This window comes from Pseudomonas palmensis (assembly GCF_017848315.1).
Classification (GTDB): Bacteria; Pseudomonadota; Gammaproteobacteria; order Pseudomonadales; family Pseudomonadaceae; genus Aquipseudomonas; species Aquipseudomonas palmensis.
On sequence record NZ_JAFKEC010000024.1, the window covers coordinates 1 to 56,422 of the forward strand.

Annotated in this window: 49 protein-coding genes (1 of these 49 cut by a window edge); 33 read left to right on the forward strand and 16 right to left on the reverse strand. The window is 63.6% G+C overall.

Translation table 11 applies throughout. The features are described from left to right. Positions 1-126: 126 nt before the first annotated feature. From JZZ72_RS14395 to pvdM, 4 genes are all read right to left on the reverse strand, one after another. Positions 127-1,776, reverse strand: a complete 1,650-nt coding sequence (locus JZZ72_RS14395) for a cyclic peptide export ABC transporter (RefSeq protein ID WP_196932948.1) — start codon at positions 1,774-1,776, stop codon at positions 127-129. A gap of 36 nt (positions 1,777-1,812) precedes the next feature. Next, positions 1,813-2,685, reverse strand: a complete 873-nt coding sequence (gene pvdO / locus JZZ72_RS14400; protein WP_043863172.1) for a dihydropyoverdine dehydrogenase — start codon at positions 2,683-2,685, stop codon at positions 1,813-1,815. 76 nt (positions 2,686-2,761) lie between these two features. Further along, positions 2,762-4,051, reverse strand: a complete 1,290-nt coding sequence (gene pvdN, locus JZZ72_RS14405) for a pyoverdine-tailoring periplasmic protein PvdN (RefSeq protein ID WP_043863161.1) — start codon at positions 4,049-4,051, stop codon at positions 2,762-2,764. Positions 4,052-4,070: 19 nt separating this feature from the next. Next, positions 4,071-5,417: a pyoverdine-tailoring dipeptidase-like protein PvdM gene (pvdM, locus tag JZZ72_RS14410; protein ID WP_043863160.1), complete on the reverse strand. Its 1,347-nt coding sequence runs from the start codon at positions 5,415-5,417 to the stop codon at positions 4,071-4,073. A 211-nt stretch (positions 5,418-5,628) separates the two neighbouring features. Between pvdM and pvdP the strand changes: the two genes are divergently transcribed. Then, on the forward strand, positions 5,629-7,248 hold the full coding sequence (gene pvdP / locus JZZ72_RS14415; protein WP_058541857.1) for a pyoverdine maturation tyrosinase PvdP: 1,620 nt from the start codon (positions 5,629-5,631) through the stop codon (positions 7,246-7,248). Between the two features lie 21 nt (positions 7,249-7,269). Here pvdP and JZZ72_RS14420 read toward each other — a convergent pair whose 3' ends face one another. From JZZ72_RS14420 to JZZ72_RS14430, 3 genes are read right to left on the reverse strand one after another with little or no spacing between them, the layout of a single operon-like run. After that, on the reverse strand, positions 7,270-8,676 hold the full coding sequence (locus JZZ72_RS14420; RefSeq protein WP_123752255.1) for an efflux transporter outer membrane subunit: 1,407 nt from the start codon (positions 8,674-8,676) through the stop codon (positions 7,270-7,272). 7 nt (positions 8,677-8,683) lie between these two features. After that, positions 8,684-10,657 (reverse strand): MacB family efflux pump subunit, encoded by a 1,974-nt coding sequence (locus JZZ72_RS14425; RefSeq protein ID WP_043863157.1) that lies wholly within the window; start codon positions 10,655-10,657, stop codon positions 8,684-8,686. Beyond that, on the reverse strand, positions 10,658-11,827 hold the full coding sequence (locus JZZ72_RS14430) for an efflux RND transporter periplasmic adaptor subunit (protein ID WP_054915663.1): 1,170 nt from the start codon (positions 11,825-11,827) through the stop codon (positions 10,658-10,660). A gap of 256 nt (positions 11,828-12,083) precedes the next feature. On the opposite strand from JZZ72_RS14430, the gene JZZ72_RS14435 reads away from it, so the two are divergent. The 3 genes from JZZ72_RS14435 (at position 12,084) to JZZ72_RS14445 (ending at position 14,605) form a co-directional block, all read left to right on the forward strand. Then, the gene (locus JZZ72_RS14435) at positions 12,084-12,560 is read left to right on the forward strand and encodes a sigma-70 family RNA polymerase sigma factor (protein WP_043863155.1); all 477 of its coding nucleotides are present in this window, start codon (positions 12,084-12,086) and stop codon (positions 12,558-12,560) included. A 178-nt stretch (positions 12,561-12,738) separates the two neighbouring features. Next, positions 12,739-13,224, forward strand: coding sequence for a response regulator (locus tag JZZ72_RS14440; RefSeq protein WP_043863154.1), 486 nt, complete (start codon positions 12,739-12,741; stop codon positions 13,222-13,224). Positions 13,225-13,291: 67 nt separating this feature from the next. Beyond that, a complete protein-coding gene (locus JZZ72_RS14445) occupies positions 13,292-14,605 on the forward strand; it encodes an MFS transporter (protein ID WP_043863153.1) in 1,314 nt (437 codons plus the stop codon). A gap of 75 nt (positions 14,606-14,680) precedes the next feature. Here the strand turns inward: JZZ72_RS14445 and JZZ72_RS14450 are convergent, their stop codons facing one another. After that, a complete protein-coding gene (locus JZZ72_RS14450; protein ID WP_043863152.1) occupies positions 14,681-16,345 on the reverse strand; it encodes an electron transfer flavoprotein-ubiquinone oxidoreductase in 1,665 nt (554 codons plus the stop codon). A 543-nt stretch (positions 16,346-16,888) separates the two neighbouring features. Here JZZ72_RS14450 and JZZ72_RS14455 point away from each other — a divergent pair. The 9 genes from JZZ72_RS14455 to JZZ72_RS14495 all read left to right on the forward strand — a co-directional run bounded on the left by JZZ72_RS14455 (position 16,889) and on the right by JZZ72_RS14495 (position 23,894). Beyond that, entirely contained in the window at positions 16,889-17,638 is a 750-nt protein-coding gene (locus JZZ72_RS14455; RefSeq protein ID WP_043863151.1) for an electron transfer flavoprotein subunit beta/FixA family protein, read from the forward strand. After that, on the forward strand, positions 17,639-18,568 hold the full coding sequence (locus tag JZZ72_RS14460; RefSeq protein ID WP_210014635.1) for an electron transfer flavoprotein subunit alpha/FixB family protein: 930 nt from the start codon (positions 17,639-17,641) through the stop codon (positions 18,566-18,568). A 94-nt stretch (positions 18,569-18,662) separates the two neighbouring features. Beyond that, positions 18,663-19,469, forward strand: coding sequence for a substrate-binding periplasmic protein (locus tag JZZ72_RS14465; RefSeq protein WP_408004344.1), 807 nt, complete (start codon positions 18,663-18,665; stop codon positions 19,467-19,469). Positions 19,470-19,478: 9 nt separating this feature from the next. Next, entirely contained in the window at positions 19,479-19,832 is a 354-nt protein-coding gene (locus JZZ72_RS14470) for a DUF4398 domain-containing protein (RefSeq protein ID WP_210014637.1), read from the forward strand. Continuing rightward, the gene (locus JZZ72_RS14475) at positions 19,829-20,638 is read left to right on the forward strand and encodes an OmpA family protein (protein WP_043863147.1); all 810 of its coding nucleotides are present in this window, start codon (positions 19,829-19,831) and stop codon (positions 20,636-20,638) included. The genes JZZ72_RS14470 and JZZ72_RS14475 overlap by 4 nt, the downstream gene beginning before the upstream one ends. 189 nt (positions 20,639-20,827) lie before the next feature. Then, positions 20,828-22,273: an aminotransferase-like domain-containing protein gene (locus JZZ72_RS14480; RefSeq protein WP_043863146.1), complete on the forward strand. Its 1,446-nt coding sequence runs from the start codon at positions 20,828-20,830 to the stop codon at positions 22,271-22,273. Positions 22,274-22,340: 67 nt separating this feature from the next. Further along, positions 22,341-22,871 carry a translation initiation factor 2 gene (locus tag JZZ72_RS14485; RefSeq protein ID WP_210014638.1) on the forward strand — a complete coding sequence of 177 codons (531 nt, stop codon included), beginning with the start codon at positions 22,341-22,343 and terminating at the stop codon, positions 22,869-22,871. 127 nt (positions 22,872-22,998) lie between these two features. Further along, on the forward strand, positions 22,999-23,253 hold the full coding sequence (locus JZZ72_RS14490) for a YkgJ family cysteine cluster protein (RefSeq protein ID WP_043863144.1): 255 nt from the start codon (positions 22,999-23,001) through the stop codon (positions 23,251-23,253). Between the two features lie 35 nt (positions 23,254-23,288). Beyond that, the gene (locus JZZ72_RS14495; protein ID WP_058541861.1) at positions 23,289-23,894 is read left to right on the forward strand and encodes an START domain-containing protein; all 606 of its coding nucleotides are present in this window, start codon (positions 23,289-23,291) and stop codon (positions 23,892-23,894) included. A 134-nt stretch (positions 23,895-24,028) separates the two neighbouring features. Here the strand turns inward: JZZ72_RS14495 and gltA are convergent, their stop codons facing one another. Beyond that, positions 24,029-25,318, reverse strand: a complete 1,290-nt coding sequence (gene gltA / locus JZZ72_RS14500) for a citrate synthase (RefSeq protein ID WP_043863142.1) — start codon at positions 25,316-25,318, stop codon at positions 24,029-24,031. Between the two features lie 350 nt (positions 25,319-25,668). On the opposite strand from gltA, the gene sdhC reads away from it, so the two are divergent. The 12 genes from sdhC to JZZ72_RS14560 all read left to right on the forward strand — a co-directional run bounded on the left by sdhC (position 25,669) and on the right by JZZ72_RS14560 (position 39,981). Next, positions 25,669-26,055, forward strand: coding sequence for a succinate dehydrogenase, cytochrome b556 subunit (gene sdhC, locus JZZ72_RS14505; protein ID WP_088515660.1), 387 nt, complete (start codon positions 25,669-25,671; stop codon positions 26,053-26,055). Beyond that, positions 26,049-26,417 (forward strand): succinate dehydrogenase, hydrophobic membrane anchor protein, encoded by a 369-nt coding sequence (gene sdhD / locus JZZ72_RS14510; RefSeq protein WP_043863140.1) that lies wholly within the window; start codon positions 26,049-26,051, stop codon positions 26,415-26,417. The genes sdhC and sdhD overlap by 7 nt, the downstream gene beginning before the upstream one ends. A gap of 3 nt (positions 26,418-26,420) precedes the next feature. Continuing rightward, positions 26,421-28,193, forward strand: a complete 1,773-nt coding sequence (sdhA, locus tag JZZ72_RS14515) for a succinate dehydrogenase flavoprotein subunit (protein ID WP_043863139.1) — start codon at positions 26,421-26,423, stop codon at positions 28,191-28,193. Between the two features lie 11 nt (positions 28,194-28,204). Continuing rightward, the gene (locus JZZ72_RS14520) at positions 28,205-28,909 is read left to right on the forward strand and encodes a succinate dehydrogenase iron-sulfur subunit (protein WP_043863138.1); all 705 of its coding nucleotides are present in this window, start codon (positions 28,205-28,207) and stop codon (positions 28,907-28,909) included. Between the two features lie 244 nt (positions 28,910-29,153). Beyond that, on the forward strand, positions 29,154-31,985 hold the full coding sequence (locus JZZ72_RS14525) for a 2-oxoglutarate dehydrogenase E1 component (RefSeq protein ID WP_043863137.1): 2,832 nt from the start codon (positions 29,154-29,156) through the stop codon (positions 31,983-31,985). Between the two features lie 42 nt (positions 31,986-32,027). Then, a complete protein-coding gene (odhB, locus tag JZZ72_RS14530; protein ID WP_043863136.1) occupies positions 32,028-33,245 on the forward strand; it encodes a 2-oxoglutarate dehydrogenase complex dihydrolipoyllysine-residue succinyltransferase in 1,218 nt (405 codons plus the stop codon). A 94-nt stretch (positions 33,246-33,339) separates the two neighbouring features. Beyond that, positions 33,340-34,776: a dihydrolipoyl dehydrogenase gene (lpdA, locus tag JZZ72_RS14535; RefSeq protein WP_043863135.1), complete on the forward strand. Its 1,437-nt coding sequence runs from the start codon at positions 33,340-33,342 to the stop codon at positions 34,774-34,776. A gap of 175 nt (positions 34,777-34,951) precedes the next feature. Then, positions 34,952-36,118, forward strand: a complete 1,167-nt coding sequence (gene sucC / locus JZZ72_RS14540) for an ADP-forming succinate--CoA ligase subunit beta (RefSeq protein WP_043863134.1) — start codon at positions 34,952-34,954, stop codon at positions 36,116-36,118. Next, positions 36,118-37,002 carry a succinate--CoA ligase subunit alpha gene (gene sucD, locus JZZ72_RS14545; protein ID WP_038613108.1) on the forward strand — a complete coding sequence of 295 codons (885 nt, stop codon included), beginning with the start codon at positions 36,118-36,120 and terminating at the stop codon, positions 37,000-37,002. Before sucC ends, sucD begins: the two co-directional genes overlap by 1 nt. 348 nt (positions 37,003-37,350) lie before the next feature. Beyond that, positions 37,351-38,664: a branched-chain amino acid transport system II carrier protein gene (brnQ, locus tag JZZ72_RS14550; protein WP_043863133.1), complete on the forward strand. Its 1,314-nt coding sequence runs from the start codon at positions 37,351-37,353 to the stop codon at positions 38,662-38,664. A 178-nt stretch (positions 38,665-38,842) separates the two neighbouring features. Continuing rightward, on the forward strand, positions 38,843-39,583 hold the full coding sequence (locus JZZ72_RS14555; RefSeq protein ID WP_054915669.1) for a DUF599 domain-containing protein: 741 nt from the start codon (positions 38,843-38,845) through the stop codon (positions 39,581-39,583). Further along, entirely contained in the window at positions 39,580-39,981 is a 402-nt protein-coding gene (locus tag JZZ72_RS14560) for an MAPEG family protein (RefSeq protein ID WP_054915670.1), read from the forward strand. The genes JZZ72_RS14555 and JZZ72_RS14560 overlap by 4 nt, the downstream gene beginning before the upstream one ends. 49 nt (positions 39,982-40,030) lie before the next feature. Here the strand turns inward: JZZ72_RS14560 and JZZ72_RS14565 are convergent, their stop codons facing one another. Next, positions 40,031-40,312: a hypothetical protein gene (locus JZZ72_RS14565; RefSeq protein ID WP_043863130.1), complete on the reverse strand. Its 282-nt coding sequence runs from the start codon at positions 40,310-40,312 to the stop codon at positions 40,031-40,033. A gap of 177 nt (positions 40,313-40,489) precedes the next feature. Here JZZ72_RS14565 and JZZ72_RS14570 point away from each other — a divergent pair, with 177 nt between their 5' ends. The 4 genes from JZZ72_RS14570 (at position 40,490) to JZZ72_RS14585 (ending at position 44,202) form a co-directional block, all read left to right on the forward strand. Further along, positions 40,490-40,948 carry a PaaI family thioesterase gene (locus JZZ72_RS14570; protein WP_210014643.1) on the forward strand — a complete coding sequence of 153 codons (459 nt, stop codon included), beginning with the start codon at positions 40,490-40,492 and terminating at the stop codon, positions 40,946-40,948. After that, the gene (locus JZZ72_RS14575; protein WP_043863128.1) at positions 40,945-41,406 is read left to right on the forward strand and encodes a PaaI family thioesterase; all 462 of its coding nucleotides are present in this window, start codon (positions 40,945-40,947) and stop codon (positions 41,404-41,406) included. Before JZZ72_RS14570 ends, JZZ72_RS14575 begins: the two co-directional genes overlap by 4 nt. Before the next feature lie 109 nt (positions 41,407-41,515). Then, positions 41,516-43,420, forward strand: a complete 1,905-nt coding sequence (gene htpG, locus JZZ72_RS14580; RefSeq protein ID WP_054915672.1) for a molecular chaperone HtpG — start codon at positions 41,516-41,518, stop codon at positions 43,418-43,420. A 56-nt stretch (positions 43,421-43,476) separates the two neighbouring features. Beyond that, the gene (locus tag JZZ72_RS14585; protein WP_043863126.1) at positions 43,477-44,202 is read left to right on the forward strand and encodes a dienelactone hydrolase family protein; all 726 of its coding nucleotides are present in this window, start codon (positions 43,477-43,479) and stop codon (positions 44,200-44,202) included. 60 nt (positions 44,203-44,262) lie between these two features. On the opposite strand, the gene JZZ72_RS14590 is transcribed toward JZZ72_RS14585, so the two are convergent. Then, entirely contained in the window at positions 44,263-45,123 is an 861-nt protein-coding gene (locus tag JZZ72_RS14590) for a pirin family protein (protein ID WP_054915674.1), read from the reverse strand. A 113-nt stretch (positions 45,124-45,236) separates the two neighbouring features. Between JZZ72_RS14590 and JZZ72_RS14595 the strand changes: the two genes are divergently transcribed. The 3 genes from JZZ72_RS14595 to JZZ72_RS14605 all read left to right on the forward strand — a co-directional run bounded on the left by JZZ72_RS14595 (position 45,237) and on the right by JZZ72_RS14605 (position 48,532). Beyond that, on the forward strand, positions 45,237-46,241 hold the full coding sequence (locus JZZ72_RS14595; RefSeq protein WP_104572267.1) for an amidohydrolase family protein: 1,005 nt from the start codon (positions 45,237-45,239) through the stop codon (positions 46,239-46,241). Between the two features lie 60 nt (positions 46,242-46,301). After that, positions 46,302-46,766: a DUF3859 domain-containing protein gene (locus tag JZZ72_RS14600; protein ID WP_043863123.1), complete on the forward strand. Its 465-nt coding sequence runs from the start codon at positions 46,302-46,304 to the stop codon at positions 46,764-46,766. 140 nt (positions 46,767-46,906) lie between these two features. After that, positions 46,907-48,532, forward strand: a complete 1,626-nt coding sequence (locus JZZ72_RS14605; protein ID WP_210014639.1) for a methyl-accepting chemotaxis protein — start codon at positions 46,907-46,909, stop codon at positions 48,530-48,532. A gap of 141 nt (positions 48,533-48,673) precedes the next feature. On the opposite strand, the gene fabB is transcribed toward JZZ72_RS14605, so the two are convergent. The 5 genes from fabB to JZZ72_RS14630 all read right to left on the reverse strand — a co-directional run bounded on the left by fabB (position 48,674) and on the right by JZZ72_RS14630 (position 55,553). Next, a complete protein-coding gene (fabB, locus tag JZZ72_RS14610) occupies positions 48,674-49,894 on the reverse strand; it encodes a beta-ketoacyl-ACP synthase I (protein WP_054915677.1) in 1,221 nt (406 codons plus the stop codon). Positions 49,895-49,905: 11 nt separating this feature from the next. Then, positions 49,906-50,421, reverse strand: a complete 516-nt coding sequence (gene fabA, locus JZZ72_RS14615) for a 3-hydroxyacyl-[acyl-carrier-protein] dehydratase FabA (RefSeq protein WP_043863120.1) — start codon at positions 50,419-50,421, stop codon at positions 49,906-49,908. A 205-nt stretch (positions 50,422-50,626) separates the two neighbouring features. Further along, complete coding sequence (locus tag JZZ72_RS14620; protein WP_196932953.1) at positions 50,627-52,552, reverse strand: ATP-binding protein; 1,926 nt, start codon at positions 52,550-52,552, stop codon at positions 50,627-50,629. Next, positions 52,549-53,442, reverse strand: coding sequence for an ABC transporter substrate-binding protein (locus tag JZZ72_RS14625; RefSeq protein WP_043863118.1), 894 nt, complete (start codon positions 53,440-53,442; stop codon positions 52,549-52,551). The genes JZZ72_RS14620 and JZZ72_RS14625 overlap by 4 nt, the downstream gene beginning before the upstream one ends. Beyond that, on the reverse strand, positions 53,442-55,553 hold the full coding sequence (locus JZZ72_RS14630) for a TonB-dependent receptor plug domain-containing protein (protein ID WP_123752249.1): 2,112 nt from the start codon (positions 55,551-55,553) through the stop codon (positions 53,442-53,444). Before JZZ72_RS14630 ends, JZZ72_RS14625 begins: the two co-directional genes overlap by 1 nt. A gap of 170 nt (positions 55,554-55,723) precedes the next feature. On the opposite strand from JZZ72_RS14630, the gene JZZ72_RS14635 reads away from it, so the two are divergent. Then, a protein-coding gene (locus tag JZZ72_RS14635; RefSeq protein WP_043863116.1) for an NAD(P)H-dependent glycerol-3-phosphate dehydrogenase crosses the window boundary here: on the forward strand, positions 55,724-56,422 show its 5' portion. It continues 327 nt past the right edge of the window; only the first 699 of its 1,026 coding nucleotides appear in the window; its start codon is at positions 55,724-55,726; its stop codon lies off the right edge, out of view.

Below are 56,422 nucleotides of genomic sequence, written 5' to 3' on the forward strand. Positions count from 1 at the left end.
GGATTTAGCGCAGGGGGGGTGGCAGCGCTGGTTTCAGGCCGTGGCGCGTTGCAACCGATGTGGGAGCCGGCAAGGCCGGCTTCTTCACCTGCTGCAACGCACCTGGCCTGTGGCAGGCAGGTTTGCTCAGGCCGGCTGCAGTTCGCTCACGACCTTGCCGGCGTGCAAACGGATCAGCTGGTCGGCAATGTCGAAGTAACGGTCGTCGTGGGAGATGACGATGATGGTCTTGCCCAGGCGCTTGAGGTCAGGCAACAGCTCGGTGTAGAAAATTCGCCGGAAGGTCGGGTCCTGGTCGGCCGCCCATTCGTCGAACACCAGCACCGGTCGCTCTTCCAGCCAGGCACTGACCAGCGCCAGGCGCTTGCGCTGCCCGGTGGACAGATCGGTGGTGCTGAACACGCCATCGCGAATGCTGACCTTGTGGTCGATCTCCAGTCGTCTGAGGTAGCGCGCAGCATCCTCGGGCACCGGCTTGTCACCCTGGATCACGTCGTCGAACAGGTAGTAGTCGGCAAAGATGGTGGTGAAGATCTGCCGATAATCATCGCGGTTGGCCGCCGTCACCGCCTGGCCATTGAGCTCGATGCTGCCCGACTGCGGCGCGTACAGGCCCAGCAGCAACTTGATCAGGGTAGTCTTGCCACACCCGTTCTCGCCGACGATGAACACGATGTCGCCCTGCTGGATGCTTACGTTCACCGGGCCCATGCGGAATGGCTCGCTGCCCGGCACCGGGGCGAAACTGTAGCTCACCTGATTCAGGACCAGGCTATGCAGCGGCGTGGCCGGCTGGCTCTGGTCGTCGAGCAGCAGGTGGGGCTCGGGGGAGGAGAACTGCTTGGACAGCTCGGCAATGCGGCGGAAGGCGATCTGTGCCTTGCTGATGATCGGCAGGGTGCCGATCAGGTGCTCCAGCGGGCCCTTCATGTACAGCAGCACCAGCACAAAGCCGCTCATCACCGTCTTGTCGGCGCTGGGCCACCAGGACTGCAAGGCCAGCGCCAGGCCGATGACCACGAAGAACAGCATCGAGCCCAGGCTCTTGGCGATCACGAAGGTGTTGATGGAGCGGATCTGCGTGTCGCAGATGCGGTTGGCGGTGTTGCGGATGCCGTGCAGGAACATGCGCTGGCGGCGCGGGCGGTGGATGCGCAGTTCCTTGGCACCCTCGGCAATGGCGTTGTAGTGCTTTTGCAGGTCGTCCTCGGCTTCACGCGCGGCCTCGAAACCGCGCATGCCCCAGGCGCGGGCGACGAACTGCATCATGGTGCCCAGCCCGATGGCCACCAGCATCACCAGGAACATCGGCCACGACAGGCTCGCCAGGTAGCCCAGGCAGCCCAGGGTCACGGTGAGGGACACCGCCAGTGGCGCGAAGGCGAAGGCGAAGTCGCTGATGGTGTCGACGTCGTGGGTCAGTACCGGGATCAGCCGATGGCTGCGGTAGCGTTCGATCTGGTCGATGGGCGCAGCCAGGACCTTTTCGCCCAGTTCGCGACGCAGCCTGGCGATGATGTGCTGGCCCACGTAGTTGCTGCCGATATCGGACAGGATGGTGCTGAGCAGGGCCATCAGGCACAGCCCGGCAAAGCCCAGCACCAGCCCCTGGGTGAGGCCGCTTTCGTTGTGCAGGGCGCTGTTGATGGTGGCCAGCAGCGCGGTGACGCTGAGGCCGCCGAGCATGCCCAGGCCGATCGACAGGCTTACCAGCGGCCAGAAGGGTTTGAGCAGGCCGAACAGTTCACTGATGGCCCCGCGAGGTTTGCTGGTCATTCGAGTCTCCCGAATCACACGTGGTTGAGGGGGCGGTCAGAGCTCGCGGGCAACGCGAAAACCCAGGTAGTCGCCGCGTACATCGGGGGCGCGGCTGTTGCGGTTGCCCGAGCGCGAGAACACCGGCGCCTCGCCCCAGTCATTGCCGCGCATGATGCGGATGTCGCAGTTGCCGGTCAGCCACGCGCTGCCGTCGGCGGGCGCGCCTTCATAGCTGGTGTTGAGGCAGTCGGCGACCCACTCGTAGACGTTGCCGTGCATGTCGTACACGCCGAAGGCATTGGGCGGGAAACTGCCTGCCGGGGAGGTGTACGAGTAGCCGTCGGCAGGCCCGTAGGTGTTGGCGTGCCGGGCGATGCTGTACTTTTTTTCGTCGTTGTCATCGAACGGGAACGGGAACGGTCCGCGCGAGCCGGCGCGTGCGCCGTACTCACGCTCGGCCTCGCTGAGCATGCGGTAGGTGTGGCCGGTCTTTTTCGACAGCCACCGGGCGTAGTCCTGCACGTCGAAGTAGCTGACGCACACCGCTGGCTGGCGCGGACCCTGTTTGTAGGTCGGCTTGCTGGCGGTGCAGGCGCGCCCGGGTCGGGTGTCGCCGTCGGCGATCTTCACCCCGGTTTCGCGGATGTAGGCGTCCAGCTCGCCGGCAGTGACCTGGTAGCGGCTGATGGCAAAGGGCCTGGCGAAGGTCACGGTGTGCAGCGGCCCTTCGTCGTCCTCACGGCCGGTCTCGCCGGGCTCGGTGCCCATGGTGAAGCTGCCGGCGGGCAGTACCACCATTTCGGGGCAGTCCTTGCAGTCGGTGAATACCTGGCCCGGCTGGCGAGGGGAATCTGCCGCCTGGGCGCCCGCGCACAGTGCCAGGCCGAGCGCGGCACTGCACGACAGCTGTGCAAGGGTGCGCGACATGCGCGGGTACGGGGTTGAACGATGGTGAGGCATGGCAGGTTCCGTCAGCTGTTGGCTACAAGATGAAAGGGCGCGATCAGGCACGCAGGCGTTGGCCCAGCACGCTGATCAGGCGATCGATTTCGGCTTCGGTGTTGAGCAGGCCGGGCGCAGCGCGCACCACCGGGCCCACGTCGCGGGACACCGCATCCACCACGATGCGGTGGCGAGTCAGGTACGCGGCCACCTCGTCGGCGTCCTGGCCCTTGACCCGGAAGAAGGTGAAGCCTGACGAGTGACGCGGGCTGCGCGGGGTGACCAGTTCGATCGCCTTGTACTCGGCCAGGCGTTGCTTGAGGTAGTCGTTCAGCCCGTGGATGCGCGCCTGAATCGGCGCCTTGCCTACCTGCAGGTGCAACTCGAAGGCCTTGCCCAGGGCCCAGCGGTGCTCGAAGGCGTGGTAGCCGCCGGGGCTCATGATGGTGGCGAAGTCCTCGTTCTCGGAGAACGTGGCGAAGGTCGGCACCAGGTCCTTGAGCTCGGTGGAGGCAGCGCAGATGATGCCGGTGCCCCGCGGGCCGAACATCCATTTGTGGGTACCGGAGATGAAGTAGTCGCACTTTAGGTCGGCAAAGCGCATGTCTTCCACGCCAAAACCGTGCACGCCGTCGACCACATAGAGGATGCGGTCCTGCTCGTCGCGGTTGCGGTTGTGTTCGCGTACCAGCTCGCCGATGGCTCCGATGGGCAGCTTGACGCCGCTGCCCGAGTGCACCCAGGTCATGCCCAGTACCCGCGTGGACGGGCGGATCGCGGCGGCGATGTTGCCCAGTACCTCGTCGTCCGAGACCCGCTGCGGGTCGCGGAACAGGCGGATCTTGCGCACCTGGGTGCCCTCGCGGGTGGCGCGGTAGGCGAGGCTGTTGCGGGTGGAGTAATGCTCGTGTTCGGTGGTCAGGATCTCCTGGTGGGCGGCCACCTTAAGGCCGCCGTAGATCAGGCCCAGGCCCTCGGTGGTGCTGCCGGTGAGGGCGATCTGGCGTGGCTTGACCTCCAGGTAGCGGGCGGCCCAGTCGCGCACTTCGCCTTCGCGCTTCCATTCGGCCTGGGTTTCCCAGTCGACCCATTGCGCGGGGTGGCGGTCGAGTTTTGCGCGATAGTCTTCGATGGCATCGCGCACGGGCTTGGGATGGGAGGTGATCAGGAAGTTGGCGAAATGAGCGTAATCGGGGTCGAGCTCGAACAGGCTGCGAAAGCCGGCCCAGGCATCGCTGCCGTTGCCGGGCAGTGACGGGCCGGCGAGGGCGCCGGGCAACAGCTGGCTGCCCAGCGGCAGGCTGGCGGCCAGCAGGCCGGCGTACTTGAGAAGGGTGCGGCGATCGGTCATGACGGGGCTCGCTGGCGAGTCAACGGGAAGAGGCGGCTACAGGGCGGGCGGCGTTTTGCGCCTGTTCCCACACCCGCAGGAAGTTGCCGCCCCAGAGCTTGGCGATATCGGCCTCGGAGTAGCCGCGTGAGAGCAGTTCGGCGGTGACGTTGCGGGTTTCGCCCACATCGCGCCAGCCGTCCACGCCACCGCCCTCGTTGAAGTCCGAGCTGATGCCAACGTGATCGATGCCGACCTTGCGCACGGTGTAGTCGATGGCGTCACCGAACTCCTTGAGCGAGGCCGGCGGCTCTTCTTCGAGAATGCCGTACAGCTCGCTGGCGTACTGGCCGAAGCGCTGCTCGGGCCAGGCGGCGATGATCGGGTCGCCGGGCATCAGGGCCACCGCCAGGTTGGGCAGCGGCAGCAGGTCGAAGCGCGCACGCAGGGCGTTGAGCTTGTCCTGGGTCTTCTGGCTCAGGGGCTTGAGGTAGGTGGAGAAGGCCACCACCTGGATCACGCCGCCGCTGTCCTTGATCAGTTGCATCTCCTTGTCGCTGAGGTTGCGCGGGATGTCGACCATCGCCCGTGGAGCGGAGTTGGACGCCACCAGCGGCGTGCGGCTGAGCCGGGCCACCTGCTCCAGGGCCTTTGTGGACATCTGCGAGACGTCGATGATCACGCCCAGGTCGTTGAGCCGCTGTACCGCCTGGCGGCCCAGGGGCGACAGCCCGTCAAGGGCGTCGGCGGTGTCGTTGAAGAACGGCAGCGGGCGCGAGGAGTCGGCCCAGGCGTTGTTACCCACGTAGCTGAAGCCGAACATGCGCATGCCGCGCGAGGCCCACAGGTCGAGCAGGTCGAGGTCGGTACCCAGCGGGTAGGCATTGAGCATGCTGATGAACACCGCGAACTTGCCTTCGCCGTGCAGGCGCCGCATGTCCTGTGGGGTGTAGGCAATGGCCACCTGGTTGGGGTAGTCGCGCACCATCGCCATGATCGACTTGTAGCGCACCTCCTGCAGGTTGCGTGCTTCCTGCACGAAGCCTTCGGTGGGCCGGTGCGGACCGTTGGGGCCGTTCCACATTTCGGGCCAGGCAAAAATGGTCAGCGCGGCGCCGGACAGGCGCCCGCGGGCGGTCTTGACGAGGTCGAAGCGTCCGCTGCCTTCCTTGTCGGCTTCATTGCCTTCCATGCCGAAGTTGGCCGGCAGGGTGATGTGGCTGTCGAACGAGAGCAGGCGATCCTGCAGTTCATTGGCCTGCTTGACCACCTCGCGTGGGTAGCCGGCGCTGGGGCCGAAGTAGGTCCAGGCGGCCACCCCGGCACCGGCGGTGAGCGCGGTGGCCAGGCTGATGTACAAGGCTTTTTTCCAGCGTGGTGTGGTCATCGTGGTCTCAGTCAGGTTCACCGTCGAGGTTCAGGCACGAGGCCTTTGCTATCTGGTGAGGACGAGCGCAATCGGCAGAAATTTAGCCGTCGCCTGCGCCCTGTGCGGGCCGCCCGGGGCCGCTTGCTGGCTAAATTTCCCTGTGTGCACAACGTTCTAGCTTCGACAACGCCATGCTCCATGGCGCAACGCGAGACACACAGGTAGGTCAATGACGATTTCTCGACGAGGGTTCATTGCGGGTGTTGCACTGACGGGCGTGGCGGTGCCTGGGGCGCTGTACGCGCACCGCGAGCTGACACGCGAGGAATTTCCGATCACCCCCGGGGAGGCCACCGTCGACTTGCCCGATACCGCCGGCCAGCAGTTGGCCGATACCCTGCGTGGCATCTGGCAGCTGGAAGGCGGCAATGTCGGCCTGGAAGGGCTTGAACACACGTCCCTGGAGTTGTTGCTGGATATTGCTCCGCGTGGCCGCGGCCTGCGCGGATGCCTGGACACGCCCGAGCGCCTGCGCAGTGACGCCGAGCCCCGCTACCGGGTGGTGGGCGACCTGATGCCGGGTGCACCGAATGTGTTGAGCTGGCGGCTGATACCCACAGCGGACACTGCGGGGCTGGCGCGCTATGAGTGTCGCGTGCTGCTCGATGAGGTATGGGGCGATTTCGGTAACGCCGGCACTGCCACGCTCACCGGCCAGGTACTGGACCTGCAGCGCCCGCTGGCCCTGCCCGAGCAGAACCACCGCTTTGTGGCGCGCAAGCGGACCTTCCCCGAAGCTCGCGAGCGCACCGCGCTGAACCCGACGTTGCTGGCGTGGCTGATCTCCCCCGAGCATCGCCTGTTCCACCAGTTGTGGCATGCCTCGCGGGACAAGTGGCACAAGCTGGCACCCAAGCAGCACGAGGCGTTGCGTGCCATCGGCTGGCAGCCCGGTCCGCGTGACCATGAGCGCGATGCCCGCGGCCCGCGCAAGGATCGCAACGGTTCGGGCGAGGACTTCTTTTTCATGCACCGGCACATGCTCGGTACCGCACGTTCGATGCAGGACCTGCCGTCCTGGCCGCGCTTTCCGATGCCGCAGCCGGAACTGGCGCGTGACCGCGCAGGCTTTTTGCGCTATTTCGACAACCAGGATGGCAACGCCTTGCCGCCCACCTGGCTGGCGCAGGGCGATGACGAATACACCCAGTGGGTCAAGGACATCAAGAGCAGTGAGGTTTTCCATGCCAACTTCGAGCTGTGGGAGTCACGCTACAGCGACCCGCATTATCTTTCGCGCCTGACCCTGGGGCAGTTCGGCTCGGAGGTGGAACTGGGGTTGCACGACTGGCTGCACATGCGCTGGGCGTCGGTGCCGCGTGACCCGGTCAACGGTGCACCGGTGCCCTATGCGCGCACCCCGAGCGATTTTGCGCCGCGCTGGTACGGGCCCGAAAACGATTTTCTCGGCGACCCGTTCTCGTCCCACGTCAACCCGGTGTTCTGGCGCTTCCATGGCTGGATCGATGACCGTATCGAGGACTGGTACCGCGCCCATGAGCGCTTTCACCCCGGCCAGGTGGTGCGGCGCGAGGTCAACGGGGTGGCGTGGTTCGCGCCCGGGCGCTGGGTGGAGGTGGCCGACCCCTGGCTGGGCCCGATCACCCACGGTTGCAGCACGGTGCCGGGCCTGCAGGTGGGCAAGAGCGTGGAGATGGACCCGGAGACCATGAAGCTGGCGTTGCGCATCACCTACAGCGACGAAGACGGGCTGGCCAGCCTGGTTCGCCGGGTGCCGCAGCGTCCGTGGTACGCCCGTCACCTGAAGGTCAGGCAGCGCCAGGTGTAAGGCGCTGCCTGCCGGTGTGCCCTAGCGTACCTGGGGGGTTGCCTGCCAGCCGCCGCCCAGCGCCTTGTACAGCGCGATGCTGGCCTGCAGGCGCGAGCGGCGCAATTGCACGTTGTCGTCCTGGGCGGCGAACAGCGTGCGCTGGGTTTCCAGCACGGTGAGCAGGTCTTCGGCACCTGCCTGGTAGCGGCTCTGGGCAATCTGGAAGGCGCGTTGCGCCTGGGCCAGCTCTTCGCTTTGCCACTGGCGCTGCTGGTCCAGCCCGCGAATGCTGTTCAGGGCCTTCTCTACGTCGGCAAAGCCATTGATGATCGCGCCGCGGTAGGTTTCCAGCAGTTCCTGCTGGCGTGCCGTGGCCTTGTCGCGCTCGGCCTTCAGGCGCCCGCCGTTGAAGATCGGCGCCACCAGCCCGGCACCCAGGTTGTACACCGGGTTGCGCAGCATGTCGTCGACGTGGGAGGCGCCCGAACCGACGGTAGCAGTCAGGGTCAGTGCTGGCAGCATGTTGGCCCGCGCCACCTGCACATCGGCTTGCGCTGCGGCCAGCTGGGCTTCGGCGCTGGCGATGTCGGGGCGGCGGGTAAGCAGCTCGCTCGGCAGGCTGGCGGCAATGTCCGGCCAGCTCAGCCGGGCGAAGGCTTCACGATCCAGCTGCAGTTGCTGGCGCGGTTGGCCAAGCAGGGCGGCCAGGCTGATCAATGTCTGCTCGGCGTCCTGGGCCAGCAGTGGCAGCTGGCGCTGTTGCGCGGCCACCAGGCTCTTCTGCTGGGCCAGTTCCAGTGCGGTGGCGGAGCCCGAGTCGTAGCGGCTCTGCACCAGGTGCAGCACGCTCTGGGCGTTGTCCAGGTTCTGTTCGGCAATGCGCTGCTGTTCGACCAGGGCCAGCCAGCGCGTGTAGTGGTCGGCCACGCCGCTGAGCAGGGTCAGCTCGACGGTGTCGCGCTCGAACTCGCTGGCTTGCAGGCTGAAGCGGGCACTGTCGCGACCGGCGCGCTTGCCGCCCCAGAAGTCCACCTCGTAGGTGGCGCTCAGGGTGGCCTGGTAACTGTTGGTGGCCTTGTTGGCGGTGCTGTTGTCCAGGGTGCTGGAGCGGTAGGCGTACATGCGCTTCTGGCGCGTGGCGTTAAGGCCCGCATTGAGTTCGGGCAGCAGCGCGGCGCCTGCGATCACGGCACTGGCCTGGGCCTGGCGCACACGGGCGACGGCACCGGCCAGGTCATGGCTGCCCACCCGCGCCTGGTCGATCAACTGGTCGAGTTCGCGGCTGCCGAAGGTGGTCCACCATTGCCGGTCGAGGGTGCCGGCCGCGTCCAGGTGTTCGGTATGCCAGCGTGGCGGTAGCTGCAGGCCGCTGTCCGGGCGCGGCGCCTGGCTGGCGCAGGCCGCGAGCAACACGCTGGCGGCAAGTAGGGTCAATGGCGCTTTCATAGTGTGTTCATTCGCTGGTAAGGGCTGCCACCGGGTCGAGCCGGGCGGCCTTGCGGGCAGGCATGAAGCCGAAGATGACGCCGGTGACCAGGGCGCAGGCAAAGGCACCGAGCACGGCGGTCAGGGAAAACGCCACGGCCACCTCGCTGAGCAGCAGCGCCCCCCCCACCAGCAGGGCCAGGCCGATGCCGGTGAGGCCGCCGACCACAGAGAGCATCACCGCCTCGGTCAGGAACTGGCGCAGGATGTCGCGCTGGCGGGCACCGGTGGCCATACGGATACCGATCTCGCGGGTACGCTCGCGCACGGTCATGAGCATGATGTTCATCACGCCGATGCCGCCCACCAGCAGCGAGATGGCGGCAATCGCGCCGAGCATCAGCGACAGGGTGCCCTGGGTGCGGGCTTCGGCCTGGATCATGGCGGCGTTGTTGGTCAGCTCGTAGTCGCGCTTGCCGTTGTGCAGGCGCAGCATCAACTGGTCGATGGCCTTTTCGGCCTCGTTGACGCGGCGTGCATCGGCGGCGGCAATGGCCACGTACTCTGGGTTCTGGCTGCCGAACAGGCGGATGCTGGCGGCCGAATAGGGCACCGCGATACGGTCGTCGCTGTCCTGGTCGCCTGAACTTGCGCCTTTTTCGGCGAGCACACCCACCACCTGGAAGGGCACGTTCTCGATCAGGATGTACTCGCCAATGGGGTTGGCGGCGTCCTTGAGCAGCTTTTCGCGCACCTTGTGGCCGATGACCGCGACGGCGCTGGCGTTGCGCTCGTCGGCTTCGGTGAAATAGCTGCCTTGCACCACCGGCCAGTTGAAGATGGCCGGGAAGTTGGTGTCGTTGCCGCCTACGTAGCTGGTGTAGTCGGCATTACCGTAGCGCACGCCGGCGGTGGAGCCGTTGACCGGCATGATGCGCTGGACCTGCGGCAGCCTGCCCACGGCGGCGACGTCTTCCAGGGTGATGACCCCAGGCGGTGTACGCGGGTTGGGAGCGTGGCCGCTGAGGTAGATGATGTTGGAACCGAACGCGCCCATCTGCGCCATCACCTGGCGCTTGCTGCCTTCGCCCACCGCCAGCATCACCACCACCGAGGCCACGCCGATGACGATGCCGAGCAGGGTGAGGGCAGTGCGAAAACGGTTGATCCACATGACGCGCCAGGCGGCCTGCACGGCATCGACCAGCTCGCCCTTCCAGGCCCCGGCATATTCGCTGCCGTCGGCCATGCGTTCGCGCAGGTCGACGGCCTGCAGGGCACCCGGCGGAGCGTCCACCGGCTGGTCCAGCGGGACCGGCGCCGAGTCGCTGATGATCCGGCCGTCGCTGATCTCGATGATGCGCCTGGCGCGAGCAGCTACCGCACGGTCGTGGGTGATGAGGATGACCACGTGGCCCTGGCTGGCCAGTTCGTCCAGCAGCTTCATGACCTCTACGCCGCTGTGGCTGTCCAGCGCCCCGGTGGGCTCGTCGGCGAGGATGATGTGGCCGCCGTTCATCAGTGCGCGGGCGATCGACACCCGCTGTTGCTGGCCGCCGGACAGTTGGTGCGGGCGGTTGGCGGTACGCTGGCCCAGGCCCAGGCGCTCGAGCAGCGCAGCGGCGCGCGCGTGTCGCTCCGGCGCCGGGGTGCCGGCGTAGATCGCGGGCATCTCGACGTTCTCCTGGGCCGAGCAGGAGGGGATCAGGTGATAGCCCTGGAACACGAAACCGAAGGCCTCGCGGCGCAGCCAGGCCAGGGCGTCGCTGTCGAGGTGGGCGACGTCCTCGCCGGCGAACAGGTAGTGGCCGCTGGTGGGGCGGTCGAGGCAGCCGAGGATGTTCATCAGGGTCGACTTGCCGGAGCCCGAGGCGCCGACGATGGCGAGGAACTCACCGGCATGGATGGACAGGTCGATGCCATGCAGGACGTCGACCCGCGGCGTGCCTGCGCCGCCGTAAGACTTGCTGATGGATTTGAGCTGGATCAGTGGCGTCTGCATTCAACCCTCGCTGCCTTCTAGCGGGCCGATCAGCAGGCGGTCGCCTTCGCTCAGGCCATCGAGGATCTCGATGTGCAGGCGGTCGCTGATGCCGGTGCGTACCTGACGTTCCTCGACGCGGCCGTTGCTGGCCACCACCCTGGCCATCTGCGTGGTGTCCCTGAGCCCGCCGTGCAGGGCGGCGATGGGGGCGGTGAGGACATTGCTGGCCTGGCTGGCCACGAAGAATACCTGGGCGGTCATCTCGGCCATCAGTGCGCTGTCGGCGTTGTCGACGTCCAGCAGTACGGTGTAGAGCACCACGCGGCCACTGCCGCTTTTGCTCGAGGTGTTCGGGCTGCCGCCGCCCTGGCCGCTTTCGCCCAGCGGCTTGGGCGGGATCGGCAGGATCTGGCGCACGGTGCTGGCCCAGCGCCGGCTACCGCCGCTGAGGGTGGTGAAGTAGGCGTTCATGCCCGGCTTGACGTGGCCGATGTCGGCTTCGGAGACCTCGGCCCACACGGTCATCGGCGAGAGCTTGGCGATGCGCAGGATCAGCGGGGTCTGCTGCTGTGCGTTGAGGGTCTGGCCTTCGCGGGCATCGACGGCCACCACGGTACCGGACATCGGCGCGTAGATGCGCGTGTAGCCCAGTTCTGCCTGGTCGCTGCGCAGGGTGGCCTGGGCCTGGCGGATCTGCGCCTGGTACATGTCGATGCGGGCCTGGGTGGCCTTGAGTTCGGCGCGCGCGGTCTGTACGTCTTCCTCGCGGGTGGCGCCATTGGCCACCAGGCTCTGCTGGCGCTGGTACTTCTGGCGGGCCAGTTCGTTCTGGGCGCGCTGTTCCTGGAGCTGGGCCTGCAGGTTCTCGATGGCGAAGCGGCTGGCATCGAGCTTGGCCTGCTGGGTGGAGGGGTCGATCTCGACCAGCAACTGGCCTTCCTCGATCGAGTCGCCGGCTTCGACGTGGATCTTGCGGATCTGCCCGGAAGCCTGGGCACCGACATCGACGTAGCGTCTGGGTTGCAGGGTGCCCAGCGCGGTGACGCTGCTTTCGATGTTGGCGCGGGTGACCGCCACGGTGGTCAGTTGGTCGTTACCTGGCAGGGTCTTCCAGGCGACCAGCGTGCCCAGGGCAAGCAGGCCGAGGCAGCACACGAGCAGGCGGCGTTTGTTTTTCGGGCGTTTCATGCGGGCTTCCAACCAGGGGGTTGATCCATGCCAGGAGGTGACGAACACGCGCTCGGCAGGCATGGAAGGCTGCAAGTTAAACGAGCGGTATTCGAGGTAATTTAAACCGGTGCGTGGCTGTGCCAGCCCGCACCAGGGCAACACGGGCGAGAGTATGACCGAGTCGCTTGATGAGAATAATATTAATTAGTGTTATTGTGTCGAGCCATACGACCCAGCGGGTTCAACCTCGGCAACGTCGCGCACAGGTACTGTTGTGGAACACTACTATCGAGAGCTGGTGAGCTTTCTGATGTCGCGCCTGGGCAGCCGCCACGCGGCCGAAGACGTCGCCCATGACGCCTACCTGCGGGTGCTGGAGCGGGCTGATTCGCAACCTATCGAGCACCCTCGCGCGTTTCTCTACCGTACTGCACTGAACCTGGTGGTGGATGGCCATCGACGCGAGCGGATCCGCCAGGTCGAACCCCTGGAGGTGCTCGATACCGACGAGCGCTGGCACAGCCCGACCCCCTTGCACGCCATGCATGGCGATCAGCGCCTGGCATTGATGCAGCGTGCGCTGGCCGAACTCAGCCCGACATGCCGCGACAGCTTCATATTGCGCAAGCTCGATGGCCTGTCGCATCAGCAGATCGCCTTGCGCCTGGGCATTTCCCGCAGCCTGGTGGAGAAGCACATCGTCAATGCGATGAAGCACTGCCGCGTGCGCATGCGCGAGTGGGAATCCTGAGCGCGGGGCTGCGATCCAGGGTGAAAGTTCGGGTTGTTCCTTGATTTATGCGCGATTCCCTACAAGTATCAGTGGCAGACCTCTGTTCAGGCGCGATGTTTGCAGCAACTTGCAGTCGTGGATTGTCGCTGTAGGGTCAAGGACGCTAACTCCCTTTACCTTCTGCCAGGTCCGGACGATGCCAAACAAATCGATGCGCATCCTGATCGCCGACGAGCACCCCAGCCAGTTGCTGCAACTGGAAAAGATGCTCAATGGACTGGGCTATTACCGCATTGCCCCGGTCGAGAGTTTCGTCGAACTGCAGCGCCTGGTGCAGGCGGCCCTGCAGCCCTTCAATCTGCTGATCGGCAACATCGATCTGGCCAGCCACGCGGGCGTGGACATGGCGCGCTTCTGCAAGGCGAGCCTGCCGATCCAGCATGCCTTGCTGTATCACTCTCAGCACCTGAAGGTACCTGCAGTACCGGTGTCACAGCGCCAGGCGGTGAGCCTGAGCCTGCCCAAGGTGCCAGACAGCGAGGCGCTGGAGTCCTTCATGGCGATCATCGATGCGCCGGTGGTAATCGATCAGATGGAGCTGAGCGGTGGCCTGGGCGCCCGTGCAGGCTACCTGCCGCGGCGCACCAATTTTGCCCAGACCGTGTTCTGTCGACCGTCCTGAAGCTTGTCGGGCCATTGGCCGCAGTGTTTTGCTATCCTCTTGCGTTTGCCGATTTGCGGAAACGCCCATGAGTGCCATCGCTACCCCCCGACCGTCGTTGTCACGCGCAGACCACAAGACCCTGGGCCTGGCGGCGCTGGGCGGTGCGCTGGAGATCTACGATTTCATCATCTTCGTGTTCTTCGCGCTGACCCTGAGCCAGCTGTTCTTCCCGCCCGAGATGCCGGAGTGGCTGCGTCTGCTGCAGAGCTTCGGGATCTTCGTCACCGGGTACCTGGCGCGGCCGCTGGGCGGCATCCTGATGGCGCATTTTGCCGATCACCTGGGGCGCAAGAAGGTCTTCAGCCTGAGCATCCTGATGATGGCGCTGCCGTGCCTGCTGATCGGGGTGATGCCGACCTATGCCGACATCGGCTACGCGGCGCCGCTGATCCTGCTGGGCCTGCGCATTCTGCAGGGCGCGGCGGTGGGCGGCGAGGTGCCAAGCGCCTGGACCTTCGTCGCCGAGCATGCGCCGGCCGGGCGGCGGGGCTATGCGCTGGGTTTTCTGCAGGCCGGGCTGACGTTCGGCTACCTGCTGGGCGCGCTGACCGCCACGGCGCTGGCCCAGGTGTTCACCGCCCAGGAGATTCTGGACTACGCCTGGCGCTATCCATTCTTGCTGGGCGGGGTGTTCGGCGTGATCGGGGTGTGGCTGCGCCGCTGGCTGAGCGAGACGCCGGTGTTCCTGGCGCTGCGCGAGCGGCGTGAACAACCGGTGGCCTTCCCGCTGCGCACGGTGCTGCGCGAGCACCGCCGCGCGCTGGTACCGGCGGCCCTGCTGACCTGCGTGCTGACCTCGGCGGTGGTGGTGCTGGTGGTGATTACCCCGACGGTGATGCAGCAGCGCTTCGGCATGAGCGCGGCCGACACCTTCGCCCTGAGCGCGCTGGGTATCGTGTTCTTGAACATCGGTTGCGTGCTGGCCGGCTTGCTGGTGGACCGGGTAGGTGCCTGGCGCGCGCTGATGGTCTACAGCCTGTTGCTGCCGCTGGGAGTGGGGGCGCTGTATGCCAGCCTGATCGGCGGCTGGGGCTGGACCGGGGTGGCCTATGCGCTGGCAGGGCTGGCCTGTGGTGTGGTGGGGGTGGTGCCGTCGGTGATGGTCGGGCTGTTTCCGCCGGCCATTCGCGTGTCGGGGATTTCCTTTACCTACAACCTGGCCTATGCGCTGTGGGCCAGCACCACGCCGCTTATGCTGATTGCGCTGATGCCGTGGAGCCCATGGGTGTGTGTGGGGTTCTGCCTGCTGATGGGCACGGTGGGCCTGCTCACGGCGGTGTACTTCAGTGCGCGGGAGGACCTGCGGGCCGGGGATGAACTGGTGTTGGCGAAGGTGTGAGGTTGATTGCTCGAACGCCTTCACGAAAAAGCCCCCAGCGCCGCAAGACGTGGGGGCTTTTTTTGTGGGCGGTACTTACATGTTCGGGTAAGTCGGGCCGCCAGCACCTTCAGGGGTCACCCAGGTGATGTTCTGCGAAGGGTCCTTGATGTCACAGGTCTTGCAGTGCACGCAGTTCTGGGCGTTGATCTGGAAGCGCTTGCTGCCGTCTTCCTGGCTGATCACCTCGTATACGCCGGCCGGGCAGTAGCGCTGCGCCGGTTCGTCGTACAACGGCAGGTTGGTGCCGATCGGGATGCTCGGGTCGGTCAGCTTCAGGTGGCACGGCTGCTCTTCTTCATGGTTGGTGCTGGAGAGGAACACCGAGCTCAGCTTGTCGAAGCTCAACTTGCCATCGGGCTTGGGGTAATCGATCTTCTTCGAGTCGGCCGCCAGCTTGAGGCAGGCGTAGTCCGGCTTGGTGTCGTGCAGGGTGAACGGCAGCTTGCCGCCGAACCAGTTCTGGTCGACATAGTTGAATGCCGCGCCGAGCATCGGGCCGAACTTGTGCATCGCCGGGCCGAAGTTGCGGCTGGCGAACAGTTCTTCGTACAGCCAGCTGGCCTTGAAGCCGTCGACGTAGGCGGTCAGTTCGTCGCCACCCTCGCTACCGGCCAGCAGCGCATCGGCCACCGCTTCGGCTGCGAGCATGCCGGACTTCATGGCGGTGTGGCTGCCCTTGATCTTGGCCACGTTCATGGTGCCCAGGTCGCAGCCGATCAGCGCGCCGCCCTTGAATACCATTTTCGGCAGCGAGTTCAGGCCGCCCTTGGCCAGGGCACGGGCGCCATAGCTGATGCGCTTGCCACCCTCCAGGTACTGGGCGAGCACCGGGTGGTGCTTGAGGCGCTGGAACTCGTCGAACGGGGAGAGGTAGGCGTTGGCATACGACAGGTCGACGATCAGGCCGACCACCACCTGGTTGTTTTCCAGGTGATACAGGAACGAGCCGCCGGTGTTCTCGGTGCTCATCACGTCCAGCGGCCAGCCGGCGGTGTGGATCACCAGGCCTTGCTGGTGCTTGGCCGGGTCGATTTCCCAGATTTCCTTGAGGCCGATGCCGTAGTGCTGCACGTCGCTGGCGTTGTCCAGGTCGAAGCGCTTGATCAGTTGCTTGCCGATATGCCCACGGCAGCCTTCGGCGAACAGCGTGTACTTGCCGCGCAGTTCCATGCCGGGGGTGTATACGCCTTCCTTGGGGTTGCCTTCGCGGTCGACACCCAGGTCGCCGGTGATGATCCCGCGGACCACGCCGTTTTCATCGAACAGCGCTTCCTGGGCAGCGAAGCCTGGGTAGACTTCCACGCCCAGGTTCTCGGCCTGCTGGGCCAGCCAGCGGCACAGGTTGCCCAGCGAGATGATGTAGTTGCCTTCGTTGTGCATGGTCTTGGGCACGAACAGATCGGGCACCTTGACCGAGCTGCTGGCGTCGCGCAGCACGTAGATGTCGTCGCGCTTGACCTCGGTGTTCAGTGGCGCGCCGAGTTCTTTCCAGTCCGGGAACAGTTCGTTCAGGGCACGCGGCTCGAACACCGCACCGGAGAGAATGTGTGCACCGACCTCGGAGCCTTTCTCGACCACGCAGACGCTGATTTCATTACCGGCTTCGGCGGCCTTCTGCTTCAGTCGGCAGGCGGCGGACAGGCCTGCCGGGCCAGCGCCGACGATGACCACGTCGAATTCCATGTATTCGCGTTCCACAGGTTCTCTCCTACTCAAGGCTCATCGGTTTTTCTTTGTTGGCGGGTGTCAGGCGGTCATTTCGAAGTACCCGGGTGTGTAGCTCGGGTGATGACGGACTACACCGCTTTCTCTTGGCCGCGCATTATATCTACACCACTTGCGAGGTCCAATACAAACGTTTGTTTGAATTTGCCGCAGCCCAGTAAAATCAAAGACGCACGGCTTGAAGCTGGCTGGTTTGCCGTATTGACCGGATTGGGCGTTACGGTCAAGATACGGGCGGTTTTACGCTCGCCGTAGGCTGACCGTCGGATGCAGGAGCACCCCTAAAAACCAGGCAAAAAGCAGGGCAGTTACGCCAGGACCCGCCTTTGTAGTGGAGTTTACACGCCACGACAAACAATGACCCACGGGTTTTGCGCGCAAGCGTCGAGAACAGACTGCACAGTCAGTTGAATTTCACCTGCTCGCGTTCGTTTTTGGAGGTGCCCTTGTACCCACGCGCAATCGCCCGGTTCTGCCCAGGCGACATTCTTTTCACCGGAGAGTAACGAGGAATCCATGAAGGTTCTTGTAGCTGTCAAACGAGTGGTCGACTATAACGTCAAGGTTCGCGTCAAGGCGGACAACTCCGGCGTAGACCTTGCTAACGTCAAGATGTCCATGAACCCCTTCTGCGAAATCGCCGTAGAAGAAGCCGTGCGCCTGAAAGAGAAGGGCGTGGCGAGCGAAATCGTCGTCGTTACCGTCGGCCCGGCCACTGCCCAGGAGCAGCTGCGTACCGCCCTGGCACTGGGTGCCGACCGCGCCGTGCTGGTCGAGTCGGCTGAAGAGCTGACCTCGCTGGCCGTGGCCAAGCTGCTCAAGGCTGTGGTCGACAAGGAGCAGCCGCAACTGGTCATCCTTGGCAAGCAGGCCATCGACAGCGACAACAACCAGACCGGCCAGATGCTGGCTGCGCTGACCGGTTATGCCCAGGGTACTTTCGCCTCCAAGGTGGAAGTGGCCGGCGACAAGGTCAACGTCACCCGTGAAATCGATGGCGGCCTGCAGACCGTTGCACTGAACCTGCCGGCGATCGTGACCACCGACCTGCGTCTGAACGAGCCGCGCTATGCGTCGCTGCCGAACATCATGAAGGCCAAGAAGAAGCCGCTGGAGACTGTGACTCCGGACGCGCTGGGCGTTTCCACCGCCTCTACCAACAAGACCCTGAAAGTCGAAGCGCCAGCTGCACGCAGCGCTGGTATCAAGGTCAAGTCGGTGGCTGAACTGGTCGAGAAACTGAAGAACGAGGCGAAGGTAATCTAAATGACTATCCTGGTTATCGCTGAACACGAAAACGGCGCCGTTGCCCCGGCGACCCTGAACACCGTTGCTGCCGCCGCGAAAATCGGTGGCGATATCCACGTACTGGTCGCTGGCCAGAACGTGGGTGGCGTTGCCGAAGCTGCCGCGAAAATCGGTGGCGTGGCCAAGGTGCTGGTAGCCGACAACGCTGCCTATGCGCACCAGCTGCCGGAAAACGTCGCGCCGCTGGTGGCCGAGCTTGGCAAGGCCTACAGCCACGTGCTGGCACCAGCCACCTCCAACGGCAAGAACATCCTGCCGCGCGTTGCCGCGCTGCTGGACGTCGACCAGATCTCCGAGATCATCGCGGTCGAGTCGGCGGACACCTTCAAGCGTCCGATCTACGCCGGTAACGCCATTGCCACCGTGCAATCGAGCGCTGCGGTCAAGGTCATCACCGTGCGTGCCACCGGCTTCGACGCCGTTGCCGCCGAAGGTGGTTCGGCTGCTGTCGAAGCGGTTGGCGCTGCCCACGATGCGGGCAAGTCGGCATTTGTCGGCGAAGAGCTGGCCAAGTCCGATCGTCCTGAGCTGACCGCTGCCAAGATCGTCGTCTCCGGCGGTCGCGGCATGCAGAACGGCGACAACTTCAAGCACCTGTACGCGCTGGCGGACAAGCTCGGCGCCGCCGTGGGTGCTTCGCGCGCCGCGGTCGATGCAGGCTTCGTGCCCAACGACATGCAGGTCGGCCAGACCGGCAAGATCGTTGCGCCGCAGCTGTACATCGCCGTCGGTATCTCCGGCGCAATCCAGCACCTGGCCGGCATGAAGGACTCCAAGGTGATCGTTGCGATCAACAAGGACGAAGAGGCGCCGATCTTCCAGGTGGCCGACTACGGCCTGGTCGCCGACCTGTTCGAAGCCGTACCTGAGCTGGAGAAGCTGGTTTAATCCAGCCGCTTCACTTATAAAGAGCCCGGTCTTTTGATCGGGCTTTTTTATTTCGCGACGCAAGGGAGGCATGTGCATGGGGTGGCTTGGCCGAATGGCGATGGCGGGATTGCTGGGGTTTGCCAGCTTGCCCACGGCGGCGCTGGCGGTGGGCAAGTGCGAGCGTCTGGTGGCGACCGGCAGCCCCGATGCGCCGCCCTATGCCTGGCGCGACCCGCAGGACCCCAGGCACCTGATTGGCGCCAACGTCGACCTGCTCAAGCAGGTGGCGACGGAGCTTGGGCTGAAGGTCGAGGTGCTGTACGCAGGCAAGCGCAACGAGGCGCAGGATGAAGTGCGCAGCGGACGCATGGACCTGCTGGTGGATGCGCCGCTGGCCACTGAAGACCTGACCCGTGTCGACTTCATCCACCCGGCGCTGCTGCAGAACGACTACCTGGTGTGGACCCGGCACGACTCCACGCTGGCCTACGACGGCCTGGCCGATCTGCACCAGCGCCAGGGCGCGATCTCGGAGAAGGCCAGGCTGACCCCGGCGTTCGCCCAGTTTGCCAAGGACCAGTTGAAGCTGGCGCCGGCGCAGAACCTGACCCAGGCATTCCAGAAGCTTTTGCTTGGCCAGGTCGACTATGTGCTGGCCGGGCGTTACGCCGGCATGGCCATGGCGCAGACCCTTGGCATGGCCAACGACCTGATCGCCCGCGGCCTGCCGCTGGATCGCCCCGGGCTGTACCTGGCGCTGTCGCACAATTCGGCGTGCAATGACGCCTGGTTGCGCGGACAGCTGGCCAAAAAACTGACAGAATTGCCGGCCTCAGGCGTGCCTCAGGCAGTACTGCAACGCAATGTCGAGCGCTGGAAGGCGCAGCTGCAGCAACCGCTCGACGCCCCCAAACAGTAGGAAGATTGTGTGAGAACTCAACCGCTTTTCGCTGCCATGGCGTTACTGGCCCTGGCCGGTTGCGCTACCGACCCGGCGCCCCACGAGCAGATGCGCCTGTCCGAACAGGCGCTGGAGCAGGCCAAGGCCGTCGGTGCCACCGACGAAGTGGCCGAGCTGAAGCTGGCCGAAGACAAGCTTGCCCGCGCCCGCAGCAACATGGCCAGCGAGTCGTACCGTGATGCGCGGCTGCGCGCCGAGCAGGCCGAGCTTGATGCGCGGCTGGCCGAAGCCCGGGTGCTGACCCTCAAGAGTCAGGAGCAGCTGTCGCTGCTGCAATCGCGGGTCAATCGTCTGCGCAAGCAGTTGGGGGAGCAACAGTGAGTTCGATCAAGCCCTTGGTGGCCGTGTTGTGTGCAGGTGTGCTGGGGTTGCAGGGCTGCGCCAGCGAGCGCAGCGAAACCGCCCTCGACCAGGCCGCCGCCAGTTTCCAGGCAGTGAAGGACGATTCCAATGTGCTGCGCAGTGCGCCGCGTGACGTGATCCGCGCCGGCGAGTCGCTGGCCCGTGCCGAGCGGTTGTCCAGCTACGTGGGCAGTGGTGCGGACGTGCGCCATTACGCCTACCTGAGTCAGCGCTACAGCGAGATTGCCCGCGAGCACAGCAATCTGGTGCTCAATCAGGAGCGCCTGGCCAAGCTCGAACTGGAGCGCCAGCGCCTGCAGCTGGCCCTGCGCGAAGCCAAGCTGGTCAGCGTGCAGCAGCAGGGCAAATGGCTGGAGGCGCAGATCGTCAGCCTGGCCACGACCCAGAGCGACCGTGGCCTGGTGATGACCCTGGGTGACGTGCTGTTCGATACCGGGCAGGCCGAATTGAAGAACTCCGCCAGCCGTACCGTGCTCAAACTGGTGCAGTTTCTGCAGCTCAACCCCCGGCGCGTTGTGCGCATCGAGGGGTATACCGACAGCACCGGCACCCCCGAGGACAACCTGACGCTGTCGCGTGATCGTGCGCAGGCCGTGGCGGACATGCTGGTCGACCTGGGCGTCGACGAAAAACGCATCCAGGTCGAAGGCTATGGCGACCAGTACCCGATCGAGGCCAATGCCTCGGAGCGGGGCAGGGCGCAGAACCGTCGGGTGGAGATCGTGTTTTCCGACGAGAAAGGCCACCTGGGCGCGCCGCGCTGAGGTCGAGGTAAACAAAAAACCGGTGATAGTCACCGGTTTTTTTATGCCGCAAAGCTTGAAAAAGCCGCTGTCACACAACTGTGTAGTCGACTATTCTGGCATCTGTGCCCGTACACTTATGCACTGTTCCGGTATTCTTCGCCGACTGTACAAGAACAATTAGATAGCCCGCGTTTCGAGATCCGTCCCATGACCAATCTGTTGCTCTACCAGCGCATCGCCCAGCAACTGGCGGAAGACATCCGCCGCGGCGTCTATCAGCCCGGTGAGCGCGTACCGTCGGTACGCAAGATGAGCTCGCAGCTCAATGTCAGCCATGCCACCGTGCTGCAGGCCTATGCCAACCTCGAGGACCAGGGGCTGATTCGCGCGCGGCCGCAATCGGGCTACTACGTCCACCAGACCCCGGCCCTGACTGCGCAGACCCCGGACATCGCGCGGGTCGAGCGTCCAGGGCTGGTCACGCGCAGCAGCATCATCCAGCAGGTACTGACCGAAGCCCGGCGTGATGGGGTGTTCCCGCTGGGGGCGGCGGTTCCGCATGTGGACTACCTGCCGGTGCGCGCGCTGCACCAGCAACTGGCCAAGGTCACGCGGTTCCAGAGCCCGCGCGCGTTCAGCTACATGTTCAGCCCGGGTTTCGAGCCGCTGCGCCGGCAGATCGCCATTCGCATGCGCGACGCCGGGGTGGTGGTCGACCCGTCCGAAGTGGTGGTGACCCACGGTTGCGTCGATGCGCTGCAGATGTCGTTGCGGGTGCTGACCCGGCCAGGCGACCTGATCGCCGCCGAGTCGCCCACCTATTACGGGCTGCTGCAACTGGCGGACCTGCTGGGGCTCAAGGTGATCGAGATCCCCAGCGACCCGGCCACCGGCATCAGCCTGGAGGCCCTGCAACTGGCGGCCAACCAGTGGTCGATCAAGGCGCTGGTGCTGACTGCGCGGTTGAGCAACCCGTTGGGCGGCACCATTCCCGAGGAGCGCCAGAAGCAGTTGCTGCGCCTGGCCTCGGATTTCAATATCCAGATCGTCGAGGACGATATCTACGGCGAGCTGATGTTCGAGCAAGGGCGCACCAAGGCGCTCAAGGCCTTCGACCGGCTGGGGCGGGTGATCTATTGCTCGAGCTTTTCCAAGACCCTGTCGCCGGGGGTGCGTATCGGCTGGATGATCGCGGGCAATTATCAGCAGGAAATCCAGCGACTGCAGACCTTTACCACGCACTCGGCGTGCAGTGTGACGCAGATGGGGGTGGCGGCCTACCTTGAAAATGGTGGCTATGACCGCCATCTGCGCTACATTCGCCAGGAATATCGCAAGAACCTCAGTGCCTACCAGCTGGCGGTACAGCAGCACTTTCCGGAAGGCACCCAGATGAGCCGGCCTACCGGGGGCTTCATCCTGTGGGTCAGCCTGCCGGGGCGGGTCAACACCCAGGAGTTGCATGTACGTGCCTTGCAGCAGGGCATCAGCATCGCGCCCGGGCTGATCTTCAGTAACACGGAGCAGTTCAACCACTGCATTCGTCTCAACTGCGGCATTCCGTGGAACCGCGAGGCTGAGCGGGCGCTGCTGACATTGGGGATGCTGGCCCATCAGCTTTGCCAGGAAACCGCCTCTGGCGGATACCTCTAGATCGCGGGCTTGCCAGCGACTGCAGGAACAGGGAGCATGTGCGACTCATGAATACGTCTCGTTGCCTATGAAAGCGTTGAGCTGTGCTGCCGTGATGTTGTGTGCGCTGGGCCTGTGTGCAGCGGGCCCGGCACTGGCTGTGCCCGGACCGGGGCCGATACTGCTGGCACAGGCGTCGGCTGCCCCGGCACCGGACCGGAAGCCTTCGACCCAGGCCCCGGTAAAAGCGAGTGCCAAGCCACAGGCCAAGCCCAAGGCGCAACCCAAGACCAAGGCTGGCGACCCCAGGAAGGCGCCGGCCAAGGCGGTAAAGTCGGGCAAGCGCAAGGCCTCCGAGGTGATTGCCGCGCCCTTGCCCAAGGCGCGCCTGGATCTGAGCCTGCCCCCGGAGATGGTCAAGGACCTGCAGCCGAGCAGTCAGGAGGAAGTCCGTGTGCGACGTCCGCTGCTGCCGTCGTTGTTCGAAGAAAAGCCTGCCGCGGACAGCCCGTTCCAGCTCAATGGCCGCTTGATCAGCAACGAAATGCAATTGCAGTTGCGCAATGATGCCCGTCAGGACATCGAGGGTGCAGCCATCGATTTCGAGTTCAAGCAATAAACGCTGCTCGACCTGTCGGTCACATTCTGCGCGGCGATATTTCATCTGAGCGGTAATTTCAAACACCTGTTTTAGCGGTTACTATCCCCATTCACCCATCATTTGTTAGGCCGAGGTCCATGTCGTCATGAACTGCCGTGAAGGCTGTGGCGCTTGCTGCATTGCCCCTTCCATCAGCTCGCCCATTCCTGGCATGCCGCACGGCAAGCCGGCTGGCGAACGCTGTGTGCAACTGTCCGAGCACAACCTCTGCAGCCTGTTCGGCCAGCCTGAACGGCCGGCGGTGTGCTCGGGCTTCCAGGCGGAGGTGGACACCTGCGGCAATGATCGCGACGAGGCGATCAGGATCATCGGTTGGCTGGAGCAAGTGACGGCGGCTTGAGTGAGTGGAACTTCGCAAACAAGGAAAACAACACGATGGGTTCGATGAAGCGGGTAGCGGTGATTTGTGGTCTGAGTGCGATGTTCATGTCGGTGGCGCAGGCTGAAGACTGGAAGGTTGCCAAGCAAGCGGATGGCATCAAGGTATCGCTGAGCGAAGTGAGTGGTTCGAACTACAAGGCCTATCAAGGCGTGACGACCATCAAGGCGCCGCTGGCCAAGGTCCGGGCGCTGCAGGAAGACGTGGCCGGGGCCTGTGCCTGGATTCACGAGTGCAAGAGCCAGAAGCTGCTCAAGCACGAGGGTGACCAGAGCTGGACCTACACCCAGTTCAATACGCCGTGGCCGGTCACCCCTCGCGATTCGATCATCCATGTAACCACCAGCGAAGGTGCCGACGGCAGCCTGACCCGCAAGCTGGAGGGTGTGCCCAAGTACCTGCCGGAAGAAAAAGGCTATGTGCGGGTGGCTGAAGTGCAGGGTTTCTGGAAGCTGGTGCCCAAGGGTGACACTACCGAGGTGACATACCAGGTGCACACCGAGCCAGGCGGCAGTGTGCCAGCGATGGTGGCGAACAAGTTCGTGGTGGATGCGCCGTTCAATACGCTCAAGGCGTTGAAGGAGCGGGCGGAGAAACCGTAACAGTTTGATGGTTGGTTGGAATATGTCTCAACTGTAGGGGCCGCCAAGGCTTGCTCCTCCTGCATGAAGCGTTACGCAACAAAAAAGGCTGCCCGAGGGCAGCCTTTCTTGTTGTTGCAGGCGAGCCGTTTGGCTTACTTGCGGTCTTCCAGTTTGACGATGTCACGCGACTCGTAGCCGGTGTACAGCTGGCGCGGACGGCCAATCTTGTACGGGCTGGAGAGCATTTCCTTCCAGTGCGAGATCCAGCCGACGGTCCGCGCCAGGGCGAAGATCACGGTGAACATGCTGGTAGGGATGCCGATCGCCTTGAGGATGATCCCCGAGTAGAAGTCGACGTTCGGGTACAGCGAGCGCTCGATGAAGTACGGATCGGTCAGGGCGATCTCTTCCAGGCGCATGGCCAGTTCCAGCTGCGGATCGTTGGTGATGCCCAGCTCGCGCAGCACTTCGTCGCAGGTCTGCTTCATCACGGTGGCGCGCGGGTCGCGGTTCTTGTAGACGCGGTGACCGAAGCCCATCAGCTTGAACGGGTCGTTCTTGTCCTTGGCCTTGGCGATGAAGGTGTCGATGTTCGAGACATCGCCAATTTCGTCGAGCATGGTCAGCACGGCTTCGTTGGCGCCGCCGTGGGCAGGGCCCCACAGTGCAGCGATACCGGCAGCGATGCAGGCGAACGGATTGGCGCCCGAGGAGCCTGCCAGTCGTACGGTGGAGGTCGACGCATTCTGTTCGTGGTCGGCGTGGAGGATGAAGATCCGGTCCATTGCCTTGGCCAGCACCGGGCTGATCGGTTTGATCTCGCACGGGGTGTTGAACATCATGTGCAGGAAGTTTTCGGCGTAGGTCAGGTCGTTGCGCGGGTACATCATGGGCTGGCCCATGGAGTACTTGTAGACCATCGCGGCCAGGGTCGGCATCTTGGCGACCAGGCGCACGGCCGAGATTTCCCGGTGCTGCGGGTTATTGATGTCCAGCGAGTCGTGATAGAACGCCGACAGGGCGCCAACCACGCCGCACATGACGGCCATCGGGTGGGCGTCGCGGCGGAAGCCGTTGAAGAACGACTTCAACTGCTCGTGCACCATGGTGTGATTTTTGACGGTGCTGACGAACTGAGCCTTCTGCTCGGCATTCGGCAGTTCGCCGTTGAGCAGCAGGTAGCAGGTTTCCAGGTAGTCGGATTGCTCGGCGAGCTGTTCGATCGGGTAGCCGCGATGCAGCAGGATGCCCTTGTCGCCGTCAATGTAGGTGATCTTGGACTCGCACGATGCGGTCGCCATGAAACCAGGGTCGAAAGTGAAGTGACCCGTGGCCCCCAACCCTCTAACGTCGATAACATCGGGACCAACGGTGCCGGTTAAAATGGGCAGCTCGACGGGGGCTGCGCCCTCGATGACCAACTGCGCTTTTTTGTCAGCCATGTGGCCTCCTATTAATGCTTGAAATCATCAGACAGACCCCCCACGCAGGGCCCGCACCACTATAGTGAGATAAATTCGAATGTCAATTTGCCTAAAGCACGGTTGTAAAGGGCTTTGGGCGCTGTTTTTCCGCGAAATTGCGGCCCGTTTACGCCTTTTGTTCGCCAAAGGCAATGCGCTATTTGGGCTAGGGCTTCACGTTGTCATTAGTAGCCTAACTGTCTATACTCGGCACCCGACCGCCAGGGGCTTTAAAGCCCGCTTTTCTGGGGTCGTCACTCCCTGGGTGGTGGGTACCTGACCAGTACACTTACCAACAACTTTGCCCTGCTTGCTAGGGGCTCTTCAGTGTGAAAAAAGCCGTGAAAAGCCAACGACCTGTAAACCTAGACCTAAGGACCATCAAACTCCCCATTACCGGCGTTACGTCATTTCTTCACCGTGTTTCCGGCATCATCCTCTTTCTGGGCCTGGGCATCATGCTGTACGCATTGAGCCAATCCCTGAGTTCCGAGGAAGGTTTTGCCGAGGTGAAGGCATGCCTGACCAGTCCGCTGGCCAAATTCGTGGCGTGGGGCCTTCTGTCCGCCTTGCTGTATCACCTGGTTGCCGGTGTGCGCCATCTGATTATGGACATGGGCATCGGTGAGACGCTGGAAGGCGGCAAACTGGGCTCGAAAATCGTTATCGCCATTTCCGTGGTGGTGATCGTTCTGGCGGGAGTTTGGATATGGTAACTAATGTCACGAACCTGTCGCGTTCGGGCCTCTATGACTGGATGGCGCAGCGCGTTTCTGCGGTCGTTCTCGCGGCTTACTTCATTTTTCTGATCGGCTACCTGGTGGCGCACCCTGGCATCGACTATGCCCAGTGGCACGCCCTGTTCTCCCATAACGCGATGCGGATCTTCAGTCTGCTGGCCCTCGTTGCCCTGGGCGCTCACGCCTGGGTCGGCATGTGGACCATTGCCACCGACTATCTGACGCCGATGGCGCTGGGCAAGTCGGCGACTGCAGTTCGTTTCCTGTTCCAGGCGGTATGTGGTGTCGCGATGTTCGCGTACTTCGTCTGGGGTGTGCAGATTCTCTGGGGTATCTGATTCATGGCTAACATTCCAACGATTTCCTTCGACGCCATCATCATTGGTGGTGGCGGTGCCGGCATGCGCGCTGCGCTGCAGCTGGCTCAAGGCGGCCACAAGACCGCCGTGATCACCAAGGTGTTCCCGACCCGTTCGCACACCGTATCGGCCCAGGGTGGCATCACCTGCGCCATCGCTTCGGCCGACCCGAACGATGACTGGCGCTGGCACATGTACGATACCGTCAAGGGTTCCGACTACATCGGTGACCAGGACGCTATCGAATACATGTGTCAGGAAGGCCCGGCTGCGGTGTTCGAGCTGGACCACATGGGTCTGCCGTTCTCGCGTACCGAAACCGGCCGTATCTACCAGCGTCCGTTCGGTGGCCAGTCCAAGGACTACGGTAAAGGTGGCCAGGCCGCCCGTACCTGCGCCGCTTCCGACCGTACCGGTCACGCGCTGCTGCACACCCTCTATCAGGGCAACCTGAAAGCCGGCACCACCTTCCTCAACGAGTGGTACGCGGTTGACCTGGTCAAGAACCAGGACGGCGCCTTCGTCGGCGTGATCGCGATCTGCATCGAAACCGGCGAGACCGTCTACATTCGCGCCAAGGCCACCGTACTGGCCACCGGCGGTGCAGGGCGTATCTACGCCTCCACCACCAACGCCCTGATCAATACCGGCGACGGTATCGGCATGGCCCTGCGTGCCGGCGTGCCGGTGCAGGACATCGAGATGTGGCAGTTCCACCCGACCGGCATCGCCGGCGCAGGTGTACTGGTTACCGAAGGCTGCCGTGGTGAAGGTGGTTACCTGATCAACAAGCACGGCGAGCGTTTCATGGAACGCTACGCGCCAAACGCCAAGGACCTCGCCGGTCGCGACGTTGTGGCCCGCTCCATGGTCAAAGAGATCATCGCCGGCAACGGCTGTGGCCCGAACGGCGACCACGTGATGCTCAAGCTCGACCACCTGGGCGAGGAAGTGCTGCACAGCCGCCTGCCAGGCATCTGCGAGCTGTCCAAGACCTTCGCGCACGTCGACCCGGTCGTTGCACCCGTACCCGTCGTTCCAACCTGCCACTACATGATGGGCGGCGTTGCCACCAACATTCATGGCCAGGCGATCTCGCAGAACGCCGACGGCGAAGACACCATCATCGAAGGGCTGTTCGCGGTCGGTGAAGTGGCTTGCGTATCGGTTCACGGCGCCAACCGCCTGGGCGGCAACTCGCTGCTCGACCTGGTGGTGTTCGGCCGTGCGGCCGGCCTGCACCTGGAAAAGGCCCTGAGCGACGGTATCGAATACCGCGACGCCAGCGACACCGACGTGGAAGTCGCGCTGAACCGTCTGAACAAGCTCAACGAGCGTACCGACGGCGAAGACGTGGCAACCCTGCGTCGCGAGCTGCAAAGCTGCATGCAGAACTACTTCGGCGTGTTCCGCACCGGCGAATACATGCAGAAGGGTATCGAACAGCTGGCTGGCCTGCGCGAGCGTATCGCCAACGTCAAGATCAACGACAAGTCCCAGGCCTTCAACACCGCGCGTATCGAAGCGCTGGAGCTGCAGAACCTGCTGGAAGTCGCTGAAGCCACTGCAATCGCTGCTGAAGTGCGCAAAGAGTCCCGCGGTGCCCATGCCCGTGAAGACTTCGAAGACCGTGACGACGAAAACTGGCTGTGCCACACCCTGTACTTCCCGGGTGAAAAGCGGGTTGCCAAGCGTGCAGTCAACTTCTCGCCGAAAACCGTTCCGACGTTCGAGCCTAAAGTCCGGACTTACTAAGGGTGGCCACTATGTTGAAAGTCGAAGTTTATCGCTACAACCCCGACACCGACTCGGCACCTAAGACCCAGGTGTTCGAAGTCGATACCGGCGGCAAGGACCTGATGGTTCTGGATGTGCTGGCACTGATCAAGGAACAGGACGAAGGTTTCTCCTATCGTCGTTCGTGCCGCGAAGGCGTGTGCGGTTCCGATGGCATGAACATCAACGGCAAGAACGGCCTGGCCTGCATCACCCCGCTGTCGGCGGTGGTGAAGAAGAACAAGCTGGTCGTGCGTCCGCTGCCCGGCCTGCCGGTCATCCGTGACCTGGTCGTTGATATGAGCATCTTCTACAAGCAGTACGAGAAGGTGAAGCCGTTCCTGCAGAACGATACCCCGGCGCCGGCGATCGAACGCCTGCAGTCACCGGAAGAACGCGAGAAGCTGGACGGTCTGTACGAGTGCATCCTGTGCGCTTGCTGCTCGACTTCCTGCCCGTCGTTCTGGTGGAACCCGGACAAGTTCCTGGGCCCGGCCGCTCTGCTTCAAGCTTATCGCTTCCTGGCCGATAGCCGTGACACCAAGACCCAGGAGCGCCTGGCGTCCCTGGATGACCCGTTCAGCGTATTCCGCTGCCGCGGGATCATGAACTGCGTAAACGTTTGCCCCAAAGGTCTGAACCCGACCAAGGCAATCGGCCACGTACGTAACATGCTGCTGCAAAGCGGCACCTGATTCAAAAGTGTTGTACCCGTAGCACACCGAAGTGCGGGCCCTTGCCCGCACCGAGGTGCAACTTGAGCAAAGGCCAAAAGCCCGAGCTTTTACCTATGAAGATATGAGACCAGCAGGGGCGTCCGGGCTGGTACCCGGTAAATCTGCGGAACTCTCGGTGGCTTGGTTCAGTCGCTGCATACGGACTCAACTCAGCTTGCTGTGGTTCTTGCCGATCGAGGCCCCTAACCGAGGGTGACCAAGCATGCAAGAAAGCGTGATGCAGCGCATGTGGAACAGCGCCCACCTTTCAGGTGGTAACGCTGCCTATGTGGAAGAGCTCTACGAGCTCTACCTGCACGACCCTAACGCTGTGCCAGAAGAGTGGCGCACTTACTTTCAGAAGTTGCCCGCCGAAGGCAGCACTGCCACCGATGTATCGCACTCGACGATCCGCGACCATTTCGTACTGCTGGCAAAGAACCAGCGCCGCGCCCAACCGGTTTCCGCCGGTAGCGTGAGCAGTGAACACGAGAAGAAGCAGGTTGAAGTGCTGCGACTGATCCAGGCCTACCGTATGCGCGGCCACCAAGCCGCGAAGCTCGACCCCCTGGGGTTGTGGCAGCGCCCTGCGCCAGTAGACCTGTCGATCAATCATTACGGCTTGACCAATGCCGATCTTGATACGACCTTCCGTGCCGGCGACCTGTTCATCGGCAAAGAGGAAGCGAGCCTACGCGAAATCTTCGAGGCGTTGCAGCAGACATATTGCCGCACCATCGGCGCCGAGTTCACCCACATCGTCGACTCCGAGCAGCGCAGCTGGTTCCAGCAGCGTCTGGAGAGCGTGCGTGGGCGTCCTGAATTTTCCGCAGACATCCAGAGCCACCTGCTCGAGCGCGTTACCGCGGCAGAAGGCCTGGAGAAATACCTGGGTACCAAATACCCGGGCACCAAACGTTTCGGCCTGGAAGGCGGCGAAAGCCTGATTCCGATGCTGGACGAGCTGATCCAGCGCTCCGGTTCCTATGGCACCAAGGAAGTCGTGATCGGCATGGCCCACCGTGGTCGCCTGAACGTACTGGTCAACACCTTCGGCAAGAACCCGCGCGAGCTGTTCGACGAGTTCGAAGGCAAGAAGAAGGTCGAGCTGGGTTCCGGTGACGTGAAGTATCACCAGGGCTTCTCGTCCAACGTGATGACCGCCGGCGGTGAAGTTCACCTGGCCATGGCGTTCAACCCTTCGCACCTGGAAATCGTCTCGCCAGTGGTGGAAGGTTCGGTGCGTGCCCGTCAGGACCGCCGCAACGACAGCGTTGGCGACAAGGTACTGCCGATCTCGATCCACGGCGACGCGGCCTTCGCTGGCCAGGGCGTGGTCATGGAAACCTTCCAGATGTCGCAGACCCGCGGTTTCAAGACCGGCGGCACCGTGCACATCGTGATCAACAACCAGGTTGGTTTCACCATCAGCAACCCGCTGGACTCGCGTTCCACCGAGTACTGCACCGACGTCGCCAAGATGATCCAGGCGCCGATCCTGCACGTCAACGGCGACGATCCGGAAGCGGTGCTGTTCGTGACCCAGCTGGCGGTCGACTACCGCATGCAGTTCAAGCGTGACGTGGTCATCGACCTGGTCTGCTACCGTCGTCGCGGCCACAACGAGGCCGACGAGCCGAACGGCACCCAGCCGCTGATGTACCAGCAGATCAGCAAGCAGCGCACCACCCGTGAGCTGTACGCCGATGCGCTGACCCAGGCCGGTCGTCTGGATGCCGAGCGCGTCCAGGCCAAGGTCGACGAGTACCGCAATGCGCTGGACAACGGCCTGCATGTTGTGAAAAGCCTGGTCAAGGAGCCGAACAAGGAGCTGTTCGTCGACTGGCGTCCATACCTGGGCCACGCCTGGACCGCGCGTCACGACACCCGCTTCGACCTCAAGACCCTGCAGGAGCTCTCGGCCAAGTTGCTGGAGCTGCCGGAAGGCTTCGTGGTTCAGCGCCAGGTGTCGAAGATCTACGAAGATCGCCAGAAGATGCAGGCCGGTGGCTTGCCGATCAACTGGGGTTACGCCGAAACCATGGCGTACGCCACCCTGGCCTTCGAAGGTCACCCGATCCGCATGACGGGTCAGGATATCGGTCGCGGCACCTTCTCTCACCGCCATGCGGTGTTGCACAACCAGAAGGACGCCAGCACCTATATCCCGCTGCAGAACCTGTTCCCGGGCCAGCCACGTTTCGACCTGTACGATTCGTTCCTGTCCGAAGAGGCGGTACTGGCGTTCGAATACGGCTACTCGACCACCCAGCCCAATGCGCTGGTGATCTGGGAAGCCCAGTTCGGCGACTTCGCCAACGGTGCCCAGGTGGTTGTCGACCAGTTCATCACCAGCGGCGAGCACAAGTGGGGCCGTCTGTGCGGTCTGACCATGCTGCTGCCACACGGTTATGAAGGGCAGGGGCCTGAGCACTCCTCGGCGCGTCTGGAGCGTTACCTGCAACTGTGTGCCGAGCACAACGTTCAGGTCTGCGTACCGACCACGCCGGCTCAGATCTACCACCTGCTGCGTCGTCAGGTCATCCGTCCGCTGCGCAAGCCGCTGATCGTGCTGACACCCAAGTCGCTGCTGCGCCACAAGCTGGCCATCTCGACCCTGGAAGAACTGGCCGAAGGCTCGTTCCAGACCGTCATTCCGGAAATCGACAGCCTCGATCCGGCCAAGGTGACGCGCCTGGTGCTGTGCAGCGGCAAGGTCTACTACGATCTGCTGGAAAAACGCCGTGCCGAAGGTCGTGAAGACATCGCTATCGTGCGTATCGAGCAACTGTATCCGTTCCCTGAAGACGATCTGGTTGAAATCCTTGCGCCTTACACCGGTCTGAAGGACGTGGTGTGGTGTCAGGAAGAGCCGATGAACCAGGGCGCGTGGTACAGCAGCCAGCACCACATGCGTCGCATCCTGAGCCGTCACAACAAGGACCTGGTCCTTGAGTACGCCGGTCGTGACGCCTCGGCAGCACCTGCCTGTGGTTACGCTTCGATGCACGCCGAACAGCAGGAAAAACTGCTGCAAGCTGCCTTCACCGTTTAATGCCATCGCGCACCAGAAACCGAATTTAAGGAACCACTGATAATGGCTATCGAGATCAAAGCCCCTACTTTCCCGGAATCGGTTGCCGATGGCACCGTTGCCACCTGGCACAAGAAACCGGGCGAAGCCGTCAAGCGTGACGAGCTGATCGTCGACATCGAGACCGACAAGGTCGTCCTGGAAGTGCTGGCCACCGCCGATGGCGTGCTGGGCGACATCGTCAAGGGCGAAGGCGAGACCGTGCTGTCCGACGAAGTGCTGGGTTCGATCAATGAAGGCGCTGCGCCGGCTGCTGCTCCGGCCGCCGCTGCCGCCGCACCTGCCCAGGCTGCTGCTGCGGCCGACGCTGGCGAAGACGACCCGATTGCTGCGCCTGCCGCACGCAAGCTGGCCGAAGAAAACGCCATCGACCTGGCCAGCGTCGCTGGCACCGGCAAAGGCGGTCGCATCACCAAGGAAGACGTCGTCGCTGCCGTCGCCAACAAGAAGGCCGCTCCGGCTGCCGCTGCTGCCAAGCCGGCCGCTGCTGCCGCTGCCCCGGTTGTTGCCACTGGCGACCGTACCGAGAAGCGTGTGCCGATGACCCGCGTGCGTGCCACCGTGGCCAAGCGTCTGGTCGAAGCACAGTCGAACATGGCGATGCTGACCACCTTCAACGAAGTCGACATGACCGAAGTCATGGCACTGCGTTCGAAGTACAAGGACCTGTTCGAGAAGTCCCACAACGGCGTGCGCCTGGGCTTCATGTCGTTCTTCGTCAAGGCTGCCACCGAAGCGCTGAAACGCTTCCCGGCCGTCAACGCCTCGATCGACGGCAGCGACATCGTCTACCACGGCTACGCCGACATCGGTGTTGCCGTGTCCAGCGACCGCGGCCTGGTGGTACCGGTACTGCGTAACGCCGAGCAGATGAGCCTGGCCGAAATCGAAGGCGGCATCGCCACCTTCGGCAAGAAGGCCCGTGACGGCAAACTGTCGATCGACGAGATGACCGGCGGTACCTTCACCATCACCAACGGTGGTACCTTCGGTTCGATGATGTCGACCCCGATCGTCAACCCGCCGCAGGCTGCAATCCTGGGCATGCACAACATCATCCAGCGTCCGATGGCCGTCAACGGCCAGGTCGTGATCCGTCCGATGATGTACCTGGCACTGTCCTACGATCACCGCCTGATCGATGGCAAAGAAGCCGTGACGTTCCTGGTGACCATCAAGAACCTGCTGGAAGACCCGGCTCGTCTGCTGCTGGACATCTGATAAACAGCTGCAGGCTGCAAGCGACAAGCTTCGAGCAGAAGCGTGTTCGCCTTGCCGCCTGCAGCTTGCCGCTTGACGCTAAAAGGAATCTTTTATGACCCAGAAATTCGACGTGGTAGTGATTGGTGCAGGTCCTGGCGGCTATGTGGCCGCGATCAAGGCTGCCCAGCTCGGCCTGAGCACTGCCTGTATCGAGAAGTACGTTGACGGCGAAGGCAAACTGGCCCTCGGCGGTACCTGCCTGAACGTGGGTTGCATTCCGTCCAAGGCGCTGCTGGACAGCTCCTGGAAGTACAAGGAAGCCAAAGAGAGCTTCAACGTGCACGGCATCTCCACTGGCGAAGTGAAGATGGACGTGGCTGCGATGGTTGGCCGAAAGGCTGGCATCGTCAAGAACCTGACCGGCGGCGTTGCCACCCTGTTCAAGGCCAACGGCGTCACTTCGATCCAGGGCCACGGCAAACTGCTGGCCGGCAAGAAAGTCGAAGTCACCAAGCCTGACGGCAGCACCGAAATCATCGAAGCCGAGAACGTGATCCTGGCCTCCGGTTCGCGTCCGATCGACATTCCGCCGGCTCCGGTCGACCAGAAAGTCATCGTCGACTCCACCGGCGCTCTGGAATTCCAGACCGTGCCAAAACGCCTGGGCGTAATCGGCGCCGGCGTCATCGGCCTGGAGCTGGGTTCGGTATGGTCGCGCCTGGGTGCCCAGGTGACCGTGCTCGAAGCCCTGGACACCTTCCTGATGGCAGCCGACACCGCTGTTGCCAAGGAAGGCCTGAAGACCCTGACCAAGCAAGGTCTGGACATCAAGCTGGGCGCTCGCGTGACCGGCTCGAAGGTCAACGGCGACGAAGTCGAAGTGACCTACACCGACGCCAACGGCGAGCAGAAGATCACCTTCGACAGGCTGATCGTTGCAGTCGGCCGTCGCCCTGTGACCACCGACCTGCTGGCTGCCGACAGCGGCGTGACCATCGACGAGCGCGGTTTCGTGTTCGTTGACGACTACTGCGCTACCAGCGTACCGGGCGTCTACGCCATCGGTGACGTGGTACGTGGCATGATGCTGGCGCACAAGGCCTCGGAAGAGGGCATCATGGTCGTCGAGCGCATCAAGGGCCACAAGGCCCAGATGAACTACGACCTGATCCCATCGGTTATCTACACCCACCCGGAAATGGCCTGGGTCGGTAAAACCGAGCAAGCCTTGAAGGCTGAAGGCGTTGAGGTTAACGTGGGCACCTTCCCGTTCGCGGCCAGCGGCCGTGCGATGGCGGCCAACGACACCGGTGGTTTCGTCAAGGTCATCGCCGATGCCAAGACCGACCGCGTTCTGGGTGTACACGTCATTGGCCCAAGCGCTGCCGAACTGGTGCAGCAGGGTGCAATCGCAATGGAATTCGGCTCCAGCGCCGAAGACCTGGGCATGATGGTCTTCTCCCATCCGACCTTGTCTGAAGCGCTGCACGAAGCCGCTCTGGCCGTGAATGGCGGTGCCATCCACGTAGCCAACCGCAAGAAGCGTTAAACAATAAGAAACCACGGCGGACGGCCCGTCGTGAGTCTTGCGTGCATGGCTCACCGCGGAAAGTCCGCCGGACTCGAACTCCCGGAGCATACCGGGGGCAAGCGGTCACAGGTGGCGCGGCACTCCACAGGAGCGCAGCGCCGAAGCGCAGTACCTAACGAAGACGGTAAAAAGCATGAATCTTCACGAGTATCAGGGTAAGCAGCTGTTCGCTGAATACGGCCTGCCAGTTTCCAAGGGTTTCGCAGTCGACACCCCTGAAGCTGCAGCAGAAGCCTGCGACAAGATCGGTGGCACCGAGTGGGTTGTAAAAGCCCAGGTTCACGCCGGTGGTCGCGGTAAAGCGGGCGGCGTAAAGCTGGTTCGCAGCAAAGAAGACGCCAAGGCGTTCGCTGCCCAGTGGTTGGGCAAGCGTCTGGTTACCTACCAGACCGATGCCAATGGTCAGCCAGTCACCAAGATCCTGGTTGAATCGTGCACTGATATCGCTAAAGAGCTGTACCTGGGCGCTGTCGTTGACCGTTCGAGCCGTCGTATCGTGTTCATGGCCTCCACCGAAGGTGGCGTGGACATCGAGAAAGTCGCTCACGACACTCCGGAAAAAATCATCAAGGCCACTATCGATCCACTGGTTGGCGCTCAGCCATTCCAGGGTCGCGAGCTGGCATTCCAGCTGGGTCTGGAAGGCAAGCAGGTTGCTCAGTTCGCCAAGATCTTCGTCGGTCTGGCCAAGCTGTTCAAAGAGCACGACCTGGCACTGCTGGAAGTGAACCCGCTGGTGATCAAGGCCGACGGCGATCTGCACTGCCTCGATGCCAAGATCAACATCGACGCCAACGCCATGTACCGTCAGCCCAAGCTGAAAACCTTCCACGACCCGTCGCAGGACGATCCTCGTGAAGCCCACGCTGCCAGCTTCGAGCTGAACTACGTGGCCCTGGAAGGCAACATCGGCTGCATGGTCAACGGTGCCGGCCTGGCCATGGGTACCATGGACATCGTCAACCTGCACGGCGGCAAGCCAGCCAACTTCCTCGACGTAGGTGGTGGCGCTACCAAAGAGCGCGTGACCGAAGCGTTCAAGATCATCCTGTCCGACAGCAATGTCGCGGCCGTACTGGTCAACATCTTCGGCGGCATCGTTCGTTGCGACATGATTGCCGAAGGCATCATCGGTGCAGTGAAAGAAGTTGGCGTTAAAGTGCCGGTTGTTGTTCGTCTGGAAGGCAACAACGCTGAACTGGGCGCCAAAGTACTGGCAGAAAGCGGTTTGAACATCATTGCGGCAACCAGCCTGACCGACGCTGCTCAACAAGTTGTCAAAGCTGCGGAGGGCAAGTAATGAGCGTCCTGATCAATAAAGACACCAAAGTCATCTGCCAGGGCTTCACCGGCTCGCAGGGTACCTTCCACTCCGAGCAAGCCATCGCCTACGGCACCAAGATGGTTGGCGGCGTGACCCCAGGCAAAGGCGGCACCACTCACCTGGGCCTGCCGGTGTTCAACACCGTGAAAGAAGCAGTAGCTGCTACCGGCGCCGACGCGTCGGTCATCTACGTACCGGCTCCTTTCTGCAAGGACTCGATCCTGGAAGCAGCGTTCGGCGGCATCAAGCTGATCGTGTGCATCACCGAAGGCATTCCTACCCTGGACATGCTCGATGCCAAGGTCAAGTGCGACGAGCTGGGTGTTACCCTGATCGGCCCTAACTGCCCAGGCGTCATCACCCCGGGCGAGTGCAAGATCGGCATCATGCCAGGTCACATCCACTTGCCAGGCAAGGTCGGTATCGTGTCGCGTTCCGGCACCCTGACCTATGAAGCCGTGAAGCAGACCACTGACGCCGGTTTCGGTCAGTCCACCTGCGTCGGTATCGGTGGCGACCCGATCCCGGGTTCGAACTTCATCGACATCCTGAAGCTGTTCCAGGAAGACCCGAAGACCGAGGCGATCGTGATGATCGGCGAGATCGGCGGTTCGGCTGAAGAAGAAGCGGCTGCCTACATCAAGGCAAACGTCACCAAACCAGTGGTTTCCTACATCGCCGGTGTGACTGCCCCAGCGGGCAAGCGCATGGGCCATGCTGGCGCCATCATTTCGGGCGGCAAGGGTACTGCAGACGAGAAGTTCGCAGCCCTGCAGGACGCCGGTGTAAAAACCGTGCGTTCGCTGGCCGACATCGGCAAGGCCCTGGCCGAGCTGACCGGTTGGGAAGTGAAGAAGTAAGCTGCGGCTGACCTTCCACGCTTCGGCAAAGGCCACCCTCGGGTGGCCTTTGTGCTTTCTGGTGTACGCTGCCCTCTGTAGGAGCCGGCCTTGCCGGCGAAGCAGACAGCGCGTTCTTGCATAAAAGTCGGTCATCCACGCGACATGCATATTCGCTCATCGGACAAGCACCCCTCTGGCAGTGCGTTTTGCGGCCAGATTCGTTAACCTGTGCCCTCATTTTGTGCCAGCACCCCAAAAGGGAGCTACACGCTAAACGGGTCTGCTCCATCCGGGCAGGCAGCATTTCCCTCACCCAAGGGGAAGTCCCTCTCTAAATCCCGATTTCAGAAGTGTGGTATTTCCTTAATGAAAGTCTTGAAAGGCCAGGACATCCTGGCGCTTGGTTTTATGACGTTCGCGTTATTCGTGGGCGCAGGCAACATCATTTTCCCGCCTATCGTCGGCCTGCAATCGGGCCCCTACGTCTGGTTGGCCGCCCTGGGCTTTCTGGTCACTGCCGTGGGCCTGCCCGTGATCACCGTGGTGGCACTGGCCAAGGTCGGTGGCGGCATGGACGCGCTGAGCAGCCCGATCGGCAAGGTGGCCGGTGGCCTGCTGGCGGCTGCCGCGTACCTGGCCGTAGGCCCGCTGTTCGCCACCCCGCGTACCGCGACCGTGTCCTTCGAGGTAGGTGTGGCACCGCTGACCGGCGAGAGCCCGACCGCGTTGTTCATCTATAGCCTGGTGTACTTTGCCGTGGTGCTGGCCGTGTCCATGTACCCGGGCAAGCTGCTCGATACCGTCGGGCGCTTCCTGGCCCCGCTGAAGATCATCGCGCTGGCCGCGCTGGGCATCGCCGCGTTCATGCTGCCGGCCGGCACCATGGGGGTGGCGCAACCTGAATATGTCGCCGCGCCGTTCTCCCAGGGCTTCATCAATGGCTACCTGACCATGGATACCCTGGGCGCGCTGGTGTTCGGTATCGTCATCGTCAACGCGATCCGCTCGCGTGGCGTCGACTCGCCGCAACTGATCACCCGCTATGCCATCATCGCCGGCCTAATTGCCGGTGTCGGCCTGGCGCTGGTGTACATCAGCCTGTTCCGCCTGGGTGCGGGCAGCCACGAGATCGCCGCCGGTGCGAGCAATGGTGCGGCGGTGCTGCATGCCTATGTACAGCACACTTTCGGTTCGCTGGGCAGTGGCTTCCTGGCTGTACTGATCGCGCTGGCCTGCCTGGTCACCGCCGTGGGCCTGACCTGCGCCTGCGCCGAGTACTTCAGCCAGGTACTGCCGTTGTCGTACCGTATGCTGGTGGTGCTGCTGGCCGGCTTCTCGCTGGTGGTGTCGAACCTGGGCCTGACCAAGCTGATCGCGTTCTCGATCCCGGTGCTGACGGCAATCTACCCGCCCTGCATCGTGCTGGTGGCGCTGAGTTTCTGCGGCAACCTGTGGAACTCCCAGACCCGCATCATGGCCCCGGTCATGGCGGTGTCGCTGCTGTTCGGCGTGATCGACGCGCTCAAGGGCGCCAACCTCGCTGGCTGGCTGCCGGAGTCGCTGGCGCACCTGCCGCTGAGCGAGCAGGGCCTGGCCTGGCTGGTGCCTTCGGTGGCGATGCTGGCTGTTGCCGTGGTGCTTGACCGCATGCTCGGCAAGCCGCGCGAAGCGGTCGCCTGAGTGCCGGCCGCGGCAGGCGAGGGCCACAAGCCATGATCGCCTGCCGGGCCAGCCTCTGAAGAGCCCCGCATCCATTCGGATGCGGGGCTTTTTCGTCTCGGGGCCACGTGTCTTTTTGCCGCTGGCAGCGTCGAAAGGCGGACAATGCACCATCCTGTGCCATTTCTTCGGGAGCGCCATGAGCTTCATCCAGAACAACCTGATCAACCTGTTTGCCGCCTGCTGGTTCGTTGCTTGCTGGGGTGGCTACACCCGCTACGCCAGCTGGAAGGCCCGTGATACCGCCTGCCTGGCCAGCGTCATGCACCTGTACCGCGAGGACTGGATGCGCCGCATGCTGCTGCGCGACAACCGCATCGCCGACGCCAGCGTGATCGGCAACCTGGAGCGCAACGCATCGTTCTTCGCCTCCAGCACCCTGATCATCCTGGCCGGTATCCTCACCGTGCTGGGCGCCTCGGACCGCGCCTGGTCGCTGCTGGCCGACCTGCCGCTGGTACAGCAGACATCCCAGGGCATGTCCGAAATCAAACTGTTGTGCCTGGCGATGGTGTTCGTGTACGCCTTCTTCACCTTCAGCTGGTGCATGCGCCAATACAATTTCGCCGCCGTGCTGGTGGGCTCGGCACCGATGATCGGCGAGCGTCAGGTCAGCGAGCAGGAGCGCAAGGCCTTCGCTCTGCGCGGGGCGCGGGTTATCTCGCTGGCGGCCAACCAGTTCAACTTCGGGCTGCGCTCGTACTATTTCGGCATGGCCTTGCTCAGCTGGTTCATCAGCCCCTGGCTGCTGGTGCTGATGAGCACTGGGGTAGTACTGGTGCTGTACCGCCGCGAGTTTCATTCCGACGTGCTCGACGTGATGGTCTATACCCCTACAGAGGCGCCATTGCCTGAGCCGAACAAGGAACCGGTCGCATGAGTATTCCGTTCTGGTGTGTGTTGATCAGCGCACTGCTGATCTATGTGGCGCGGGTGCCGGTGGCGCGTGCGATGAAGCAACAGGGCAGCTACGACAACCACCTGCCACGCAGCCAGCAGGCGCAACTGACCGGCATGGGCGCCCGGGCGGTGGCGGCGCACCAGAACAGTTTCGAAGCATTCATGTTGTTCGCCGTAGGTGTATTGATGGCGCACACCACCCAGACCCAGGGTTTTCTGATCGATACCCTGGCGATCATCTTCGTGATCGCGCGGATCATCTACCTGCCGCTGTATTGGTATGACTTTGCGTGGCAGCGCAGCCTGGTCTGGTCGATCGGGCTGATCTGTTCATTGTTGCTGATGCTCAGCCCGACCTTTCGCCAACTTCTGGCCTGACATGAAAAAACCCGACCTGAGTCGGGTTTTTTCATTAAAGCGCAGTTGCTTACTTGGCAGGTTCTGCCGGGGCGGCTTCTGGTGCTGGCGTCACAGGAGCGGCCTGGTTGTTTTCTTCTGCACGCTTTTGTTCGGCTTCAGCACTGTCTTTGGCGGCTTCGGCGTTTTCTTTGGCGGCGTCGTTCATCTTATCCTGAGCGTCGTCCATTTTCTTCTGGGCTTGCTCGGCATGTTCTTGAGCGTCCTGGGCTTTGTTTTCGCTGGCTTTATCGCAAGCAGCGAGGCCCAGGGCGGCGGCCAGCATAACGGCAAAGGCAATGGGTTTACGCATGGGGTGTTTCTCCTTGTGGAATAGAGTTGCTTGAATTATCTGAGTTCAAGTAAGCGACATAAGTTCCGCGTCGTTTGCACATATATAAGTGCCGGATCCATATAGACTTTCCCTCAGGCTTATGCAGCACCTGAGTTATTGCACAAGGAGCTGACCGTGAATGAACCGTCACCGTTGATGGCCCAGGCCGAACGTTTTCTTTCGGCGCTGCGCCATTGCCAGTTGTTGAAGATGCGCGTAGAGCGCGCCGATGCCGACGGCATCACGCTGTGCCTGCCGTACTCGCCGCAAATCGTGGGCAACCCGCAGAGCGGCGCGATCCATGGCGGTGCAATCACCACGCTGATGGACACTGCGCTGGGCATGGCCACCCTGTGCGCCCTGGCCGAGTTCGAGGTGTGCCCGACCCTGGACTTGCGCATCGACTACATGCACCCGGGGCAGGCCGACAAGGCGGTGTATGGGCAGGCGCAGTGCTACCAGGTCACCCGCGACGTGATCTTCATCCGCGGCTGCGCCTACCAGGACGACCCCGACCAGCCGATTGCCCAGGTGGTGGGCACCTACATGCGCCTGGGCAAGGACATCAAGGGCGGCCTGGGCTTTGGCCGGCAGCTCAAGGCGGTGGCGCAATGATTCCCGCGGACGTGCATGCACAGCTGCGCCAGGCGCATGCCCAGGGCAACTACGCGCCATTGCTGCAACTGATCCCCTACGCCAGCCTGATCGGCATCCAGTGCAGCCGTGACGGCGACGACCTGCTGTTCTGCCTGCCGGCCAGTGCCGACAATATCGGCAACCCGTTGCTGCCGGCGATCCATGGGGGGGTGATCGCCGGGTTCATGGAACTGTCGGCGGCGCTGTACCTGCTGATTTTCAGCGAAAGCGCGAGCATTCCCAGGATCATCGACTTTTCCATCGATTACCTGCGCGCCGGCCTGTACCGCGATACCTATGCGCGGTGCCAGCTGTGGCGCCAGGGGCGGCGGGTGACCAACGTCGCGATCACCGCCTGGCAGGGCGACCCGGACCAGCCCATCGCCACGGCCCGTGCGCATTTCAAGATCAAAGAACTGCCCGTGCCCTTGAAATAGATATGCCAGCCCCCATCTGCTGTTCATCCCGCCACGAAAGGCCGGACGCTGCCCCGCGGGGGCCGTCGGCCCGAGTGACTACTGCCATCAGATCGGAGTGTTGAAGACCATGAGTGTGGAAACTCAAAAAGAAACCCTGGGCTTCCAGACCGAGGTGAAGCAGCTGCTGCACCTCATGATCCATTCGCTGTACTCGAACAAGGAAATCTTCCTTCGCGAATTGATTTCCAACGCCTCCGACGCCGTCGACAAACTGCGCTTCGAAGCCCTGGCCAAGCCCGAGCTGCTCGAGGGCGGCAGCGACCTGAAGATTCGCGTGAGCTTCGACAAGGCGGCCAACACCGTCACCCTGGAAGACAACGGCATCGGCATGAACCGCGATGACGTGATCACCCACCTGGGCACCATCGCCAAGTCCGGCACTGCCGACTTCATGAAGAACCTCACCGGTGACCAGAAGAAAGACTCGCACCTGATCGGCCAGTTCGGTGTGGGCTTCTACTCGGCGTTCATCGTCGCCGATCAGGTCGATGTCTACAGCCGCCGCGCCGGTACTCCGGCGAGCGAGGGCGTGCACTGGTCGTCCAAGGGCGAGGGCGAGTTCGAAGTCGCCACCGTGGACAAGGCCGAGCGCGGTACGCGCATCGTGCTGCACCTGAAAAAAGGTGAAGACGAATTCGCCGATGGCTGGCGCCTGCGCAACATCATCAAGAAGTACTCCGACCATATCGCCCTGCCGATCGAACTGCCCAAGGAAGCGACTGCCGCCGAAGGCGAAGAGCAGCCGGCCGTGGAGTGGGAAACCGTCAACCGTGCCAGCGCGCTGTGGACCCGTCCGCGTACCGAGATCAAGGACGAGGAATACCAGGAGTTCTACAAGCACATCGGCCACGATTTCGAAAACCCGCTGGCCTGGAGCCACAACAAGGTCGAAGGCAAGCTGGAGTACACCTCGCTGCTGTACGTACCGGCCCGTGCGCCGTTCGACCTGTACCAGCGCGAAGCGCCACGCGGCCTGAAGCTGTACGTGCAGCGCGTGTTCGTGATGGACCAGGCCGAATCGTTCCTGCCTTTGTACCTGCGCTTCATCAAGGGTGTGGTCGACTCCAACGACCTGTCGCTGAACGTGTCGCGCGAGATTCTGCAGAAAGACCCGATCATCGATTCGATGAAGTCGGCGCTGACCAAGCGCGTGCTGGACATGCTCGAGAAGCTGGCCAAGAACGAGCCTGAGCAGTACAAGGGCTTCTGGAAGAACTTCGGCCAGGTGCTCAAGGAAGGCCCGGCGGAAGACTTCGCCAACAAGGAGAAGATCGCCGGCCTGCTGCGCTTTGCCTCCACCCATGACGACAGCGGCGAGCAGAGCGTGTCCCTGGCCGACTACCTGGCACGTGCCAAGGAAGGTCAGGACAAGATCTACTTCCTCACCGGCGAGTCCTACGCGCAGGTACGCAACAGCCCGCACCTGGAAGTCTTCCGCAAGAAAGGCATCGAAGTGCTGCTGCTGACCGACCGCATCGACGAGTGGCTGATGAGCTACCTGAGCGAGTTCGACGGCAAGGGCTTCGTCGACGTGGCCCGTGGCGACCTGGACCTGGGCAAGCTGGACTCCGAGGAGGACAAGAAGGCTCAGGAAGAAGTGGCCAAGGACAAGGAAGGCCTGGTCGAGCGTCTGAAAGCTGCGCTGGGCGATACCGTCAGCGAAGTGCGCGTGTCGCACCGCCTGACCGATTCGCCGGCGATCCTGGCCATCGGTGAGCAGGACATGGGCCTGCAGATGCGCCAGATCCTCGAAGCCAGCGGGCAGAAGGTGCCGGACTCCAAGCCGATCTTCGAATTCAACCCGGGTCACCCGCTGATCGAGAAGCTGGACAACGAGCAGAGCGAAGACCGTTTCGCCGACTTCTCGCATATCCTCTTCGATCAGGCCGCCCTGGCGGCGGGCGACAGCCTCAAGGATCCGGCGGCGTATGTGCGTCGACTGAACAAGCTGCTGGTCGAACTGTCGGCGTAAGCAGTTGCAGGAAAGCCCGCTTCGGCGGGCTTTTTTCATTGTGCAAGGAGGGGTTCATGAGCAACGTGACGATCGAGTCGCTGGTGTACAAGCTTGACGGCAAGGTGTACGAAAGCCGCCTGGTGTATACCCACGGCGCCAAGGAACAGCCGGGCCTGGTGATGGCGCCGAACTGGATGGGCATCGGCGAGGGCGCTGAGCGCATTGCCAGGGAGGTGGCGGCCCAGGGCTATGTGGTGCTGCTGGCTGACCTGTATGGGCAGACGCTGCGCCCATCCAACATGGATGAAGCGGGGGCGGCGATGATGCCGCTGAAAAATGATCGGGTCGAGCTGCGCAAGCGCATGAAGGCGGCGCTGGATCAGTTGCTGGGGCAATCGAAGGCAGTGCTTGCGCCGGGCAAGCTGGCCACCTTCGGCTTCTGCTTCGGCGGTTGCTGCGCACTGGAGCTGGCCCGTGAAGACCAGCGTCTGCGCGCTGCGGTGTCGTTCCACGGTACGCTGGACACGCCGCTGCCGGCCCAGGAGGGCAAGGTGTCGGCAGCGTTGCTGGTGTTGCACGGTGCAGCCGACCCGCTCGTGCCGCGCGAGCAACTGCCTGCCTTCGAGGCCGAGATGGATGCGGCCAAGGCTGACTGGCAGCTGGTGAGCTACGGAGGCGCGGTGCATTCGTTCACCGACCCCGCAGCGAACGTGCCAGGCAAGATGAAGTACGACGCCAGGACGTCCAAGCGCGCGTTCCAGGCGATGCACACCCTGCTGCGGGAAGTGTTCCAGGCCTGATGGCCTCTTCGCTGGCAAGCCCGCTCCTGCCTCTGTAGGAGCCGGCCTTGCCGGCGAATCTCAAGGCAACTCGATTCGCCCGATCTCGCCCGGTACCACCGGCCAATCCCCGGCCGCCCAGCGTGCCCGTGCCTGCTCGATCAGCGCCGGGTCACTGGCGACGAAGTTCCAGTTCATCCGCCGCGGCCCGTCCAGTGCGTCGCCGCCAATGATCACCAGGTGGCATTCGCTGTCGGCGTACAGGCTCATCGCTTCGCCTTCGGGCAGCACCACCAGGCTGCACGGCTCCAGTGGCTGATCGTCAAGGCTCGCCTCACCGTCGAGTACATAAACCGCCCGTTCAGCGTGTTCGGCGGGAATCAGCAGCGTGCTCGCCGCCTGCATGCGCACCTCGGCATACAGGGTCGCTGACAACACCGGCACTGGCGAGGTCAGGCAAAAGCCCGTGCCCGCGATCATGCGGATACTCACCCCCAGCGCATCGCTGCTCGGCAAGCTGGCCGCCGGGTGATGGCTGTAGTGCCCCGGCCCCTGTTCGTGATCCTTCGGCGAGGCCAGCCACACCTGCAGCCCGTGCAGGCGCTTGGGCTGACCCAGCAGCTCCGGCGGGGTGCGCTCGATATGCGCCACGGCGCTGCCGGCGGTCATCCAGCTCACCTCGCCGGCACTCACGCGCTGATCCGAGCCCAGGCTGTCCTTGTGCTGCAACTGGCCTTCGAACAGGTAGGTGAGGGTGGACAGGCCGATGTGCGGGTGCTGGCGAATGTCCATGCCACGCCCGGGCGGGTAGTCGGTCGCCAGCATGTGATCGAAGAACACGAACGGCCCGACGCTGCGCCGCCGTGCCGAAGGCAGCGGGCGCAGGATGGGTTGGCCTTCGACGGATTCGGCGCGCGGGCGGATTACCAGGGGAGGGTTCATCAGGGGCACCAGGGCGATGGAAATAATTGGAAGCATAACCTGCCCGGTGCCCGGGCTGAACCGTTGCGCCCGGCGGCAGGTCTACCCTGGGTCAATTGCACAAGGGGATTGCGATGTGGGCCAGGACGCTGGGGTGCCTGTTGCTGTCGGTGACGCTGTCGGGCATGGCCCAGGCGCGGGAGTACCGCTACAGCGACGCGCACCTGCATTATGTCGATTTCTTTCAGGAAAGCGCCGGCATGGACGAGTTGCTCAAGGCCATGGATGCGGCGCGTATCGATCAGTCGATGATCTCGGGTGTGGCGGTGGCCAAGAAATGGCATGAAGACGAGCCCAAGCGCCCGCGCTACTACGCCGGCGATGATGCCGCAGCCTACTGGTACAGCGCCACCGACATCTATGTGGCAGCGGCGCTGCAACAGTTGCCCGAGCAGCAGCGCCAGCGCTTTCACCCGTTTCTGACCGGCTTCAACCCGGTGGACAAGAACGCGGCCACCCATATCGAGCGCATGCTCGAGCTGTTTCCCGGCCTGTGGCAGGGCATCGGCGAAGTCTTCACCCGCCACGACGACCTGACGGCGTTGACCAGCGGCGACACGCCACGGGCCAACAACGAGGCGCTGGGCCTCATCTATCAGCTGGCGGCCAGGCACGACATGCCGGTGCTGATCCACTCCAACATCACCTCCAAGCGCGAACGCAACCCGCTGTACCTGGAAGAGATCGAGCAGCCCCTGCGCGAGCACCCCGATACCCGTTTCATCTGGGCCCACGCCGGCACCAGCATGGAGATTCACCGCCACCAGACCCAGCTGGACTTTCTGCTGCCGACCCTGACGCGCATGCTCGAGCGTTATTCGAACCTGTACATCGACCTGTCGTGGAGCGTGCTCGAACCCTACCTGCTGGACGACAAGGGCGTGCCACGGCCCGAATGGGTTGCGCTGGTGGAGCGCTTCCCCGAACGTTTCATGCTCGGTTCCGATGTGGTCGGCCGCTTCGCCAGCCTGGGCGAGCAACTGCACGGGTTCGACCGGTTCCTGGATGCCTTGCCCGAGGCCGTGGCGCACAAGGTGGCCAAGGACAACTTTCTCGCGGTACTGCCCAGGTCACGCTGATGTCATCAGCCTGTCATGCAAGCCCCATAGCCTGCCGCCATCAACCTGATGGAGAGCAGTATGTCGAAGAGTCGTTTGGGCGCCATGGCCGCGCTGATGCTGGTGAGTGCGGTGGCCGGTGCAGAGGTGCGGGTGCAGGGGCCGGTGGAGTACGGCGTGTTCCAGACCCGCCACCAGGACTTCCAGCCCGGTGAACGGGTATTGACCCAGACCAGCCAGACCCTGGAGCACACCGACCGAGTGCCGGCCCGTCTTGGCAGCAAATTCGGCCTGCGCTATCGCCTTGAAGGCAAGGTGGCCGAAGACACGCCCCTGACGCTGCTGTACCTGACCCCCGGGGTGATCACCCCCGACGGCCAACGCCATGACAAGTTCGAGGTGGTGCAGAAGCTGGTACCGGGGGCCGCGCAGGATGTCATGGCCTATGAATTTACCGAGCACCACGAAGTGGTACCGGGCCAGTGGCACTTCATGGTGTTCCAGGGGGACCGCCTGCTGGCCGAGCAGCGCTTCATCGTGCAATGAGGCATGCGCCGCCTGCGCTCGCAATGACAAGGCGTTTTGATATCACTTTTTCGTCTTACGCAAAAATCTCAAGGGCCGATACCTTCTAATAAGCACGTCAGCTGCATGACCGATGCAGCGCTTTTGGAGGGAACCGGAAGATGAGCTTGAGACGTTTGAACATTGCGCCGCGGGCAGGTCTGGGGTTTGGTCTGGTAGCGTTGCTGGTGTTTGCATTGGGGGCCTTCTCGCTCCTGCAGATGAGCAGCATGCGCCAGCAGTCCGAACAGGTCGACAGCAACTGGCTGCCCAGTGTGATCTCGGTGGGGCAGATCAGCCAGGACATGTTCCGGATACGGGCACTGACCCTGCGCCTGCTGCTCAACAGCGACAACGCCGCGCAGCAGCAGACCCATTCACGCATCGAGCAGATCAAGGGCGAGCTGGGCAAGGAACAGCAACGCTACCAGGCCCTGATTGCATTGCCCGAGGAGCAGGCGCTGTTCGACCGCTACCTCAAGCTCGAGCAGCAGTACCTGAGCTATCAGGCACGGGTAGTGCAGATGGCCCTGCAGGGCCAGACAACGGAGGCGGTGGCGCTGGTCAACGGTGAGATGAACCAGCTGGCCGATCAGCTCACCACCACCCTCAACGAGCTGATCGCCCTCAACAACCATCACGCCAACATGGCCACCGAGCTTGCCGGCACGGTGTATGAGCGTGCCCGCGTGTGGGTGGTCGGCCTGCTGGTGGCCGCACTGGTGCTCACCGTTGTGCTGGCGCTGACCTTGACCCGCAGTATCGTGCGCCCGCTGGCGCAATCGCTGCAGGTGGCCGAGGTGGTCGCCACCGGCGACCTGACCCCGCAGATCAACGTGGAGGGCAGTGACGAGCCGGCGCGCTTGCAGGCGGCCCTCAAGCAGATGCAGCAGAGCCTGCGCGATACCATCGGGCGTATTTCCGATTCGTCCAACCAGCTGGCCTCGGCGTCCGAAGAGCTCAGCGCAGTGACCGAGGACGCTACCCGCGGCCTGCACCAGCAGACCCAGGAAATCGAGCAGGCCGCCACCGCCGTGAACCAGATGACCGCCGCGGTGGAAGAGGTGGCGAGCAATGCGGTGGCCACCTCCCAGGCCTCGACCGAGTCCGATCGCATTGCCCGTCAGGGGCGCGAGCAGGTGCGCCTCACGGTAGCGTCGATCGAGGCGCTGGCCGATGGCGTTACCGCCAATGCCGCGGAAGTCGGGCAGTTGGCCGAGCAGGTGCACGGCATCACCAAGGTGCTGGATGTGATCGGTTCGATCGCCGAGCAGACCAACCTGCTGGCCCTGAACGCGGCCATCGAGGCGGCGCGGGCGGGGGATGCCGGGCGCGGTTTTGCAGTGGTGGCCGACGAGGTACGGGCACTGGCTCATCGTACCCAGCAGTCGACACGGGAAATCGAACAGATGATCGGTGGCATCCAGGAGGGTACCGACCGGGCGGTGGAGGGCATGCAGCAGACCAACCAGCGTGCTCAGGGCACCCTGGATGGCGCGCATGCGGCGGGTACGGCGCTGGAAGAGATTGCCGCGGCCATCAGCCTGATCAACGAGCGCAACCTGGTGATCGCCAGTGCGTCCGAACAGCAGGCACAGGTGGCGCGGGAGGTGGACCGCAACCTGACCAACATCCGCGACCTGGCGCTGCAGAGCTCGGCGGGGGCCAACCAGACCAGCGCGGCGAGCCAGGCGTTGTCGCAGCTGGCCATCGAGCTCAATACGCTGGTGGGCAGGTTTTCGGTGTAACGCCTTTGGCCGGCAAGGCCGGCCCCTACAGGCATCGCGTGCCCTGTAGGAGCCGGCCTTGCCGGCCAATTGCCCCGAAAGCCGCAAACAAAAACGCCCCGAACCAGTCGGGGCGTTTCTACAGCAGGGGCGAGCCCTTGCTTACTTGCCAGCCCAGCGCTTGAGCACCAGGGTGGCATTGGTGCCGCCGAAACCGAAGCTGTTGCTCATCACGGTGTCGATCTTGGCATTTTCGCGGGTTTCGCGCAGAACTGGCAGGTCGGCCACTTCCGGGTCCAGCTCGTCGATGTTGGCGGAGCCGGCAATGAAGTTGCCTTCCATCATCAGCATGCAGTAGATCGCCTCGTGAACGCCGGCAGCGCCCAGCGAGTGGCCCGACAGGCTCTTGGTGGAGCTGATGGCCGGGGCCTTGTCGCCGAACACTTCACGCACACCCTTCATTTCGGCAACGTCACCGACCGGGGTCGAGGTGCCGTGGGTGTTCAGGTAGTCGATCGGGGTGTCGACGGTGGACAGCGCCTGCTGCATGCAGCGGATCGCGCCTTCGCCACTTGGGGCAACCATGTCGTAACCGTCGGAGGTCGCGCCGTAGCCAACGATTTCGGCGTAGATCTTCGCGCCACGGGCCAGAGCGTGCTCCAGCTCCTCGACCACTACCATGCCGCCACCGCCGGCGATGACGAAACCGTCACGGTCGGCATCGTAGGCGCGCGAGGCTTTTTCCGGGGTGTCGTTGCGCTTGCTGGACAGTGCGCCCATGGCGTCGAACAGGAACGACTGGCTCCAGTGCTCTTCTTCACCGCCACCGGCGAACACCACGTCCTGTTTGCCCATCTGGATCTGTTCCATCGCGGTACCGATGCAGTGCGCGCTGGTGGCGCACGCCGAGGCGATGGAGTAGTTCAGGCCCTTGATCTTGAACGGGGTGGCCAGGCACGCCGACACGGTGCTGCTCATGGTGCGGGTAACGCGGTATGGGCCGACGCGCTTGACGCCTTTTTCGCGCAGGATGTCCAGCGCTTCCATCTGGTTCAGGGTCGAGGCGCCGCCGGAACCGGCGATCAGGCCGGTGCGCGGGTTGGACACCTGCTCTTCGCTCAGGCCCGAGTCCTTGATCGCGTCCTGCATCGCCAGGTAGGCGTAGGCGGCTGCGTGACCGACGAAGCGATAGACCTTGCGGTCGATCAGCTCTTCGAGGTTGAGGTCGATGGAACCGGAAACCTGGCTGCGCAGCCCCATTTCCTTGTATTCCGGGTTGAAACGGATGCCCGGACGGCTTTTACGCAGGTTTTCGGAGACGGTCTCTTTGTCATTGCCCAGGCACGATACGATGCCCAGACCTGTGATTACGACGCGGCGCATGCGAATAACCCTTAGAAATTTTCAGTGGAGGTAAATACACCGACCCGAAGGCCTTCGGCGGTGTAGATCTCGCGGCCGTCGACGCTGACCGAGCCATCGGCGATGGCCATGTTCAGCTTGCCTTTCAGGACGCGCTTGATGTGGATGTTATAGGTGACTTTCTTGGCGGTCGGCAGTACCTGACCGAAGAACTTCACTTCGCCCGAACCCAGGGCCCGGCCACGGCCTGGCAGGCCTTGCCAGCCCAGGAAGAATCCGACCAGCTGCCACATGGCATCCAGGCCCAGGCAGCCTGGCATCACCGGGTCGCCTTCGAAATGGCAGGCGAAGAACCACAGGTCTGGACTGATATCCAGCTCGGCGACCAACTCACCTTTGCCGTACTTGCCACCCTCTTGGCTGATGTGCGTGATGCGATCCACCATCAGCATGTTAGGGGCGGGCAGTTGCGCGTTACCTGGGCCGAACAGCTCACCGCGACTGCAGCGCAGCAGGTCTTCCCGGGTAAAGGCGTTTTGTTTGGTCATGCGAGCTCCTCAATAGTCACCGTGCGGCACGGGGTAGATCTTCCCGACCGACCCAAAAGCCTCAGGCTTGGGGCGGCAGCCTACACATAGACTATTGCGTTGTAGTGAAAGTCACAGCACAGGGGACGAAGATGTACACTTGTGCACTGAAATTTTTATGACAAGCCCGGCAAGGGCCCGGTTCAGTCTGTAAGACTGCCGCACTTTAGCATTTATCGCCAGTCACAGATGCCTGTGCGGGCAGCCAGCGTTGCAGAATCTGCTGCAGATCAATGCGTTTGAACGGCTTGGTCAGGTAGTCGTTCATGCCGGCGGCCAGGCAGCGTTCGCGATCGCCCTGCAGCGCGTTGGCAGTCAGGGCGATGATCGGCATGGCTGCGGCATGGGGGATCTGGCGGATGCGCCGGGTGGCCTCGTAGCCGTCGATGACCGGCAGGCGGCAATCCATCAGCGTGGCGGCAAAGCGCTGGCGGCTGGCCAGCGCCACCGCCTGGGCGCCATCGGCGGCCACGCACACCTCGAACCCCAGGCTGCGCAGCATGGCCTGGGTCACGGCCTGGTTCACCGGGTTGTCCTCCACCAGCAGGATGCGCCGGCCCTGGCCAGGGTCACTGTTGTCGGTCCTGGGCGCAGGCAGCGTGGGGTTCTGCTGCATGCATAGCGCCAGCGGCATTTCCAGGGTAAAGGTCGAGCCCCTGCCTTCACGGCTTTCGGCACGCAGCGTGCCGCCCATGCGCTCGGTCAGGGTGCGGGCGATAGACAGCCCCAGGCCGGTACCGCCGTAACGTCGTGAAATAGAACTGTCGGCCTGCTGGAAGGCAACGAACATGGTTTCCAGGCGCTCGCTGTCGATACCGATGCCGGTATCGCGCACCGCACAGGTGAACCAGATCAGTTGTCGGTCCAGTACCTGCCAGCGCGGTTCGATCTGCACGCTGCCGTGTTCTGTGAACTTCAGCGCGTTGCCGATCAGGTTCACCAGCACCTGGCGGATGCGGGTCGGGTCGCCGGCCACGCGCAACTGTTCCATGCCCGGCGGCAGTGGCGCCAGCAGCAGCAATCCGCGCTGCTGGGCGACATGCTGGAACGACTGCGTGCAACTGCCCAGCAGCTCGGCCAGGTTGAACTCGATGTGCTCCAGCTCCAGCGTCGTGCGCTCGATCCGCGAGAAGTCGAGGATGTCGTTGATCACCTTGAGCAGATGGCCGGTGGACTCGCTGGCCACGGCCGCGTACTCGCTCTGTTCTTCGCTCAGCGCGGTGGTCTGCAGCAGTTGCAGCATGCCCAGCACCCCGTTCATGGGGGTGCGCAGCTCGTGGCTCATCATCGCCAGGAAGTCCGACTTGGCCTTGTTCGCCTGTTCCGCTTCCTCGCGGGCCTGGATCAGCTGGGCGATGGCCTGTTGCTGCTCGTGGCTGGCCTGTGCCAGGCCGCTGGCCAGGTTGTTGATGTGGCGGGCCAGGTGGCCCAGCTCGCTGTCGTCGACCACCGGCAGCGGCGCATTGAAGTCGCCTTTCTGGATGGCCTTGACCGCGTGCCCCATGTCGCTGATCGGACGCGACAGGCTGCGCGCCAGGCGCCGTGCGAGGATGAAGGTGAACAGCAGGGCGAACAGGGCCAGGATCGCGGCCTTGATCACGATTTCCTGCTGGCGCTGGTTGAAGGCGTCATCGGACATGCCCACGATCACCCGGCCCAGGTAATCGTCCTTGCGGGTCGAGGCCGAGCCACCGTTGTGCAGGAAATCGCTGTCCAGGAAGATCCGCTGCAGGCGGATAGGCGCCTGGAACACCTCGACCTGCTGGGGGCGGTTCTCGTGCTCGTCGGCCTGCTCGACATACACCAGGATGTGGTTTTCGCTGTCCTGCACTTCGAGAAAGCGCACATGCGGGATGGTCAGGGTGGCGCGCATCAGGCTCTCGAGCACTTCGTCATTGCCCGAAATGACCCCGTATTCCGAGGCCGGTGCCAGCTGGTTGGCGATCAGCTGGCCGGTATGGTTGAGCTCCTGGCGCAAGTCCTGGATGCGCACGAAGGTGAAGAAGCTGATCAGCAGCAACGTCAGCAGCAGGGCCGGCCCCAGGCTGATGATCTGGGTGCGGGTACTGATGTCCCAGGTCAGTTTTTTCATCGGTGCTTCTCTCCTGCGGCCACGGCCTGTTGTGCGGCCACCGGGTCTATCGCCTCGATGCCCAGGGCTCGGGCCACCTGCTGGTTGCCGGCCACGCGAAATCGCTCGGGGTACAACGTCCGCGGCCAGGCCGCCGGCGGCTGGTCGAGCAGGCGGTCGAGCACCGCCAGCCAGTCATGCTGGTCGCTCAGGGTACTGGCCAGCCCGCCGGCGCGCACGAACCCGGCATTCGGACCGATCAGCGGGACCTGGCGTGCATAGCTGCTCAGCAGCAGGTGCTTGGCCGTGGTGGCGTTGTACAGCAGTGGGTCGTCCAGGCCCAGTAGCACATCGCTGTTTTTGAGCACGGCCTGCAGCGGCCGATTGTCACGCGGGTCGGGCCAGGCCTGGGCGATGATCTCAAGGCGCAGCGCCTTGGCCGCCTGGCGCAGCTCGTCGAGCAGGAACCGGCTGTTCTCGGTATATAGCACACCAATGCGCCTGGCCTGGGGCAGCAGGTAGTGGGCCAGGCGCAACTGGCGCGCGGGCGGCGGGTCGCTCCACAGCAGGCTCAGGTAGGACGGGCGTCGGTCGCCCAGGTGCCGGCTGGCCTGTACCCGGCTGACCCGCAAGGCCAGCGTTGGCGGGCCTTCGGCCTGTTTCAGGCGCCAGTCCAGTGCGGCCAGGTCGAGCAGAATCAGGCGCGTGCCCGGCTTGAGCCTGTGCCCGGCAGGCAGTTCTGACACGGCGGTGAAGCGCACGTGATCGGTGGGGCGCTGCGCGCGCAGGGCGGTGACGAAGTCGCGCACGCCTGCATTGCCCTGGGCGGCGGTAACCAGAATGTCTGCGGCCGCCAGTGCGCTCAGCGGCCACGCCAGCATCAGCACCAGGCAAGCGTGCAGCAGGCGCATCAGAATTCCAGCTCCGCGCTCAGGTACAGCACCTGCCGGCTGTCGTAGCGGTTCTGCCAGTTGCTGGTGGGCTCGTCATCCAGGCGTTGCTGAAGCATCCCGGCCAGCTCCAGGCTGGCGTTGCGGATGGGGATGCGCCTGGCCACGCGCAGGTCGACACGCTCGAAGCGGTACTGGTTGAGGGCGTCGTCGCCGTAGTAGAACACTGCGCTCGACCAGCCTCGGCCCCAGTCGCGCAGCCAGCCGGCCGATCCGCTGTTGCGTGCGCTGAGGTGGCGGTCATCGGGGTTGCTGGCCCAGGCATCGACATAGGCGTAGGTCAGGCGCAGGCGGTCGGCACTGCGCAGTTGCCAGTCCAGTTGCGCCTCGCTGCCGGTGAAACGCGCCTTGTTGGCGTTGCTGGCGATGGGCCGGTTGTTGCGCAGCGGTTCGCTGACCATGCCGGTGAGCTGGTCATGGAACAGCTTGATGTCCAGGCTCAGGCCGATTTCGCTGAAAAAGCCGTTGTAGCCCAGCTCCTGCGAGCGCATGCGTTCCTGGTCGAGATCGCCCGGGCCGCGGGTGGTGACGAAGTACTCGGCGTGGCGCTGGCCGAAAGCGGCCGGGCGCAGGTTGTCGACGCGGTAGCTCCAGTTGACGTTGTTCTCGAACATGTCCGGCGAGCGTACCGCTTCCGAGTACACCGCACGCAGGCCGTGGCGCGGGGTGATCAGGTAGTTCACGGCCAGGCGCGGGGCCAGCGAGCTGCCCGCCAGCCGGGTGTCCTCGAACATCGCGCCGCCCTGCACGATCCAGTGTTCGTCGGCGCGCCACTCGAGCTGGCCGAACAGGCGCCAGGTGGTGTCGTCGAGGCTGCCATCGTAGTAGGTCTGCGAGTCGGCCCGGTCGTAGCGGTAGGCGACGCCGCTGACCAGGCGCAGGCTGTCGCTCAGGCTCAGGGTGTCCTGCAGCTCCAGGTCCAGGCGGCTTTCGCGGGTACTCTGGTCGATGTCGCCGCACACCGGGTTGGCACCGCCGTTGTGCCACTGCTGGCGGACCTCGCGGGCCAGCGCCTGCTCCTGGTCGCTGCCGGGAGGAATCGGCGCGTCGATGTTGCGGGCCAGGCGTTCGGTATAGCCCGGGTTGAGCCGCCACAGCTGCGCCAGTTGCGGGCTGAAGGCGATGGCCGCATCGCACGCGCGCCACACCTGCTGGCGATCCCAGTGCAACGCCGAACCCTGCAGGTACAGACTGTGCCACGGGTCCAGGTCGATGTTCCAGCGTACCGAGGCGGCGTAGTCCTTGGCATTCACGTCGGCGTTCGCCCCTGCGCCGCTAACGCCGGGGAACACCGGGGTGTAGGCATAGGGGCGCTGCTCGCTGCCTTCCTTGGCGGAAAACTGCCAGTCCAGGCTCTGCTCGGCGTTCAGCGCATGGCTGGCGCTCAGGCTCAGGCGGGTCAGGCGGCGGCCATCGCGGTAGTGCTGGCCCTGCGCGTTGTGGTCAAAGCCGTCGTCCTGCTGGCCCGACAGCGACAGGCGCAGGTCGCCGCCTTCCCAGCCCAGGCCCTGGCTGGCGTACCAGTCGTCGATGCCGCGCTGGCCGCGGATCACCTTGAGCCGCGTGCCATGGCTGTCGGCCGGGCTGCGGGTGAGGATGTTGACCACCGCCATCAGTGCATTGGCGCCATAGCTGACGGTGTTGGGCCCGCGGAACACCTCGATGCGCTCGATATCCTCCAGTGCCAGCGGGATATCGCCCCAGTCCACCGTCGCCAGCCCCGCGCGGTACACCGAACGGCCATCGACCAGCACCTGCATGCGCCGCGCATCGTTGACGCTGCTGCCGTGGTAGTTGGCCGCCGGCTGGTTGCCCGCGCCGTAGCCGACCATCATGCCGGGCACCAGGCGCAGCAGTTCGGGTACGTTGCGCGCGCCGCTGGCGCGGATCAGCTCACTGTCGAGCACGCTCATGCTGCCGGGCACCGCCGCCGGCGACTGCCTGAGGCGGGTGGCGGTCAGGATCTGCGGCAGCGCCTGGCTGTCGACGAACAGGTCGTCCGCCACCGCCGGACCGCCCAGCAGGGCAGTCAGCAGAACCAGCGGGCGCGAGGGGGGAGGGCCAAGATGCACGGCGCGGCCTTGATGGCGGGTATCGAGCGGGCATGTTAACCGAGTAGCCGGCTTTTTCCAGCGATCAAACCCGCATTGCTGCGGTCCAATCGCACATCTGGCGCTGGCCGTGGCCTTAACGCTCCGTATAATGCGGGGGTCGCCACTTTATTGGTTTTAACGGATTGGATATGACTGAACAGCAGCCTGTTGCAGTTCTTGGAGGCGGGAGCTTTGGTACCGCCGTGGCGAACCTGCTGGCCGAGAATGGTGTCGAGGTACGGCAGTGGATGCGCGACCCCGAGCAAGCCGAGGCCATGCGCAACAACCGCGAAAACCCGCGCTACCTCAAGGGCGTGAAGATCCACCCGGGCGTCGAGCCGGTCAACGACCTGCTGGCCACCCTGCAGGCCTGCGAGCTGATCTTCGTCGCCTTGCCGTCCAGCGCCCTGCGCAGCGTGCTGGCGCCCCATGCCGAGCTGCTGAGCAACAAGCTGCTGGTGAGCCTGACCAAGGGCATCGAGGCGCACACCTTCAAGCTGATGAGCCAGATTCTCGAAGAGATCGCCCCACAGGCGCGCATCGGCGTGCTCTCCGGGCCCAACCTGGCCCGCGAGGTGGCCGAGCACGCGCTGACCGCCACCGTGGTCGCCAGCGAGGACGAGCAGCTGTGCCAGCGGGTCCAGGCCGTGCTGCACGGGCGTACCTTCCGTGTCTATGCCAGCAACGACCGCTTTGGCGTCGAGCTGGGCGGCGCCCTGAAGAACGTCTATGCCATCATCGCCGGCATGGCGGTGGCGCTGGGCATGGGCGAGAACACCAAGAGCATGCTGATCACCCGCGCGCTGGCCGAGATGACCCGCTTCGCCGTCAGCCAGGGCGCCAACCCG

What these genes read in the sequence shown, in the direction of transcription:
- JZZ72_RS14485 (WP_210014638.1), top strand. Translation starts at nt 22,341, where the DNA reads ATGAAAGCGTTGAGCTGTGCTGCCGTGATGTTGTGTGCGCTGGGCCTG.
- JZZ72_RS14420 (WP_123752255.1), bottom strand. Translation starts at nt 8,676, where the DNA reads ATGAAAGCGCCATTGACCCTACTTGCCGCCAGCGTGTTGCTCGCGGCC.
- JZZ72_RS14585 (WP_043863126.1), top strand. Translation starts at nt 43,477, where the DNA reads ATGAGCAACGTGACGATCGAGTCGCTGGTGTACAAGCTTGACGGCAAG.
- brnQ (WP_043863133.1), top strand. Translation starts at nt 37,351, where the DNA reads ATGAAAGTCTTGAAAGGCCAGGACATCCTGGCGCTTGGTTTTATGACG.
- JZZ72_RS14480 (WP_043863146.1), top strand. Translation starts at nt 20,828, where the DNA reads ATGACCAATCTGTTGCTCTACCAGCGCATCGCCCAGCAACTGGCGGAA.
- sucC (WP_043863134.1), top strand. Translation starts at nt 34,952, where the DNA reads ATGAATCTTCACGAGTATCAGGGTAAGCAGCTGTTCGCTGAATACGGC.
- JZZ72_RS14595 (WP_104572267.1), top strand. Translation starts at nt 45,237, where the DNA reads ATGTGGGCCAGGACGCTGGGGTGCCTGTTGCTGTCGGTGACGCTGTCG.
- JZZ72_RS14430 (WP_054915663.1), bottom strand. Translation starts at nt 11,827, where the DNA reads ATGAAACGCCCGAAAAACAAACGCCGCCTGCTCGTGTGCTGCCTCGGC.
- htpG (WP_054915672.1), top strand. Translation starts at nt 41,516, where the DNA reads ATGAGTGTGGAAACTCAAAAAGAAACCCTGGGCTTCCAGACCGAGGTG.
- JZZ72_RS14625 (WP_043863118.1), bottom strand. Translation starts at nt 53,442, where the DNA reads ATGCGCCTGCTGCACGCTTGCCTGGTGCTGATGCTGGCGTGGCCGCTG.
- pvdO (WP_043863172.1), bottom strand. Translation starts at nt 2,685, where the DNA reads ATGTCGCGCACCCTTGCACAGCTGTCGTGCAGTGCCGCGCTCGGCCTG.
- sdhA (WP_043863139.1), top strand. Translation starts at nt 26,421, where the DNA reads ATGGCTAACATTCCAACGATTTCCTTCGACGCCATCATCATTGGTGGT.
- JZZ72_RS14440 (WP_043863154.1), top strand. Translation starts at nt 12,739, where the DNA reads ATGCCAAACAAATCGATGCGCATCCTGATCGCCGACGAGCACCCCAGC.
- JZZ72_RS14565 (WP_043863130.1), bottom strand. Translation starts at nt 40,312, where the DNA reads ATGCGTAAACCCATTGCCTTTGCCGTTATGCTGGCCGCCGCCCTGGGC.
- JZZ72_RS14600 (WP_043863123.1), top strand. Translation starts at nt 46,302, where the DNA reads ATGTCGAAGAGTCGTTTGGGCGCCATGGCCGCGCTGATGCTGGTGAGT.
- JZZ72_RS14605 (WP_210014639.1), top strand. Translation starts at nt 46,907, where the DNA reads ATGAGCTTGAGACGTTTGAACATTGCGCCGCGGGCAGGTCTGGGGTTT.
- JZZ72_RS14620 (WP_196932953.1), bottom strand. Translation starts at nt 52,552, where the DNA reads ATGAAAAAACTGACCTGGGACATCAGTACCCGCACCCAGATCATCAGC.
- JZZ72_RS14555 (WP_054915669.1), top strand. Translation starts at nt 38,843, where the DNA reads ATGAGCTTCATCCAGAACAACCTGATCAACCTGTTTGCCGCCTGCTGG.
- JZZ72_RS14575 (WP_043863128.1), top strand. Translation starts at nt 40,945, where the DNA reads ATGATTCCCGCGGACGTGCATGCACAGCTGCGCCAGGCGCATGCCCAG.
- JZZ72_RS14570 (WP_210014643.1), top strand. Translation starts at nt 40,490, where the DNA reads ATGGCCCAGGCCGAACGTTTTCTTTCGGCGCTGCGCCATTGCCAGTTG.
- JZZ72_RS14425 (WP_043863157.1), bottom strand. Translation starts at nt 10,657, where the DNA reads ATGCAGACGCCACTGATCCAGCTCAAATCCATCAGCAAGTCTTACGGC.
- JZZ72_RS14560 (WP_054915670.1), top strand. Translation starts at nt 39,580, where the DNA reads ATGAGTATTCCGTTCTGGTGTGTGTTGATCAGCGCACTGCTGATCTAT.
- JZZ72_RS14395 (WP_196932948.1), bottom strand. Translation starts at nt 1,776, where the DNA reads ATGACCAGCAAACCTCGCGGGGCCATCAGTGAACTGTTCGGCCTGCTC.
- pvdP (WP_058541857.1), top strand. Translation starts at nt 5,629, where the DNA reads ATGACGATTTCTCGACGAGGGTTCATTGCGGGTGTTGCACTGACGGGC.
- sdhD (WP_043863140.1), top strand. Translation starts at nt 26,049, where the DNA reads ATGGTAACTAATGTCACGAACCTGTCGCGTTCGGGCCTCTATGACTGG.
- fabA (WP_043863120.1), bottom strand. Translation starts at nt 50,421, where the DNA reads ATGACCAAACAAAACGCCTTTACCCGGGAAGACCTGCTGCGCTGCAGT.
- pvdN (WP_043863161.1), bottom strand. Translation starts at nt 4,051, where the DNA reads ATGACCGATCGCCGCACCCTTCTCAAGTACGCCGGCCTGCTGGCCGCC.
- sucD (WP_038613108.1), top strand. Translation starts at nt 36,118, where the DNA reads ATGAGCGTCCTGATCAATAAAGACACCAAAGTCATCTGCCAGGGCTTC.
- JZZ72_RS14590 (WP_054915674.1), bottom strand. Translation starts at nt 45,123, where the DNA reads ATGAACCCTCCCCTGGTAATCCGCCCGCGCGCCGAATCCGTCGAAGGC.
- JZZ72_RS14465 (WP_408004344.1), top strand. Translation starts at nt 18,663, where the DNA reads ATGGCGATGGCGGGATTGCTGGGGTTTGCCAGCTTGCCCACGGCGGCG.
- gltA (WP_043863142.1), bottom strand. Translation starts at nt 25,318, where the DNA reads ATGGCTGACAAAAAAGCGCAGTTGGTCATCGAGGGCGCAGCCCCCGTC.
- fabB (WP_054915677.1), bottom strand. Translation starts at nt 49,894, where the DNA reads ATGCGCCGCGTCGTAATCACAGGTCTGGGCATCGTATCGTGCCTGGGC.
- JZZ72_RS14525 (WP_043863137.1), top strand. Translation starts at nt 29,154, where the DNA reads ATGCAAGAAAGCGTGATGCAGCGCATGTGGAACAGCGCCCACCTTTCA.
- lpdA (WP_043863135.1), top strand. Translation starts at nt 33,340, where the DNA reads ATGACCCAGAAATTCGACGTGGTAGTGATTGGTGCAGGTCCTGGCGGC.
- odhB (WP_043863136.1), top strand. Translation starts at nt 32,028, where the DNA reads ATGGCTATCGAGATCAAAGCCCCTACTTTCCCGGAATCGGTTGCCGAT.
- JZZ72_RS14460 (WP_210014635.1), top strand. Translation starts at nt 17,639, where the DNA reads ATGACTATCCTGGTTATCGCTGAACACGAAAACGGCGCCGTTGCCCCG.
- JZZ72_RS14520 (WP_043863138.1), top strand. Translation starts at nt 28,205, where the DNA reads ATGTTGAAAGTCGAAGTTTATCGCTACAACCCCGACACCGACTCGGCA.
- JZZ72_RS14490 (WP_043863144.1), top strand. Translation starts at nt 22,999, where the DNA reads ATGAACTGCCGTGAAGGCTGTGGCGCTTGCTGCATTGCCCCTTCCATC.
- JZZ72_RS14495 (WP_058541861.1), top strand. Translation starts at nt 23,289, where the DNA reads ATGGGTTCGATGAAGCGGGTAGCGGTGATTTGTGGTCTGAGTGCGATG.
- JZZ72_RS14445 (WP_043863153.1), top strand. Translation starts at nt 13,292, where the DNA reads ATGAGTGCCATCGCTACCCCCCGACCGTCGTTGTCACGCGCAGACCAC.
- JZZ72_RS14455 (WP_043863151.1), top strand. Translation starts at nt 16,889, where the DNA reads ATGAAGGTTCTTGTAGCTGTCAAACGAGTGGTCGACTATAACGTCAAG.
- pvdM (WP_043863160.1), bottom strand. Translation starts at nt 5,417, where the DNA reads ATGACCACACCACGCTGGAAAAAAGCCTTGTACATCAGCCTGGCCACC.